General features: G+C 68.7%; 50 protein-coding genes, 2 rRNA genes and 2 pseudogenes (1 of these 54 cut by a window edge). 19 read left to right on the plus strand and 35 right to left on the minus strand.

What is annotated here, in order from left to right; all coding sequences use genetic code 11:
* Positions 1–220 carry the 3' end of a VOC family protein gene (locus tag ACQP1O_RS29445; protein ID WP_433561688.1) on the plus strand. 563 nt of this gene lie to the left of the window's left edge, so 220 of the gene's 783 nt are visible here — the last part of the coding sequence; its start codon lies off the left edge, out of view; the stop codon is at positions 218–220.
* Between the two features lie 54 nt (positions 221–274).
* Here ACQP1O_RS29445 and ACQP1O_RS29450 read toward each other — a convergent pair whose 3' ends face one another.
* The gene (locus ACQP1O_RS29450) at positions 275–1,414 is read right to left on the minus strand and encodes a lipase family protein (protein ID WP_433561689.1); all 1,140 of its coding nucleotides are present in this window, start codon (positions 1,412–1,414) and stop codon (positions 275–277) included.
* Positions 1,415–1,533: 119 nt separating this feature from the next.
* Here ACQP1O_RS29450 and ACQP1O_RS29455 point away from each other — a divergent pair, with 119 nt between their 5' ends.
* Positions 1,534–2,172 carry a TetR family transcriptional regulator gene (locus tag ACQP1O_RS29455; RefSeq protein ID WP_433561690.1) on the plus strand — a complete coding sequence of 213 codons (639 nt, stop codon included), beginning with the start codon at positions 1,534–1,536 and terminating at the stop codon, positions 2,170–2,172.
* A 3-nt stretch (positions 2,173–2,175) separates the two neighbouring features.
* Here ACQP1O_RS29455 and car read toward each other — a convergent pair whose 3' ends face one another.
* The 4 genes and pseudogenes from car to ACQP1O_RS29475 all read right to left on the minus strand — a co-directional run bounded on the left by car (position 2,176) and on the right by ACQP1O_RS29475 (position 6,421).
* A complete protein-coding gene (gene car, locus ACQP1O_RS29460) occupies positions 2,176–5,706 on the minus strand; it encodes a carboxylic acid reductase (protein WP_433561691.1) in 3,531 nt (1,176 codons plus the stop codon).
* A gap of 173 nt (positions 5,707–5,879) precedes the next feature.
* Positions 5,880–6,062: pseudogene (locus tag ACQP1O_RS29465) on the minus strand (alpha/beta hydrolase); the annotation flags it as partial.
* Between the two features lie 6 nt (positions 6,063–6,068).
* A complete protein-coding gene (locus ACQP1O_RS29470; protein ID WP_433561692.1) occupies positions 6,069–6,191 on the minus strand; it encodes a hypothetical protein in 123 nt (40 codons plus the stop codon).
* Positions 6,188–6,421 (minus strand): hypothetical protein, encoded by a 234-nt coding sequence (locus ACQP1O_RS29475; RefSeq protein ID WP_433561693.1) that lies wholly within the window; start codon positions 6,419–6,421, stop codon positions 6,188–6,190. Before ACQP1O_RS29475 ends, ACQP1O_RS29470 begins: the two co-directional genes overlap by 4 nt.
* A 150-nt stretch (positions 6,422–6,571) precedes the next feature.
* On the opposite strand from ACQP1O_RS29475, the gene ACQP1O_RS29480 reads away from it, so the two are divergent.
* Together ACQP1O_RS29480 and trpS are read left to right on the plus strand one after the other, a co-directional pair.
* A complete protein-coding gene (locus ACQP1O_RS29480) occupies positions 6,572–7,876 on the plus strand; it encodes an MFS transporter (protein WP_433561694.1) in 1,305 nt (434 codons plus the stop codon).
* Positions 7,877–8,049: 173 nt separating this feature from the next.
* Positions 8,050–9,102: a tryptophan--tRNA ligase gene (gene trpS / locus ACQP1O_RS29485; RefSeq protein ID WP_433561695.1), complete on the plus strand. Its 1,053-nt coding sequence runs from the start codon at positions 8,050–8,052 to the stop codon at positions 9,100–9,102.
* Here trpS and ACQP1O_RS29490 read toward each other — a convergent pair.
* The 4 genes from ACQP1O_RS29490 to ACQP1O_RS29505 all read right to left on the minus strand — a co-directional run bounded on the left by ACQP1O_RS29490 (position 9,099) and on the right by ACQP1O_RS29505 (position 13,685).
* On the minus strand, positions 9,099–10,310 hold the full coding sequence (locus ACQP1O_RS29490; protein ID WP_433561696.1) for a serine hydrolase domain-containing protein: 1,212 nt from the start codon (positions 10,308–10,310) through the stop codon (positions 9,099–9,101). The genes trpS and ACQP1O_RS29490 overlap by 4 nt on opposite strands.
* 78 nt (positions 10,311–10,388) lie before the next feature.
* Positions 10,389–12,770, minus strand: a complete 2,382-nt coding sequence (locus tag ACQP1O_RS29495; RefSeq protein ID WP_433561697.1) for an ATP-binding cassette domain-containing protein — start codon at positions 12,768–12,770, stop codon at positions 10,389–10,391.
* Positions 12,771–12,816: 46 nt separating this feature from the next.
* Complete coding sequence (locus ACQP1O_RS29500) at positions 12,817–13,230, minus strand: VOC family protein (RefSeq protein ID WP_433561698.1); 414 nt, start codon at positions 13,228–13,230, stop codon at positions 12,817–12,819.
* 5 nt (positions 13,231–13,235) lie between these two features.
* The gene (locus tag ACQP1O_RS29505) at positions 13,236–13,685 is read right to left on the minus strand and encodes a helix-turn-helix transcriptional regulator (protein WP_357000421.1); all 450 of its coding nucleotides are present in this window, start codon (positions 13,683–13,685) and stop codon (positions 13,236–13,238) included.
* 199 nt (positions 13,686–13,884) lie between these two features.
* Between ACQP1O_RS29505 and ACQP1O_RS29510 the strand changes: the two genes are divergently transcribed.
* Complete coding sequence (locus ACQP1O_RS29510) at positions 13,885–14,904, plus strand: alpha/beta hydrolase (protein ID WP_433561699.1); 1,020 nt, start codon at positions 13,885–13,887, stop codon at positions 14,902–14,904.
* Between the two features lie 63 nt (positions 14,905–14,967).
* On the opposite strand, the gene ACQP1O_RS29515 is transcribed toward ACQP1O_RS29510, so the two are convergent.
* The 9 genes from ACQP1O_RS29515 to ACQP1O_RS29555 form a co-directional block, all read right to left on the minus strand.
* Positions 14,968–15,867 carry a GNAT family N-acetyltransferase gene (locus tag ACQP1O_RS29515; RefSeq protein ID WP_433561700.1) on the minus strand — a complete coding sequence of 300 codons (900 nt, stop codon included), beginning with the start codon at positions 15,865–15,867 and terminating at the stop codon, positions 14,968–14,970.
* Between the two features lie 59 nt (positions 15,868–15,926).
* The gene (locus ACQP1O_RS29520) at positions 15,927–17,036 is read right to left on the minus strand and encodes a PrsW family intramembrane metalloprotease (protein ID WP_433561701.1); all 1,110 of its coding nucleotides are present in this window, start codon (positions 17,034–17,036) and stop codon (positions 15,927–15,929) included.
* A gap of 70 nt (positions 17,037–17,106) precedes the next feature.
* Positions 17,107–17,676, minus strand: coding sequence for a hypothetical protein (locus ACQP1O_RS29525; protein WP_433561702.1), 570 nt, complete (start codon positions 17,674–17,676; stop codon positions 17,107–17,109).
* A 176-nt stretch (positions 17,677–17,852) separates the two neighbouring features.
* The gene (locus ACQP1O_RS29530; RefSeq protein ID WP_433561703.1) at positions 17,853–18,929 is read right to left on the minus strand and encodes a polyprenyl synthetase family protein; all 1,077 of its coding nucleotides are present in this window, start codon (positions 18,927–18,929) and stop codon (positions 17,853–17,855) included.
* Positions 18,926–19,225, minus strand: a complete 300-nt coding sequence (locus ACQP1O_RS29535) for a flavodoxin-dependent (E)-4-hydroxy-3-methylbut-2-enyl-diphosphate synthase (protein WP_433561704.1) — start codon at positions 19,223–19,225, stop codon at positions 18,926–18,928. Before ACQP1O_RS29535 ends, ACQP1O_RS29530 begins: the two co-directional genes overlap by 4 nt.
* Positions 19,222–20,214, minus strand: a complete 993-nt coding sequence (gene ispH / locus ACQP1O_RS29540; RefSeq protein WP_433561705.1) for a 4-hydroxy-3-methylbut-2-enyl diphosphate reductase — start codon at positions 20,212–20,214, stop codon at positions 19,222–19,224. Before ispH ends, ACQP1O_RS29535 begins: the two co-directional genes overlap by 4 nt.
* Positions 20,215–20,227: 13 nt before the next feature.
* Positions 20,228–21,253: a polyprenyl synthetase family protein gene (locus ACQP1O_RS29545; protein WP_433561706.1), complete on the minus strand. Its 1,026-nt coding sequence runs from the start codon at positions 21,251–21,253 to the stop codon at positions 20,228–20,230.
* Between the two features lie 505 nt (positions 21,254–21,758).
* Positions 21,759–22,841: a polyprenyl synthetase family protein gene (locus tag ACQP1O_RS29550; protein ID WP_433561707.1), complete on the minus strand. Its 1,083-nt coding sequence runs from the start codon at positions 22,839–22,841 to the stop codon at positions 21,759–21,761.
* A 593-nt stretch (positions 22,842–23,434) separates the two neighbouring features.
* Positions 23,435–24,283: a lysophospholipid acyltransferase family protein gene (locus tag ACQP1O_RS29555; protein WP_433561708.1), complete on the minus strand. Its 849-nt coding sequence runs from the start codon at positions 24,281–24,283 to the stop codon at positions 23,435–23,437.
* Between the two features lie 396 nt (positions 24,284–24,679).
* Here ACQP1O_RS29555 and ACQP1O_RS29560 point away from each other — a divergent pair, with 396 nt between their 5' ends.
* Positions 24,680–24,847 (plus strand): hypothetical protein, encoded by a 168-nt coding sequence (locus ACQP1O_RS29560; RefSeq protein ID WP_433561709.1) that lies wholly within the window; start codon positions 24,680–24,682, stop codon positions 24,845–24,847.
* Between the two features lie 143 nt (positions 24,848–24,990).
* On the opposite strand, the gene ACQP1O_RS29565 is transcribed toward ACQP1O_RS29560, so the two are convergent.
* The gene (locus ACQP1O_RS29565) at positions 24,991–25,758 is read right to left on the minus strand and encodes an ABC transporter permease (RefSeq protein ID WP_433561710.1); all 768 of its coding nucleotides are present in this window, start codon (positions 25,756–25,758) and stop codon (positions 24,991–24,993) included.
* A complete protein-coding gene (locus tag ACQP1O_RS29570) occupies positions 25,758–26,708 on the minus strand; it encodes an ATP-binding cassette domain-containing protein (protein ID WP_433561711.1) in 951 nt (316 codons plus the stop codon). The genes ACQP1O_RS29565 and ACQP1O_RS29570 overlap by 1 nt, the downstream gene beginning before the upstream one ends.
* A 104-nt stretch (positions 26,709–26,812) precedes the next feature.
* On the opposite strand from ACQP1O_RS29570, the gene ACQP1O_RS29575 reads away from it, so the two are divergent.
* Both ACQP1O_RS29575 and ACQP1O_RS29580 read left to right on the plus strand, forming a co-directional pair.
* On the plus strand, positions 26,813–27,544 hold the full coding sequence (locus ACQP1O_RS29575) for a TetR/AcrR family transcriptional regulator (protein WP_433561712.1): 732 nt from the start codon (positions 26,813–26,815) through the stop codon (positions 27,542–27,544).
* Between the two features lie 214 nt (positions 27,545–27,758).
* Complete coding sequence (locus ACQP1O_RS29580) at positions 27,759–28,040, plus strand: hypothetical protein (protein ID WP_433561713.1); 282 nt, start codon at positions 27,759–27,761, stop codon at positions 28,038–28,040.
* On the opposite strand, the gene ACQP1O_RS29585 is transcribed toward ACQP1O_RS29580, so the two are convergent.
* Positions 28,006–29,376: an MFS transporter gene (locus ACQP1O_RS29585; protein ID WP_433561714.1), complete on the minus strand. Its 1,371-nt coding sequence runs from the start codon at positions 29,374–29,376 to the stop codon at positions 28,006–28,008. The two genes, ACQP1O_RS29580 and ACQP1O_RS29585, sit on opposite strands and share 35 nt — an antisense overlap.
* 112 nt (positions 29,377–29,488) lie before the next feature.
* On the opposite strand from ACQP1O_RS29585, the gene ACQP1O_RS29590 reads away from it, so the two are divergent.
* Positions 29,489–30,394 (plus strand): LysR family transcriptional regulator, encoded by a 906-nt coding sequence (locus tag ACQP1O_RS29590; RefSeq protein WP_433561715.1) that lies wholly within the window; start codon positions 29,489–29,491, stop codon positions 30,392–30,394.
* Between the two features lie 65 nt (positions 30,395–30,459).
* The gene (locus ACQP1O_RS29595; RefSeq protein WP_433561716.1) at positions 30,460–31,722 is read left to right on the plus strand and encodes a hypothetical protein; all 1,263 of its coding nucleotides are present in this window, start codon (positions 30,460–30,462) and stop codon (positions 31,720–31,722) included.
* Here ACQP1O_RS29595 and ACQP1O_RS29600 read toward each other — a convergent pair.
* Positions 31,719–31,913, minus strand: a complete 195-nt coding sequence (locus ACQP1O_RS29600; RefSeq protein ID WP_433561717.1) for a hypothetical protein — start codon at positions 31,911–31,913, stop codon at positions 31,719–31,721. The two genes, ACQP1O_RS29595 and ACQP1O_RS29600, sit on opposite strands and share 4 nt — an antisense overlap.
* 716 nt (positions 31,914–32,629) lie before the next feature.
* Here ACQP1O_RS29600 and ACQP1O_RS29605 point away from each other — a divergent pair.
* The 6 genes from ACQP1O_RS29605 (at position 32,630) to der (ending at position 39,305) form a co-directional block, all read left to right on the plus strand.
* The gene (locus ACQP1O_RS29605; protein ID WP_354844892.1) at positions 32,630–33,526 is read left to right on the plus strand and encodes a ParA family protein; all 897 of its coding nucleotides are present in this window, start codon (positions 32,630–32,632) and stop codon (positions 33,524–33,526) included.
* Positions 33,527–33,603: 77 nt separating this feature from the next.
* Positions 33,604–34,485: a segregation and condensation protein A gene (locus ACQP1O_RS29610; RefSeq protein WP_433567836.1), complete on the plus strand. Its 882-nt coding sequence runs from the start codon at positions 33,604–33,606 to the stop codon at positions 34,483–34,485.
* Positions 34,486–34,724: 239 nt separating this feature from the next.
* On the plus strand, positions 34,725–35,543 hold the full coding sequence (scpB, locus tag ACQP1O_RS29615) for an SMC-Scp complex subunit ScpB (protein WP_433567837.1): 819 nt from the start codon (positions 34,725–34,727) through the stop codon (positions 35,541–35,543).
* A gap of 11 nt (positions 35,544–35,554) precedes the next feature.
* Entirely contained in the window at positions 35,555–37,159 is a 1,605-nt protein-coding gene (locus tag ACQP1O_RS29620; RefSeq protein WP_433561718.1) for a pseudouridine synthase, read from the plus strand.
* A gap of 65 nt (positions 37,160–37,224) precedes the next feature.
* Positions 37,225–37,893: a (d)CMP kinase gene (gene cmk, locus ACQP1O_RS29625; RefSeq protein ID WP_433567838.1), complete on the plus strand. Its 669-nt coding sequence runs from the start codon at positions 37,225–37,227 to the stop codon at positions 37,891–37,893.
* Positions 37,890–39,305, plus strand: coding sequence for a ribosome biogenesis GTPase Der (gene der, locus ACQP1O_RS29630; RefSeq protein ID WP_433561719.1), 1,416 nt, complete (start codon positions 37,890–37,892; stop codon positions 39,303–39,305). Before cmk ends, der begins: the two co-directional genes overlap by 4 nt.
* A gap of 321 nt (positions 39,306–39,626) precedes the next feature.
* Here the strand turns inward: der and xerD are convergent, their stop codons facing one another.
* From xerD to steA, 5 genes are all read right to left on the minus strand, one after another.
* Positions 39,627–40,547 (minus strand): site-specific tyrosine recombinase XerD, encoded by a 921-nt coding sequence (xerD, locus tag ACQP1O_RS29635; protein WP_433561720.1) that lies wholly within the window; start codon positions 40,545–40,547, stop codon positions 39,627–39,629.
* Positions 40,548–40,649: 102 nt separating this feature from the next.
* Complete coding sequence (locus ACQP1O_RS29640; RefSeq protein WP_433561721.1) at positions 40,650–41,303, minus strand: NUDIX domain-containing protein; 654 nt, start codon at positions 41,301–41,303, stop codon at positions 40,650–40,652.
* 95 nt (positions 41,304–41,398) lie between these two features.
* Positions 41,399–43,126, minus strand: a complete 1,728-nt coding sequence (locus ACQP1O_RS29645) for a CTP synthase (protein ID WP_433561722.1) — start codon at positions 43,124–43,126, stop codon at positions 41,399–41,401.
* Positions 43,127–43,278: 152 nt separating this feature from the next.
* The gene (locus ACQP1O_RS29650) at positions 43,279–44,199 is read right to left on the minus strand and encodes a copper transporter (protein ID WP_433561723.1); all 921 of its coding nucleotides are present in this window, start codon (positions 44,197–44,199) and stop codon (positions 43,279–43,281) included.
* 24 nt (positions 44,200–44,223) lie between these two features.
* Positions 44,224–45,435: a putative cytokinetic ring protein SteA gene (gene steA, locus ACQP1O_RS29655; protein WP_433561724.1), complete on the minus strand. Its 1,212-nt coding sequence runs from the start codon at positions 45,433–45,435 to the stop codon at positions 44,224–44,226.
* Positions 45,436–45,709: 274 nt separating this feature from the next.
* Here steA and ACQP1O_RS29660 point away from each other — a divergent pair, with 274 nt between their 5' ends.
* Complete coding sequence (locus tag ACQP1O_RS29660) at positions 45,710–46,129, plus strand: SRPBCC family protein (protein WP_354844850.1); 420 nt, start codon at positions 45,710–45,712, stop codon at positions 46,127–46,129.
* Between the two features lie 97 nt (positions 46,130–46,226).
* Here the strand turns inward: ACQP1O_RS29660 and recN are convergent, their stop codons facing one another.
* The 4 genes from recN to ACQP1O_RS29680 are packed head-to-tail and all read right to left on the minus strand — an operon-like array spanning position 46,227 to position 50,145.
* Positions 46,227–48,008: a DNA repair protein RecN gene (recN, locus tag ACQP1O_RS29665; RefSeq protein WP_433561725.1), complete on the minus strand. Its 1,782-nt coding sequence runs from the start codon at positions 48,006–48,008 to the stop codon at positions 46,227–46,229.
* A complete protein-coding gene (locus ACQP1O_RS29670; RefSeq protein ID WP_433561726.1) occupies positions 47,986–49,026 on the minus strand; it encodes an NAD kinase in 1,041 nt (346 codons plus the stop codon). Before ACQP1O_RS29670 ends, recN begins: the two co-directional genes overlap by 23 nt.
* Positions 49,023–49,913: a TlyA family RNA methyltransferase gene (locus ACQP1O_RS29675; protein WP_433561727.1), complete on the minus strand. Its 891-nt coding sequence runs from the start codon at positions 49,911–49,913 to the stop codon at positions 49,023–49,025. Before ACQP1O_RS29675 ends, ACQP1O_RS29670 begins: the two co-directional genes overlap by 4 nt.
* Before the next feature lies 1 nt (position 49,914).
* Positions 49,915–50,145, minus strand: coding sequence for a hypothetical protein (locus ACQP1O_RS29680; protein ID WP_433561728.1), 231 nt, complete (start codon positions 50,143–50,145; stop codon positions 49,915–49,917).
* Positions 50,146–50,542: 397 nt separating this feature from the next.
* On the opposite strand from ACQP1O_RS29680, the gene ACQP1O_RS29685 reads away from it, so the two are divergent.
* Positions 50,543–50,983 (plus strand): hypothetical protein, encoded by a 441-nt coding sequence (locus tag ACQP1O_RS29685; protein WP_433561729.1) that lies wholly within the window; start codon positions 50,543–50,545, stop codon positions 50,981–50,983.
* Positions 50,984–51,007: 24 nt separating this feature from the next.
* Here the strand turns inward: ACQP1O_RS29685 and ACQP1O_RS29690 are convergent, their stop codons facing one another.
* Both ACQP1O_RS29690 and ACQP1O_RS29695 read right to left on the minus strand, forming a co-directional pair.
* Entirely contained in the window at positions 51,008–51,910 is a 903-nt protein-coding gene (locus ACQP1O_RS29690; RefSeq protein ID WP_433561730.1) for an HAD-IIA family hydrolase, read from the minus strand.
* A 273-nt stretch (positions 51,911–52,183) separates the two neighbouring features.
* Positions 52,184–53,089: pseudogene (locus tag ACQP1O_RS29695) on the minus strand (hypothetical protein); the annotation flags it as partial.
* Here ACQP1O_RS29695 and ACQP1O_RS29700 point away from each other — a divergent pair.
* Positions 52,982–53,995, plus strand: coding sequence for a hypothetical protein (locus ACQP1O_RS29700; RefSeq protein ID WP_433568022.1), 1,014 nt, complete (start codon positions 52,982–52,984; stop codon positions 53,993–53,995). The pseudogene ACQP1O_RS29695 and the gene ACQP1O_RS29700 overlap by 108 nt on opposite strands.
* Before the next feature lie 159 nt (positions 53,996–54,154).
* Here ACQP1O_RS29700 and rrf read toward each other — a convergent pair.
* Positions 54,155–54,271, minus strand: a 5S ribosomal RNA gene (gene rrf / locus ACQP1O_RS29705).
* A 121-nt stretch (positions 54,272–54,392) separates the two neighbouring features.
* Positions 54,393–57,498: ribosomal RNA gene (locus ACQP1O_RS29710) — 23S ribosomal RNA — on the minus strand.
* Positions 57,499–57,671: the final 173 nt, after the last annotated feature.

Genomic DNA, 57,671 nt, shown 5'->3' on the forward strand with positions numbered 1-57,671 from the left:
CGGCGTGGCCGACAGCACCGGCCAGCCCGGCGACGGCCCCAACTACTGGCTGACCTGGTTCCAGGTCGCGGGCACGGACGCCGCGCTGGACAAGGCCAAGGAGCTCGGCGCGACCGTGCTGATGGGCCCGTCGGACAGCCCCTTCGGACGCATGGGCATCGTGTCGGGCCCGCAGGGCGAGGTCTTCGGCCTGATCGACACCACTGTCACCATCGGCTGATCCGGAGCATCAGTCGCCGAGGCCGAGTGGCGCTGTGCCACTCGGCCTCTCGCGTCAGGAGAACAGTCGCGCCACGAACGGCACGCTGTCGGCCAGCGAGGCGAGCATGGCGCCGCTGTGGTCCTTCCCTACGTAGACGTGCACCTCGGGATGCGTTCCGGCTGCGGCCATGTCGGCGACCAGCTTGGCGGTGAGCGGCGCGGGGACATCGGTGTCATTGGTGCCCTGCCCGATGAACAGCGGCCGGTCATAGCCGGTCAGCGGCACATCCATGACAGACCGCGCGGTGGGCACGAAATCGCCCTCCGCCAGCGGCCGCGACACCAGCTGGTTCAGCGACACACCGGTAGCGCGCTCGGCCATCGGGGTGAAGCACAGGGTCTGGGCGTCGGTCACCAGCTGCTTGCCCAGCGGGGTCAGGTAGCTGTCGAGGTCGAAGTCCGGGCGGGCCGCCTTCAGGCCGTTGAACACGTAGGTGGCGTAGGCGGTGATGTGCGAGGACCCGATGGGCGGGGTGTCCGGCCCGATCAGCATCGCCGCGTCGACGATATTGGAGGCCGGGCCGGTTGCCACCGCGCCGCGGTAATCCAGTTCGGGCGCATAGCGTGTCGCGAGCGAGGCGGTGAAAACCGCTGCGCCGCCGCCCTGCGACTGCCCGACCGCCACCCACCTCGGGGCCAGCGAATCGTCCACGCTGCGGGCGGCGCGCACCATGTCGATGCCGGCGTGCGCCTCGGCGCGGCCGTCGAGGTAGGCGTGCACGCCGGGGGTGCCCAGGCCGATGTAGTCGGTGGCGACGATGGCGTAGCCCTGCTTCATCCAGGTGGCGAGGAACCCCATGTCGCGGTCGGAGCGACCGGTCACCGAGGGCGCGCAGTCGTCGCCGATTCCGACGGTGCCGTGCTCCCAGGACAGCACCGGCCAGCCGCCGGGCGGCGGGGTGCCCGCCGGGGTGAAGACCACGCCGGTGGACAGCGCGGGCCGATCGGAGGAATCGCGGGTCCAGTAGGTGAGCTTGCGGGCCGAGCCGGTGCCGTCGATCCAGAGGTCCTGCGCCAGTGCCTCATTGCCGACGACAGCGCCCGGGGCCGCGCCCTCGGCCCGGGCGGGCGGGTCGGCCTGGGCGGTGGCGGCGAGCGGCCCGGTGGCCAGCACGGCCGCCGAGACCAGGGTGATCACGGTGCGTCGCGTCATCGGAGGAGTCCTCTCGTATCGTCTCGCTTTGGTGTCACAGTGAGACACTTCGGTCAGACTATCCTGAGAAGTGTCACTTTGAGACACCAGGGTGGATATCGGCGACGCGAGAGGGCGGGATGACAGCACCGACCGGGTTGCGGGAACGCGAGAAGGCCAGGGTGCGGCGCGAATTGATCGACGCCGCGCTGCTGCTGTTCGAGCACCGCGGCTTCGAGCAGACCACCGTACAGGAGATCGCCGACGCCGCCCAGGTCTCGCGGCGCACCTTCCACCGCCACTTCCCCGCCAAGGCGGCCGTGGTCTTCAGCCACGAGGAGGACGTCATGTCCTACCTGCTGGCCGCCCTGGACCGCCGCCCGCCGCACGAGGCGGTCTTCGTCGCGCTGCGGGCCGCGCTGCGCGAGTTCCTGCTCGACGATGCCGAGGCCGAGCTGCGGCGCCGCCAGGCCGACACCGCCCGGCGGGCGCGGCTGGTGCTGATCACCAATCCGCAACTGCGCCAGGAGAATTTCACCGGCACGTTCGGCCGCCGGGACGCGCTGGCCCGGAGTTTCGCCCGCCGCGGCGGGCTGGCCGAGGACGATCTGCGGGCGAAACTCGCCGCGGCGACCTGCTTCGCGGCCTTCGGGGTGGGGCTCGACGACTGGGTGGCGAGCCCCGATCCGTCCCTCACCCACCTCTACGAGATCCTCGACGGCACCGTCGCCGCGCTGCAGCACGGTCTCGAGATCCCCGCGGCGGCGGGCGACGACTGAGGGCTACAGCAAGCCGCGCAGCCTCAGGTCCGTCACGTACTTGTCGATGAGTTCCCTTGTCAGGTGCGGGATGTCGCCGTTCGGACCGAGTTTCGCCTGCTGCACGGCCGTCTGGAAGCGCTTGGCCGGGAGCGCCGCGCCCGCGATGGGCAGGCCCGGGCGGCGGTAGGCGTGCAGGAGCGGCAGCACCGACTGGGTGCGCTGATTCTCCGGCAGAGCGCGCAGGGCGGTCTCGAAACGGCCGACCCAGTCCGGGTAGGAGTCGATGCGGTCGATGGGATGGCCGGATTCGATGAGCCAGTCCACGAATTCGTCGAGGGAGATGCCGTCGTCGTGGGGGTTGAGGACATCGTAGGTCTCGAAGCCGGCGGTGACGCGGGCGCCGAGGGCGGTGATGGCGGCGGCGGTGAAATCCGCGGGCAGGCCGTCGTAGTGGGCCCGCCGCCGCCCGCCCTCGGAATCCAAGGCGTAGAAGGACTTCGGGGCCAGACCGGTGGCGAGCACGCTGAGCAGCAGGCGGGTGAACATGTCGGGCAGGTTGAACTGCCCGGCGAACACGCTGTGCGCCAGGATCATGTCGGAGCGGAAGACCGCCACCGGCAGCCCGCACAGGTCGTGCGCCTCGCGCAGCAGCACCTCACCGGCCCACTTGCTGTTGCCGTAACCGTTGGCGTACCCGTCGCCCACCGTGCGCACGGCGCTGATCTCGCGGATGTCGCCGTCCTCGGTGAACACGGCCGGATCGATCTGATCGGCCACACCGACCGTGGACAGGTAGGTGACGGGTTTGCGGGTCGCGGTGAGCGCCAGGCGGATCACCTCGGCGGTGCCGACCACATTGGGACCGAACAGCTGGTCGTAGGGCAACACGTGATTGACCAGCGCGGCCGGGTGCACGATGAAGTCGACGGTATCGGCGAGCTCCTGCCAAACCACTTGATCCAGACCGAGATTCGGCGCGCCGATGTCGCCGGCCAGCACGCGCAGACGACGCCCGGCCAGCTCCCGGTAGCGCCGCAACAGCTCGGGATCGCCGCTGTCGAACACCTCGTCCAGCCGCCGGCGCGCCGATTCGGCGTCGCGGCCGCGAATGATGCAGACGAGGGTGCCGTCGGTGTCGTCCAGGCGCTGCAGCCAATCCAGGCACAGGAACCGGCCGAGGTAACCGTTGGCGCCGGTGAGCAGCACCGTGCGCGGCGGCTGTGGCGCGAGCGGCAGTCCGGGCGCGGCCGCCAGGGTCGCGGCGTCGACGAACTTGTCGAGAGTGAGGTCGGTGGCGCGAATCTCGCTGCCGCCGTGCACGGTCGACGCGGTGGGACGACCGCCGGCACCGGACCGTTCGGCCTCGATGCGGGCGGCGAGCCCGGCCAGGTCGCCGGCGGGGCTGACGATCACGCCGACCGGCACCTCGACGTCGAAGATCTCACGCAGCAGCGTCGAGAACGACAGCGCCGACAGCGAATCCCCGCCCAGATCGGTGAAGTGCGCATCCGCCTGTGGCTCGCCGCCGCCGAGGATGGCGCGGGCGGCCCGGCACACCGTCTCGAGCACCGGCCGGTCGGCGGCGTCGCGGCGCAGCGCGAGCAGCTCATCCTCCTGCTGCCGCGCCTGCGCGCGGTACAGCTCCTCGAGCCGGTCGCCGTAGCGTTGCCTGAGCTTGGGCCGCAACAGTTTTCCGATGCCGGACAGCAGGCCGTTCTCCTGGGTGAAGGGCTCGGTCTCGATCAGGAACTCGCGCGGGATCTCGTAGGACTCCAGTTCGGCGTCCTTGGCGATCTGCTGCATGGATTCGGTGATGGCCGGACTCATCTCGGCGGGTTCGAGCGCCAGGGCCGCCGCCGAGGGCACGATGACGGCCAGCAGGTGCGCGCGCTCGCTGGACCCGTGCACGAAGATCTGGGCGATGAGCGGGCTGGTGGCGAAGGCGGCCTCCAGCTTGGCCACGGCCACGAACTCGCCCTGCGACAGCTTGAGCACATTGTTGCGGCGGTCGACGTACACCAGATGATCGGGCCGGACCTCGGCGACGATATCGCCGGTGCGGTAGTAGCCGTCCTCGTCGAAGATCTCGGCGGTCACCTCGGGACGCTTGAAATAGCCCGGGATCTGCTGCATCGACTTCACCAGGAATTCGCCGCGCGGGTACGGCTTGTCGGTGGCGAAGTAGCCGAGCTCGGGCACATCGGCCAGCTTGTAGTCGATGACCGGCGGCCGGCGGATCTCATTGTCGATGAGCAGGCCGCCGCCCGCCTCGGTGGAGCCGTAGCCGTCGACGAGCGGCTGGCCCAGCACCGAGTTCATGAACTCCTTCATGTCCGCGGAGATGGGCGCGCTGCCGACCATGACCCGGGCCAGGCGACCGCCCAGGAAGTCCTGCCGCAGTGCGGCTTTCGCGGCCTCGTCGGCCTCGCCGGGGGCCGCGCCCGTAGAGATGCGGCGCTGCACGTCGCTCTGATAACGCTGGAACACCATGTCGCACACGCGCGGGACGAAGAACGCCTCGGTGGGCCGGGCCAGGCCGAAATCCGCGAACAGGGTCGACATGTCGCTGGCCGCCGCGAAATACGCGGTTCCGCCGCGCGCGAAGGTGCCGCTCAGCACCATCCGCCCGGCGACGTGGCTCATGGGCATGTAGCAGAAATTGATGACCGGGGCCGGAATGATGGTGGGCCCCAACCACATACCGGCCGCCAGGCGCTGCGGGTAGATCGCGCCCTTGGGGGTCCCGGTGCTGCCGGAGGTGTAGATGAGCAGGGCGAGCTCGTCCTGGTCGGCGGGCACGTGCAGCGGTACCGAGGGCAGGCCCCGGCCCCGTTCCACCACGGCCGCAAGCGATTCCAGGCTGATCGCGGCACCGGAGTCCGCGATGCGGCGCTGTGCGGCGGCGTAGGTCTCGGCGTGTTGGTCGTCGCCGGGTTCGAAGTCGAAGACCACGATCGATTCCACCGGCGTGCCGTCGAGCACGCACTCGAGCGCGGGCGCGAGCAGTTCCAGGCTCACCGCCAGCACGCGGGCGCCGGTCTCGGTGATGATCGAATGCCATTGCGCGGCAGGTGAACCCGATTGCAGCGGCACGCTCACCAGGCCCAGCCGGATGCCGGCCAGCTCGACGGCGGTGAAGTCGCCGCTGGCGAAGCCCAGGGTGCACAGGAAGTCTCCGGCGCGCAGGGGGTGTCGCGGATCCGCGTGCCAGGCGGCCGCGATGTCCCCGGAACGCACCCACAGCTCGCCGTAGCTCGTGGTCCGGTACGCGGGCAGCAGCCGCCGGGTGCGCCGGCCATCGGCGCCGACCACGATCTCGGTGGCCCGCTCGGCGATGGCGGGCCGGTCGGCGTATCCGCCGAAGAGTACCGCCGCCACGCCGGCCAGCCCCTGCCCCGACTGCTGAGCCGCGGCCGCGACCTCGGGTAGCGGGACCAGCGCCCGTACCTGATCGTCGGCCATCAGTTCCTCGAACCGCTTCGCGATCTCGGCATGTGCGAGCCGATCCGCGAATCGCTGGGTAAGCTCCGTCCGAACGGCGTCCTCGACCATCAATGACCTCCCTGGTCTCCGGCGATCACGACGCCACGAACCTCGTTCGGACGTCAGGTTCTCTCCCCATCAATTAGCTTTGCTAACATTTCCACCATGGGACGCCAGGAGGGGAAAGTCAAGAACTCCGCGGCGCACCCCACGTCCAGGATGCGCCGCGAATCCGCAGCGTGCTACCGGTAGCCCAGATCGGTCACCGCGGCATCGATCAGGTCGGCGACGGCGACCGGCTGCGAGGCCAGCGAGGCGTGGCTCGAGGGTAGCTCGACGGTCCGGCGCGGGCCCATCCGCTCGGCCATGCGGCGCTCGTTGTCCGGGTCGATCATGCGGTCCTGGGTGGAGACCTGGTACCAGGAGGCGGATCAGACCAGTGCGTCGTCGGCGGGGCCGGGTTCGGCGGCGGGCCGGTCGGTGCGGAGCAGCAGGCCGCAGCCGACGGCGGCCACCGCCATGACGATCGCGCCGAGGATCGCCATGGTGTTCATGCCCGAGGTGAAGGCGGCGCGGGAAGCCGAGAGGATGGCGTCCCCGCCGGGCAGGCCGGCACTGACACCGACAGCGCCGCCGAGGGTTTCGCGGTGACCAGGGTCATCACCACCACCAGTCCCGCGCCCAGCAGGGCGGCGGCCAGCAGCACCAGCGCCAACGAGTCCACACCGACCAGCGCCATCACCACGGAACCCGAAGCGGCAATGAGGAATCCTGCCGCCGCCAACCGTCAGCATCGCCGAATCCGCTGGCAGGGCCCTGGTATCGGATTGCCAGTGGACTGACAGCGCGCCCGGTCAGCATGACGGGCCGAACTCCCGTGCCCCGATGGGTCACACTCGAACGGCACGTACACGACGATCCGCCCCGAGGAACCATGCAGAATCTTCCCGCTGACGCCGTGCGCGTCGAAACCCCCGCGCGCTACCGGATCTCGAACTCCGCCGCGTTCTGGCTGCTGTCGATCGCGCTGGGGCTCCTGCTGTTCGCGTCGGCTGCCCCGTCGCCGATGTATCCGGTGTATCAGCAGATGTGGCACTACTCGTCGCTGGTGTCGACGGGTGTGTATGCCGCGAATGCCATTGCGCTGCTGGTGACTCTGCTGTTCGCGGGCTCGCTGTCCGACCACATCGGGCGGCGGCCGGTGCTGATCGCGGCGGTGCTGGTGGAGCTGGCCGGGACGCTGGCCTTCGCCGAAGCGCAGTCGGTGGCTTGGCTTTTCACCGCCCGCATCGTGCAGGGCATCGCGACCGGACTGGCCACGGGCGCGATCACGGCGACGCTCATCGATCTGCAGCCCGCGGAATCGCGGCTGGGCGCTCTCATGACGAATGTGGCGGCCGGCGGCGGGCTCGCGGTGGGCGCGATCAGTTCCGGGCTGCTGGTGGCCTACGCGCCCGCGCCCACCCGGCTGGTGTACTGGCTGCTGGCGGTGGCGTTCACCATCATCGTGATCGGCGTGCTGCTGATTCCGGAGACGGTGGCGCCCGACGGGCGGGGACTGGCCTCGCTGAAGCCCAAAGTGTCGGTGCCGCAAGAGGTCCGGGCGGCCTTTCTGACCCTGGTGCCGTCGATCGCGGCCACGTGGGCGCTGGGCGGGCTCTATCTGGCGCTGGGCGGCGCGCTCATGAAGGTGCACTTCCAGGTCGGCACACCGCTGGCCGGTGGCCTGGTGGTGGTCGCGTTGCAGGGCACCTCGGCGGTCACCGCACTGCTGGCGCGCGACTGGACCATCGACCAGGCGCTGCTGCGCGGGCCGATCCTGCTCATGTCCGGGGTCTCGCTGGCGCTGCTGGGCGCGGCGACGGAGTCGGTATGGCTGTTCTTCGCGGCCAGTGTGGTGGCCGGGGTCGGTTTCGGGCCGTCGTTCTCGGGTGCACTGCGCATGCTGACCGGTCTGTCACCGGCCGAGACGCGGGCGGAGGTGGTGACCGCGATCTATGTAGTGTCCTACCTGTCGCTCAGTGTGCCCGCGGTCATCGCGGGGCTGTGCGTGCAGCGGTTCGGCCTGGCCGCCACGACCTACGGTTACGGCCTGATCGTGATCGCGATGGAGGCGCTCGCCCTGGCCGGGTCGCTGCGCCACCGCAGTCCGCACACCGCACTGGCCGGGCATCTGTGCCCGGCGCCGTGCCCGGGCTCGGTCGCCCCCATGCCGCGGGTGGTGTCGGCGCACCCCTGACCGGCGATCACGGCCGCGGCTTGTTAAGGTGGGCAGGTGATTCCCACTCGGCAGGCATGGCGCTGGCTGCACTAGCAGCCCGATGAACCATGACCACGGGCTGTACGCGGCCCGTGATTCCCGACCGGAACACCCAACTCGTGCAGCCCTCCATGAACTTTCAGGAGTTGTACGTGACTACCCCTTCGGATTCCTTCGCCGCCTCCCGCGAGCGCAGCGACGAGCTGGCCGCCGAAGTGGCCGCGCATCCCGACCGCTTCCGCGTCCTCACCGGTGAACGGCCCACGGGCAGACTGCATCTGGGCCACTACTTCGGCACCGTCCGAGAACGGGTGCGGTTGCAGGAACTGGGCGTGGACCTGTGGGTGATCGTGGCCGACTATCAGGTCATCACCGACCGCGACAGTCTCGGCCAGGTCCGCGAGAACGTCTACAGCGCGGTGCTGGACTACGCCGCCGCCGGAATCGACATGAGCCGGGCGACCGTGTTCACCCATTCCTCGGTGCCGGCCCTCAATCAGCTCATGCTGCCGTTCCTGAGTCTGGTCACGGAGTCGGAGCTGCACCGCAATCCGACGGTGAAGGCGGAGCTGGCCGCCTCGGAGCGGGCGCTGAGCGGGCTGCTGCTCACCTATCCGGTGCATCAGGCCGCCGACATCCTGTTCTGCAAGGGCAATCTGGTGCCGGTGGGCAAGGACCAGTTGCCGCACCTGGAGGTCACCCGGGTCATCGCCCGGCGGTTCAACGAGCGCTACGGCCGGGTGTTCCCGGAACCGCAGGCGCTGCTCACCTCGACCCCGGAGATCCCGGGCCTGGACGGCCGCAAGATGTCCAAGAGCTACGGCAATGCCATCTCGCTGTCCATGACCGCGGATGAGACCGCGGCGCTCATCCGCCGCACCGCAACCGATTCCGACCGGCGCATCACCTTCGATCCCGACGCCCGGCCCGGCGTCTCGGCGCTGCTCACCACGGCCGCACTGTGCCTGGGCACCGACGAGCAGACGCTGGCGGACAAGCTCGGCGACGGCGGCGGCGCGGCGCTGAAGAAGCTGGCCACCGATGCCGTGAACGACTTCTTCGCGGGTCACCGGGCCCGGCGCGCCGAGCTGGCCGCCGACCCGGATTTCGCGAGCGGCATTGTGCGCGAGGGCAATCGGCGCGCCAACGAGATCGCCGAACGCACCCTGGACGAGGTGCGCTCGGCGATGGGGACGGTGTACTAGTCCGCCAGGGCTCCGTAGACCGCGGTCAGGAAGTCGTCGCCGAGCGGGCTGCGCCACTCGGCGGCGATGATGATGTTGGCGGACTGCACGAAGAGCAGTGTCACCAGATCCTTTTCGGGGTCCGCGTACCAGGCGGTGCCCAGGCCGCCCGGCCAGGACAGGGTGCCGACGCCGGGGATGCCGGTGCCGGGTTCGGTCTGCATCTTCACGCCGTAGCCGAACCCCTGATCGGCCCAGATGGCCTGGCCCAGCGGCGGATTGAAGGGGGCGGCCGCATGCTGTTCGGGGGTGAGGTGGTCCCGGCTCAGCGCGGCAACAGTTTCGGCCGACAGGATCCGGACCCTACCCAGCTCACCGCCATTGAGCAGCATGCGGGCAAAGCGCGCGTAATCGTCCACGGTGGACACCAGGCCCGCACCGCCGGAGGGGAACAGCGGCGGCTCCCCCCACGCGGTGGTGGCGGGCCGATCGAGTTCGGTGTGGTCGGGGCCGTACAGCACGGAGAGGCGGTCGCGCTCCGATTCGGGCACCGTGAATCCGGTGTCCGCCATGCCCAGTGGCGTCAGGACCCGTTCGCGCAGTACGGTTTCCAGCGGCTGCCCGGTCACCCGGCTGATCAGGATGCCGAGGATGTCGGAGGCGGTGTGATAGCGCCACAGCGTGCCGGGCTGCGCGATGAGCGGCAGCTCGCCGACCCGGCGCAGCCACTCGTCCGGTGTGAGACGTTCGGCGTTCGCGACGCCGATGGCGCTCGCGATGGGATCGGCAGTGAGCGCGAACAATTGCGGTGCGAGGCTGGAGCGGCCCCAGCCCAGGCCCAGCCGGTAGGTGAGCAGATCCTCCACCGTGATCGGGCGCTCGGCGGGCACCACGTCATCGGGCGAGCCGTCCGGGTCGCGCATGACGGTGCGGCCGGTCAGTTCCGGCAGCCAGGCGTCCACCGGATCCGACAGCGCGATGCGGCCCTCGTCCACCAGGGTCAGCGCCGCCACCGCGGTGATCGGCTTGGTCATGGAGGCGATCCGGAAGAGGGTGTCGCGCCGCATCGGCTGCCCGGCCGCCCGATCCCGCCGGCCCACCGTGTCCACCTGCACCAGCTCGCCGTGCCGGTAGATCGCGGCCACCGCGCCGGCCACCTCGTCCCGCTCGACGTACCCGTCGAGTACCTCGCTCACCTTCTTCAGCCCCTCGGCCGAAAACCCGTTCACCGCAATCGCTCCCTTCCGTCGGCAGCCGAGATCAACCGCCGACGGCCGCCGATATTCCCGGCGGGGTTCGGGTAGTTCTCAGGCACCCACGTAGGCGGCGAGGTGCTGACCGGTCAGCGTGGAGCGGGCGGCCACCAGATCGGCGGGGGTGCCCTCGAAGACGATCCGGCCGCCGTCGTGACCCGCGCCCGGACCCAGATCGACGATCCAGTCGGCGTGCGCCATGACGGCCTGGTGATGCTCGATGACAATGACCGATTTGCCGGAATCCACGAGGCGGTCCAGCAATCCGAGCAGATTCTCGACATCGGCCAGATGCAGACCGGTGGTCGGCTCGTCGAGCACGTACACGCCGCCCTTGTCCCCCATGTGGGTGGCCAGCTTCAGCCGCTGCCGCTCACCGCCGGACAGCGTGGTCAGCGGCTGCCCCAGGCTCAGGTAGCCGAGGCCGACATCGTCGAGGTGCTGCAGGATCTTGTGCGCGGCAGGGATTTTCGCCTCCCCGTCCGCGAAGAACCCGAGGGCCTCGCTGATCGGCATGGCCAGTACCTCGCTGATGTCCCTCCCGCCGAGCTTGTATTCGAGCACCGCCGCCTGGAAACGCTTGCCCTCGCACTCCTCACAGACCGTGGCCACGCCGGCCATCATGGCCAGGTCGGTGTAGATCACGCCCGCGCCGTTGCAGGTCGGGCACGCGCCCTCCGAATTCGCGCTGAACAGAGCGGGTTTCATGCCATTGGCCCTGGCGAACGCCTTGCGGATCGGCTCGAGCAGGCCGGTGTAGGTGGCCGGATTACTGCGCCGCGAACCCTTGATCGCGCCCTGATCGACGGACACCACACCCTCACCGGCCGGAATCGACCCGTGCACCAGCGAGCTCTTGCCCGAGCCCGCGACGCCGGTGATGACCACCAGCACGCCCAGCGGGATGTCGACATCCACCTTCTGCAGGTTGTTGGCGGTCGCGCCGCGGATCTCCAACGCCGCCTTGGACTTCCGGACCGAGTCCTTGAGCGCGGCCCGGTCGTCGAAGTGGCGGCCGGTGATGGTGCCGCTGCTGCGCAGCCCGTCGACGGTGCCCTCGAAGCAGATCTCGCCGCCGCCCGAACCCGCGGCGGGGCCGATGTCCACGATGTGGTCGGCAATGATGATGGTCTCCGGCTTGTGCTCGACCACCAGCACGGTATTGCCCTTGTCCCGCAACCGCAGCAGCAGATCGTTCATGCGCTGGATGTCGTGCGGGTGCAGGCCGACGGTCGGCTCGTCGAAGACATAGGTGACATCGGTGAGCGCCGAACCCAGATGCCGAATCATCTTGACGCGCTGCGCCTCGCCGCCCGACAGCGTGCCCGAGGCGCGGTTCAGGCTCAGATAGCCCAGCCCGATCTCGACGAACGAGTCCAGCACCTGCTGTAGCGATTCCAGCAGCGGCGCGACCGACGGCTCGTTCAGCTCGCGCACCCAGTCGGCCAGATCGCTGATCTGCATGGCGCAGGCGTCGGCGATGCTGATCTCGCGGATCTTCGAGGACCGGGCCAACTCGCTGAGCCGGGTGCCGTCGCAGTCGGGGCAGATCTGGAAGGTGACCGCACGCTCGACGAACGCGCGCACGTGCGGCTGCAGCGAGTCGATGTCCTTGGACAGCATGGACTTTCGGATCTTGGGGATCAGGCCCTCGTAGGTCAGGTTGATGCCCTCGACCTTGATCTTGGTCGGTTCCCGGTAGAGCAGGTCGGCGAGCTCGCGCTTGTTGTACTTCTTGATCGGCTTGTCCGGGTCGAAGTAGCCGCTGCCGATGAAGATCCGCCCGTACCAGCCGTCCATGCTGTAGCCGGGAATGGTGAACGGGCCCTCGTTGAGCGACTTGCTGTCGTCGTAGAGCTGGGTCAGATCGATGTCGTTGACCGCGCCGCGCCCCTCACAGCGCGGGCACATGCCGCCGGTCACCGAGAAGCTGCGCCGCTCCCTGACCTGCTTACCGCCCTTCTCCACGGTCACCGCGCCCGCACCGCTGATGGAAGCGACATTGAACGAGAACGCCTGCGGCGAGCCGATATGCGGCTTCCCGAGGCGGCTGAACAGGATGCGCAGCATGGCATTGGCGTCGGTGGCGGTGCCGACGGTGGAGCGCGGATCCCCGCCCATGCGTTGCTGATCCACGCTGATGGCGGTGGTCAGGCCCTCGAGCACGTCCACCTCCGGACGGGCCAGCGTCGGCATGAAGCCCTGTACGAAGGCGCTGTAGGTCTCGTTGATCAGCCGCTGGGATTCGGCCGCGATGGTGTCGAAGACCAGCGAGCTCTTGCCCGAACCGGATACGCCCGTGAACACCGTGAGCCGGCGCTTGGGCAGATCGACGGAGACGTCCTTGAGGTTGTTCACCCGCGCGCCGACCACCCGGATCAGGTCGTGGGCGTCGGCGGCGGGCAGGGCGGACTGCGGGGACTTGCTCGGGGCCATGCGTGTCTCCATCTGTGCGGGCGTACCGGTGGGGCGGAAGAGCGCGTCAGGAAACCTGCTGGATACGAACCAGATTGCCCGCGGGGTCGCGCACGGCGAAGTCACGCACGCCGTAGGGCTGATCGGTCGGCTCCTGAACGATCTCGACCGCGTCGCTGGCCTGCAGCTTCTCGAAGGCGCTGTCGACGTCCGCGGAGGCCAGCAGGAGGCCGCCGTAGGTGCCCTTGGCCATCATCTCCACGATGACCTTGCGCTCGTCCTCGGTGATGCCCGGATCCACGGCCGGCGGGTGCAGCACGATGGAGGTCCCGGGCTGATCGACCGGGCCGACCGTGAGCCAGCGCAGCCCGTTGTAGCCGACGTCCTTGCGGAGTTCGAAGCCGAGCGCGTCGCGGTAGAAGGCCAGCGCGGCATCGGCGTCATTGTGCGGGAGGAAGCTCGCTGAAATGGTGATATCCATGGCGATCAGGCTAGTTGCGGGGCGCTTGCCTGGGCTTCTCGATTCCTGATCGGTCGGGTCACCTGCTTCTCGACGCAGGAGGGCATGCCCTCGGGGGCATCGGCCATCTGCTGTTTGTACACGCTGGGCGGCACCCCGACCAGCTCGGTGAAGCGGGTGCTGAAGGTGCCCAGCGAGGAGCAGCCGACCGCGAAGCAGATCTCGGTGACGCTCAGGTCCCCGCGCCGCAGCAATGCCATGGCCCGTTCGATGCGCCGCGTCATCAGGTAGGCGTACACCGATTCGCCGTAGGCGGCCCGGAACTGCCGGCTCAGATGCCCGGCGGAGATGTGCGCGTCGCGGGCGAGGGCCTCGACGTCCAGCGGCTGCGCGTACTCGCGGTCGATGCGGTCCCGCACGCGCCGCAGCCGCGCCAGATCGCGCAGACGCTGTTCCTCGTCGGGTTTTCCGGTCACCTCTCGATGGTCGCACGCTGGGCGAATACTGTCGCGACGGCGTACCCGGCGATTTGGGGCTACCCTGCAAACGTTTTGTCAGGTAACAGTTTTGCCTTGACACAAGACATAGCGTGTCGGGGGAACCGGATCGGCCGGGGCCCCGGCACGGATCGACGATGAGGCCGAGCGTGGCCCGAGGACTGGAATCAGCTGTTCGATGAAGCTCTCTGCACTACGTAATAGGACCGCCCTGCGGACCGCCGCCGTCGCGCTCACCGCCGCGTTGTCGGTGGCCCTGGCCACCGGCGCCGGCTCGGCCGACCCGGACAAGCCGTCGGCCATCAGCTCCATCCAGAAGGATGGACGGACCTGGCATCTGAAGGTCTACTCCGCGGCCATGGGCCAGGACATCCCCGTGGACGTGCAGCGTCCGGCCGACGAGTCGCAGGCCGCGCCGAACCTGTACATGCTCAACGGCCTCGACGGCGGCCTGGGCACCGCCAGCTGGAACGCCCAGACCAATGCCCTCGGCTTCCTGGCCGACAAGCAGGTCAATGTGATCCAGCCGATCGGTGGCCGCGGCAGCTACTACACCGACTGGATCAAGGACGACCCGCAGCTCGGGCGCAACAAGTGGACGACGTTCTTCACCCAGGAACTGCCGCCGCTGCTCGATGCCGCGCTCGGCTCCACCGGCCTCAATGCCCTGGCCGGCCTGTCGACCTCCGGCACCTCGGTGCTGCAGCTGGCCGAGGCCCAGCCGGGTCTGTGGAAGTCCGTGGCCGCCTACAGCGGGTGCGCGCAGATCGCCGACCCGATGGGCAAGCAGTTCCTCAAGTTCGCCGTGGAGACCTGGGCGGGCGGCAAGACCGAGAACATGTACGGTCCCGACAACAGCCCGCTGTGGACCGCCAACGACCCGGTCATCAATGCCGAGAAGCTGCGCGGCACCCAGCTCTACATCTCCAGCGGCAGCGGCATCCCGCTGATGAAGGACGTCGAGTACTACACCAAGTCCGCTCCCGGCCCGCAGGGTGACATCAATCTGGCACTGGGCATGATCATCGAGGGTGGCGTCAACGCCTGCACCCACAACCTCAAGGACAAGCTGGACTCGATCAATATCCCGGCGACCTACCAGTTCGACCCGGTGGGCACCCACTACTGGCCGTACTGGGAGACCGCCCTGCACGACTCGTGGCCGCTGCTGGCCTCGGGTATGGGCCTTCCCGCCTGAGTCGGAGTTCGCGAGCGCCGCATGCCGTCGATCGGCATGCGGCGCTGCTGTTTTCCGGGGTTGCTAGCGCTGGTCCGGGTTCGCCACCGGGGCGGCGGGGTCGGGGACGCTCATCGGTGAACGGGCGATGCGGCCGCCCAGCCGTTCGTTGACCGTGAAGCCGTGGTGGCGGCACCAGGCGGCGAGGATGGGAACCGCGGAATCGTCGTCGCGGAAGGTCGGCACCAGCTGGCCGACGATGTAGAGGTGGTGGGCGTCGGCGGCGCGGCACAGGTGCTGCAGGACCGCGGTGCCCAGGCCGGTCCCGCGCAGTTCCGGATTCACCGTGATGTTGTCGAGCTTGATGGTGTCGGCGTAGATGTCGAACACCACCTCGACCAGCGAGTCGGTGCGGCGCAGGGATGCGATGTCGAAGGGCACCGGTCTCAGCACGCCGGGCAGGTGGTCGGACAGCCGTTGCCGTGCCGCCTCGTCGGGGGCGGTCCGCATGACGGCCAGCACCTCCTCGGTGAGGTCGGCGACCACGGCGCGGTCGCCGACCGCGGCCATGGGCCGGGCCTCCTCGGTCGCGCGGGCCAGGGCGGGCAGGCGGCGGGCCCAGTGCGGAGCGTCGTCGCCATAGCGCAGGGTCAGGTCGGCGAGGGTGTCCTCGAGGCAGAAGGGCGTGCCGAGGCTGCGCACGAAGGCGCCCGACAGCACGCCCCAGCGGTGGTCCTCGGCGCCGACGCCGTGCACGGCCAGCTCGCGGACCAGGGCGTCGCGGCGGGCGGTGGCGCGGGCGACCGGGGAGCCGGGCAGCTGCTGCAGCCAGCGTTGCCAGCCGGTCAGATTGGCGCGAATGCGGGTGGTGGCGATATCAGCGCTCGCGTCGAGATAGTTGCACAGCGCTTGCTGTCTGCGCTCCAGCAGCTCCTTCGCCCGCTCTCGCCCCGGCTCGATGGGCGGCGTCCGACCCTCACTCATACTGACTCACGCTAGCGTCCAGTTGACTATGCACTGGTCACCGGCACGCAGAAACCGCCCTACCAGCCGTAACGCGCACCCGTGCCATCGGGGATATCGCCCGGCCCGGGCCTGTACCCCTGATGCAGCGGAGTTTGCTGGGACGCAACCAAATCCAGATCCGTGACCTGGTTCAGCAGCCCGCGCTCGTAGACCAGGGCCTGGTTGCGCGACCATCCGGTCGAATGACGCAGCGCGGCACGGGCTTTGCGGCGGCGGTGATAGGTGAGCAGGGGTGCCAGCCCGGCCTCGGTGCCGATGGCGCGGGCGGCCGGGCGAGCGATGAGCGCCCGGAACCAGCGCCGCTCGGTGGTCAGCACCCAGGCGTAGGCGAGGGCGAAGATGACCAGGTCGATGAGGATGGGCAGGTAGGTCGACAGCAGCGGCGGACCGGGCGGGCGCGGGGCGTCGAAGAGGACGTGCATGGTGACGGCCAGGCCGTAGAAAAGCGCGAAAACGCCCAGCCGCCAGGCCCACGACCGATCGGTGCGGCTGATCAGCAGCACGATGCCGACACCGGCCAGCGCCGACATGGCCCAGTGCGAGGTCAGTGCGGTGAAAAGTCGCAGCACCGCCACCAGGATCACGTCCACCACCGGATCCTGCGGGGAGGACAGCGCGGTCTGGGTGCTGTAGAGGCAGTCCTCGGCGATCTGCGCGCCCAGCCCGACCGCCGCGCCGAGCAGCAGGCCGTGCATGGGCCGGGTCAGCCGGCCCCGGAACAGCAGGGCGACCACGGCGATGCCGATGGCCTTGATGTACTCCTCGTCGATGGGCGCGGTGATGGCGGCGCTCCAATTGACGGCGAAGTGGTCGCCGAACAGGTTGGTGATGGCGCGGCTGAGGTGGTCGTTGGCCCACATGGCCAGCCCGGTCCACACCGTGGCGCCCCAGATCGCGCCCATCACCATGGGGGCGGCCAGGTGGCGGCGTGCCCGGAAGGGGTCCAGCGCGAACAGGATTCGCCCGATGACCAGCAGGGTGAGGGCGGTGACGGGCAGGGCGGCCAGAGCGGCCGCGCCCGCGAACCACACCTGCCCGGCGGCCTGCAGCACGAACAGCAGCGGCCCGGCCATCACAGCCAAGCAGTACACCCAGAACAGCAGCGAGCGCGGCTGGAACCAGCTCATGCTGCATCCTTTCCGGCCTGAGCGGAGCCCTCCATGGTTACGCTGCGCTTCCACCTCCGGGCTTGACCGCTCATGCCTCGACCGCCTTGCTCGAGTTCAGCACGTCCGCGATCATCCGGAGCCCGGCTTCCCGGGTGGATCCGGTGGCCGTGACGGTCACGCCCACGTCCCCGCTGCTGGCCACCGCACACACTCCGCCGGTGGTGTCGGGCAGCACGCAGGTGAGCCCATGGAATTCGCCGGCGTCCACCACTCCCCCGTCGAAGCGCGCGGTGACCCCGGCCGCGCGCAGCGGCAGCAGCATGCGCGGTGCGGCGGTGGCGAAGTCGGTGATGCCGTCGACCACCGACACCGACACCCGCTGGTCGCCGCTGTCGGAAGTCAGGACCGCGATGGATGCATCGCCGGTCGCCCGCCGCCGCATCTGCTCGGGCGCCAGGAAGACGATGGCGTTGGCGGGATTCGTGCCACCGTGCACGGCGCCGACCCCGGTCGCGGTGACCTCGATGCTGGTCCCCGCCGTCACCTCGGTCTCGCGGACCGGGACCGCCGACGACAGCAGGGGCGGCACCACGAGGGCGACCGCCAGCGCCCCCACCGCCCCGATCGCGGGGACTACCGAATGCACAAGGCGCACCATGCTTTCCACCCTCTCGGCTCCCTGAGGCAACGCCGGGGAGAGCGGATGCGTTCCGGACGCCCGGGTCGGGGTCCGGGCAGTCGCCCGCCCGGCGCATGCCGCGAGTTAACCACACCGGCGGGCGCGATCGCGGTCGCAGCGCCGAGCGGGCTCCGAGGGTGTGACCGGGCGCGCGGCTAGGAGGTGCGCGCGATGACGGCGTCGGCGATGCTGCGCAGCCCGGACACCGCGGCGGGCGGGAACGGGGCGTGTGCGAGGGTCCGCTGCACGAGCAGCCAGCGCTCGCGGATCATCCGTTCCACTGTGGGACGCGCTGTGGCGCTGAGGATCTCGCGACACAGGGCGGCTCCGTGCGGATCCAGCCCGGCATTGCCGACCAGGGCGTCGAGCTGGGCGCGCTGCTCGGGGCTCGCGTGTCGCAGGGCGAGCGCGAGCAGGACGGTGTGCTTGCCCTCGCGGAGGTCGTCGCTATTGGATTTCCCGGTCTGCGCCGGGTCGCCGTAGACGCCGAGCAGGTCGTCCTGGAGCTGGAACGCCTCGCCGAGCGGCCGCCCGTAGGACGAGAGCGCCCGCGCCACTTCGGGTCCGGCCCCGGCCAGAGCAGCGCCCAGTTGCAGCGGCCGTTCCACGGTGTAGGCCGCGGTCTTGTACCGGATGATCTCGAGCGCCCGATCCAGGTCGCGGGTGGGGCGGCCGGTGGTGAGCAGGTCGAGGTACTGGCCGTAGTTCACCTCGGTGCGCATGGCGTCGAGAATCGGTGCGGCAGCGGCGGTTTGGGCCGCCGAGAGGCCCGCGGCGTGCAGCAGTTCCTGCGACCACACCAGCCCGAAGTCGCCGATGAGCAGGGCGGCGTGGGTGCCGAAGCGGGCGGCGGCCGGGCGGTCGCCGCGGGCGCCCTCGGCCACGGCACGGTGCACGGTGGGCCGGTCGCGGCGGGTGGCGCTGTCGTCGATGATGTCGTCGTGGATGAGTACGGCGGCGTGGAACAGCTCGACCGCGGCAGCCACCCGGACCACGGAGTCGGGCAGCTCACCGCCGCCGCCGGCGTACCAGCCGAGTACGCAGAACAGCGGCCGGATCCGCTTGCCGCCCGCGAAGAGGAACGCGCGCACCGCGTCGACCACGTCGGCGGGCAGTCCGGCGGTGGCCGCGGATTCGGCCTTGTCGCCGAGGAATTCGTAGAGCGCGGCCTCGATCCGCACCCGCATGGCGGTGCGGTCCAGCGGGGACAGGGCGATCGCGGGGGTACTCACAGGGTGTCCTCCGATCCGGCGTTCTCGGTGAGGGCCACTGCTTCGGCGAGCAGCGCCTCGACGATCTGGTGTTCGGCCACGGTCCGCACCACGCGGCCGCGAACGAAGATGTCGCAGCCCGCGGCGGTCACCTCCGCGATCTGGCGCAGGGTGGCGTCGACATCGCGGGTGGTGGTGGTCATGGTCTGCACCGGGATCGGCGCGCCTCCGCCCACGGGGACGCGGCCGATCCGGATGCGGCGGGTGCGGCGGCGCACCGGTGGCGCCGCGGCGAGGTCCAGCCGGGTGGCGGTCATTGCCGCCTCCGTATCGCGGCGGGGGCCGCGAAGACGACGTGCTCGCGGGCGATCTCGTATTCGCGCACGGTGACCGGGCCCCACCAGCGCAGCGCGTCGATCACCGCGTCCACCAGGGCGGGCGGCGCGGAGGCTCCGGCCGAGAGCCCGATCACCCTGGTGGGCTCGATCCACGCGCCGTCGATATCGCCGCCGTCGTCGATGAGATGCGCCGCGATCCCCTGCCGCCGTGCGACCTCCACCATGCGTTGTGAGTTGGACGAGTTGGCGGAGCCGACCACCAGGAACAGGTCGCTGCGCGCGGCGACCGCCTCGACGGCGGCCTGCCGGTTGCTGCTGGCGTAGCAGATGTCCGCGCTCGCGGGGCCGTGTAATCGCGGGAAGCGTTGCCGCAGTGCGGCAATGGTGTCGCGGGTCTCCTCCACCGAGAGCGTGGTCTGGGCCAGGAAGGACACCCGGTCGGGATCGGGCACGACCAGCGCGGCCACCGCGGCCGGGCCGTCCACGATGACCGTGGACTCCGGGGCCTCCCCCGCGGTGCCCTCGACCTCCTCGTGCCCGGCGTGCCCGATGAGCACCACGGTGTCGCCGCGCGCCGCGAAACGCTGTACCTCCGAATGCACCTTGGTCACCAGGGGGCAGGTGGTGTCGACGACGGTCAGCAGGCGTTCGCGGGCATGCTCGCGCACGGCGGGCGAGACGCCGTGCGCGGAGAACACCACGGTGGACCCCACCGGCACCTCGTCCAGCTCCTCGATGAAGATCGCGCCGCGCGCGGCCAGATCCCGGACCACGTGGGTGTTGTGCACGATCTGCTTGCGCACGTACACGGGCGCGGTGCGGCCCGGCGCGGCGAGCAGCCGCTCGACCGTCACGATGGCGCGCTCCACCCCCGCACAGAACGAGCGCGGGGCGGCCAGCAGCACGGTGCGCCGGCGCTGCCTGGCAAGCCGCTCCAGTACCGGACTGGCACAGGTGTTCTCGTTCACGACCTCTCCTTTGTCACTTGTTCCGATGGTCGACGAGCTGAGCGAGGGTGCGGAGATCGCCGCACCCGGGCCGGTCCGGCAAGGCGGCCGCCGCCGCGCGCATGCGCTGCCGCGCCAGTCGTTCGGCGCCGCGCCGACCGCCCGCCTGCTCGACGAGCGTTGCGGCGCGGTCGATCTCGTCGGCCGAGGGCGGGGTGGTCGCGTCGAAGAACCGGTTCAGCACCCGCCCGGCGTCGGTGTCGGACTCCAGCGCCAGCACGATCGGCAGTGATCGTTTACGCCGGGCCAGATCCCCGGCGGGCTTGCCACTGTGCGCGGGATCGCCCCAGATACCGAGGATGTCGTCGCCGGCCTGGAACGCCACCCCGAGGTTCCGCCCGAAATACTCGAAGATGGTGACGGTTTCGGCATTCGCGCCCGCGCTCAGCGCGCCGAGAGCGCACGCGCAGCCGAGCAGCGCCCCGGTCTTGCCCATCGCCATCCGCTCCCACCCGGCGGCGGTGGCCTGAGCGGCCCCGGCGTGGCAGTCCTCGTGCTGGCCGCGGCACATCTCGGTGACCGTGGACGCGAGCCGGTCGATGGCGGCGATGGCGACAGCCGGGGGCAGCACCGCCGCAAGGACATTCACCGCCAGCGCGTGCAGGGCGTCGCCGAGCAGCACAGCATCCGCGACGCCCCAGACCTTCCAGACGGTGGGGCGGCCGTGGCGCACGGCGTCGAAGTCCATGACGTCGTCGTGGAGCAGGGTGAAATTGTGGATCAGCTCGACCGCGGCGGCCGCACCGGCAGCCTCGGCGGGGACGCCGCCGCAGGCGATGGCGGTGGAGGTGACCAGTGCGGGCCGGAGCATCTTGCCGGACGCGCCGTGGGTGGCGGCGCCGCGCTCGTCGCACCAGCCGAAGTGGTATCCGGCCATGCGCTGCATGGGTTCCGGCAGGGACAGCACCGCGTCGCGCAACACCGGTTCGAGCACGGTGCGGGCGCGAGCGAGAATCTCGGCGGAGCGGTGCACGGGGGGAACGAAAGCGGTCACGGTCATGGAGACGCTTCTTTCGGTGCGCGAGGGGAATTCGGCTCACACGGTCGGCGTAGGCGCGCCGACTCACCGAGGACGCCGGCCGGTCCTGAAGTTCGGCCGCGCGCTCGAGGACAACCACCAGATTGTGTAGCTCACCGTCGAATTCGACCTCCTGGTAAACGAGACCGGGTCCGCGCCGAATCGGTGCCGGGATGGGCGCAGGCGTACAGCAGCCGTACCCTATGCTTGTCCAGATCCTCTCCACTCCGGATCTGTTGTCCCTGTTGTAATTCCATCAACCCAAGTCCTGCACATGCCGATGGGCATGGGCATCCGAATACGGCTTCAGGTGTGCCCGGAAATGGCAGGTAGAAATCATATAGCTGAATCCACTACATGATCGACCCCGGTATGGGAATGGGAATCCGTGCGCGACAGTCGATTACGAAGCGGCGATATTCTGCGACCGATCGGGCTCCCGAAATTCGGGGCGCTGCGAGTACGCTGACGTCATCGAATTCTACCCTCAGCCGTCGATATTGGTGAGGTGTTCGGCGAGTGCGCGCAATACCTGCCGGGCCGGCGCGGGCACGTGCATATCGTCGACGGCATACAGCGCGTGCTCGCGACGCAGCGCGATCATCTGCTCGACCTCCTCGCGCGCACCCACCTCGGTCATGATGTCCCGGCACAGCGTGGCCCCGCGTGCATCCAGGCCCGGATTGCCCAGTAGCGCACGCAATTCCACCGCGGTGGCGCCCACCGCCCGGCCCAGCGCGGAGGCGACCAACGCGGTGTGCCGGCCGTCGCGCAGATCCTCGAGCCGGGAATCCGTGCCCGCCCGGTCGCCGAAGACCCGGTGCAGATCCTCGGTCAGATGCACGGCCTCCCCCAGCGCTCGGGCGTAAACCGACAGTGCCGCCTGGGTATTCTCGTCGGCCCCGGCCAGGCGGGCGCCCAGCTGCAGCGGCCGTTCGCAGGTGTAGCCGACGGTCTTGTAGCGCACGATCTCCAGGGCGCGTTCCAGGTCGGCGACCGGATCACCGGCCGCGCGCACATCCAGGTACTGCCCATAGATGACCTCCATGCGCATGGCCGACATGACCGCGCTGGCGGCCGTGCGCTGACGGGCACTCAGATGCGCCGAGAACAGCAGCTCGTCCGACCAGACCAGGGCCAGATCACCGAGCAGGACCGCGGCCTGCCGGCCGAACCGCTCCCGATCCGGCTTGTGCGCGAAGCGGGCCGCCATGGCGCAGGACATGGTGGGGAAACCGCGCCGGGTGAGCCGGCGTTCGATGACATCGCGGTGGATGAGCACCGCGGCGTGTTGCAGCTCCAGCGCCGCGGCCACCCGCACGATGGCCATGGGCAGCCGGTCGCTGCCGCCGGCGGCGAACCAGCCGAGCACGCACAGCAGCGGGCGAATCCGCTTGCCGCCGCAGCAGACGAACGAGTGCAGGGCATCCACCAGGTCGGTCGGTAGTCGCTCGCGGTCCGATACCCGCGCCTTCTCGGACAGGAAACCCTCGAGGACGGCGTCCACCCGGTCACGCACCCCGCCCAGGTCGTGGGGAACGGTCCATTCGGCGCACACGGGCTCGGCCATGTCGACACACCTCTCCTGGCATCGGATTTCGATCGCGGGACGGCCGGCCGGTCTCAGTGGCGCGCCTTCAGTTCGCGGTGGTCGCGCTGGGAGTCGCGAATGGCGTGATACCGGGTGGCCACAGCGGTGGCTGCGGCTGCCCCGAGCACCCGGCCTCGACACGAGCAGCCCATGCTTCGCCGTGAACAGCCTCGGGCCGCAGGCCGCCGCGTACCCCCGGAATACCACCGAAACCTGTAACCCCGACCATGTTCCGACTACTCCCTGCGCGCAATTGATCCACGCGATGTCGCCGTGAGCTCTGAGGTCAATCCGTCTGGTCGAAAATGATGTACGCCAATGCGTTTCAGCGCTCCACCAGGAGCGTGCAGACCCAATCCCGTTAGTCTTCAGCCAATGAGCGAAACATGATCTGAACCGAGAAAAGTGTAATACGCGCCATCGCCGACGGTAAAGCGTTACCGCTCAGCATCGTCGCCGACACACCCGGACGCGGGACGCGAATGCCGGGTGCGACGTCGAGATTCGCACCCGGCACCCGCCGCTGGCTCGTACGACGAAATCCGCTGTCCCCCTGTAGCAGAGCGGTCCGGCTACAGCAGATCGGCCAGGCCCTTCAGCGGCCCGGGCAGTCCGGCCACGTGCTTCTTGATCCCGGCGGCCACCGGGTTCGGCGTCTCGGCGCGCAGCCGGTCCAGCTCGGTCTGCATGGTCCGGACGGACCGGGTGTAGTACTCGTCGACCAGGTCGGTGTCCTCCGGATCGCCCGGCTCGACCGACCAGTCCAGTGCGGGCAGGAAGCTGACGGTCACCGAGGCGGGCAGCGGCAGCTGCGGCAGAATCGGCGCGACGCCGAACGGCAGGCCGAGGGTGTACGGAAACACCTTGGCGCGCACCAGCTTGTCGAGCTGCAGCAGCCGTGCGGTGCGCTCACCGCGGCTGAGCACGAAGATGGAGTCGTGGCCGCCATTGGCGACCGCGGGGATCACCGGGACACCCATTTCGAGGGCGAGCCGCACGAAGCCCTTGCGCTCGGCGAAGTCGATCTTGCCCCGATCGGTCCACGGGCGGCACGCCTCCCAGTCGCCGCCGGGGTACACCATCACCGCGCCGCCGTCCTTGAGTCCCTTGGCCGCCGACTCGCGCGAAGCCGCGATGACGCCGAACTGGCGCAGGCTGTCGCCGAGAATCGGTGCGCGCAAAAGGATGTCGTGCGCGACGCCGTAGCTGGGCTCGTCCGGGCGGCGTTCCAGCATGGCCATGAAGGTGATCCACACCTCGGGGGCCCAGTAGATGGACGAGTGGTTGCCGATGACCAGGGCCGGGCCGGACGCGGGCAGATTCTCCAGCCCGGTGACCGTCGGGGTGAAGTAGTCGGTGTAGGCCCGCGCCAGGGGCAGCAGCGGGTGGTTCGGGTCGGGAATTACCTTGGTTTCGGTCATGAGCCATTCCTGTCGGTTGTCATGCCGGGGACGGGCGGCACGCAACGACGCCCCACGTCGTCGAACAACGTCGAGCCGAATTGAATTGCCCCCGGGTCACATCCCCATTGATAGCTCCGACGGCCGCGCATGCGCGGTCCGGTTCAGCGTACGGACGTCGCTGCGTTGCGACAGATGCCCGTCACCGTCCTCCTGCCCCACCGACGTTATCAAACCCAAGCGTTTGCTTGGTAGAGAGTGTGCGAATACCAACATTCATCCGATTCAGGACGAAATCCTTACGCGGCGGTGCTTGCCCGGCAGCGCGATCGGATCGACCATGGCGGGAGTGCCCCGGACGCGATCTTCACAGCGAGGCCGATTCGGGTCACGGCGATTCGGAAGGATGTGCCGATCATGGTGACGATAGCTGGCCCGGCCGGCCACCTTGGGGCGGTCCTGCTGGCCACGGGCTCGGTGCCGGACCAGGTGCCGGACTACAGCCGCACCGAGATCTGGATCGGCTCGGCCATCCTGCTGCTCACCCTGGTGGCGGTGCTGGTCGCGGTGCTGCGGCGGCGCTAGGCGACGCGCGCGATACCGGGTGCCCAGCAGACAAAGGCAGGGCACCGCGGTCCTCGGTGCCCTGCCTTTTTTCCGTTCCATCAGTCTGGAATCAGACATACGGAACTTTCATGCCAAGATGCGCATATCGGCGTATACGTATCTCAGTGCGCCTGCCGACGACGGAACAACGCGCCCGCGCCCAGATAACCGACCAGGGCGATGCCCGCACACCAGGCCAGCGCGGTCGGCGCGGAGTCCCCCACCGGGGTATCCATGAGCAGCCCGCGCACCGTCTCGGCGATCGCGGTGACCGGCTGATGCTGGGCGAAGCCGCGCAGCCAGCTCGGCAGCGTGTGGGTCGGCACGAACGCGCTGCTGACGTACGGCAGGAACATGAAGATGAACATGAAGCCGTTGGCCGCTTCGGGATTGGAGGCCAGCAGGCCCAGAGCGGCGGCCACCCAGGACAGCGCCAGCACGAAGCACGCCAGCATGCCGGCCACCGCGAGCCAGCGCAGCGGATCCGCGGTCGGCCGGAAGCCGAGCGCCACGGCCACCAGCACCACCACCCCGGTGGTGAGCAGATTGCGCAGCACGCTCTCCAGCACGTGCCCGGTCAGGACCGCACTGCGGGAGACCGCCATGGCCCGGAACCGGTCCACGATGCCACTGTGCAGGTCGGTGGCCACCGCCACGGCGGTGGCGCCCGAGCCGAAACCCGCGCACAGCAGCAGGATTCCGGGCACCACGTAGTCGATGTAGGAGCCGCCGACATTCATCGCGCCGCCGAAGACGTAGACGAACATCAGCAGGATGGTCACCGGCACCGCGATGGTCATGATCATGGTGTCCGGGCTGCGCAGGGTGTGGCGCAGATTGCGGCCGACCATGGCGGCGGAGTCCTGGACCGAGTGTCCGAGAGTGCTCATCACGCAGCGCCTTTCACGGTGGCGCCGGTCAGCGCGAAGAAGACATCGTCGAGATCCGGTGTGTGGATGGCCAATTCGCCGATGGCCACGGCATGGTCGTCGAGATGGTCGAGCAGCTTGCGGATATCGCCGACGCTGCCGTCCGAGGGCACCCGCAGCGCCAGCTCCTCGGTATCCGGTTCGGCCCCGGGCAGGGCCCGCGCGGCCGCCGCCAGGCCGTGCTCGTCGGCGAAGCCGAGTCGCAGGTGGCCGCCCGGCGCCAGCCGTTTCAGCTCCGCCGCGCTGCCCTCGGCGACAATGCGCCCGGCGTCGAGAACCGCTATGCGGTCGGCCAATTGGTCGGCCTCCTCCAGGTACTGGGTGGTGAGGAAGATGGTCACGCCGTCGGCGACCAGGCCCCGGATCACCCGCCACAGCTCGCGGCGGCTGCGCGGATCCAGGCCGGTGGTGGGCTCGTCGAGGAACACGATGCGCGGCCGCCCCATCAGGCTCATGGCGATGTCGAGGCGGCGGCGCATACCGCCGGAATAGGAGCCGGCGCGCTTGCCGGCGGCATCGGCAAGATCGAACTGCTCCAGCAATCGCGCTGTGCGCCTGCCGGTTTCGCCGGAACCCAGATGCAGCAACCGCCCCATGAGGCGCAGATTCTCGGCGCCGGTGAGGATCTCGTCCACCGCCGCGAACTGCCCGGTGACACCGATGGCCGCGCGCACCGCGTCCGGCTCGCGCACCGGATCGTGGCCACCCACGCGCACCTGCCCCCCATCGGGCCGGTTCAGCGTGGTGAGGATGCGCACCACGGTGGTCTTGCCCGCGCCGTTCGGGCCGAGCAGGGCGAACACCGTACCGGCAGGCACGGTCACGTCGATGCCGCGCAGCACGGGCTGATCACCGAAGGATTTGGTGAGCCCGGTGACCGCGATGGCGGGTTCGGGTCTGAATGTGGTCATGGAGAGACTCCGTTCGAAAACTGTATATGACATACACTCTGTTTATAGGCTACACAGTTTCCGGGATGGCGCAAGATGGAGGCGGAACGACGACAGGAGGTCAGATGAAGGGGCCCGACGAACGAGTCCTGCCCAAGGCGGTGAAGCTGCTGTGGGATCTGGACGATGCGGGCAGCCGCGGACCCAAGCGCGGGCTGAGCCTCGATCAGATCCTGGACACCGCGGTGCGGGTCGCCGACGCCGAAGGCTATGCCGCGCTGTCCATGGCCCGGGTCGCCAAGGAGCTCGGGTTCACCACGATGTCGCTCTACCGGTACGTCGACAGCAAGGACACCCTCGTCGAGCTCCTGCACGATCGCATCTTCGACGTGACCCCGGACCTGCCGGCCGACGGCTGGCGCGCCGGGCTGGAGGCCTGGGCCTGGGCCGAATTCCATGCCATCCGCGCCCACGACTGGTGGCTGGACATCCCCATGACCTCGCCCCCGCTGGGCCCGAACAATATGGCCTGGCTCGAGGCGGGCATGCGCGTGCTATCCGGTCTCGACCTCCCCGAACCGCTGAAACTGCAGCTGCTGGTGAACCTTTCGATCTATGTCATCGGCCGCACCCGCTTCCTGCGCGACACCATCGAGCAGGACAAGCAGGACCAGGACTTCACCGCCATCCTGACCACCGTGCTCGACCCCGGGCGCTTCCCGATCGTCAGTGCCGCCCTCGCCAACCGCGCCTTCGACACCGACGACATGCACTGGGAAGAAGCCGATTTCAGCTTCGCCCTGGATCGGCTGCTGGACGGTTACCAGGTCTTCATCGACAGTCACACCGGAGCCTGATTCCGGTCACCGCCGGATTGCGCTGGGCGGGAACGGCATAGGCCCGTGTCAACCGTGCGTAAACATCGTGCAAATGGACCCGCCACCACTTGACCGGCCCCGCACCGAACCCGACCATGGCCCCATGAGGCCCGCACGGCCGGTGCGGGCGGCTCGCGTTACGACGCGATGAGAGATAGACGCATCGTCGTCCAGCTGCGAGGAGGTGAGGGGCATGGCCGTTGTCGCGTGGGCGCGTTCCACCACAGCCCTCCCCACGCTGGCGGCCGGAGCCATGGTTCTCGTCCTGGCCGGGCTGACCACTGCTTTCGTCTACCTTGCGGTGCCCGCCGTGGCCGGTCCGGCGGAGCGCGCGCCCGCGCCGACCGAGGTCCACACCGATCCCCCCGCGGTGCTGCCGGTGTGCACCGAGGTCACCGAGGACAGCCCGAATCCGGCGTGCGCGGACACCGATACCGACATCAGTTCCGATCCCGCGCCGGCCGACCAGCCGTGACCAGCGAGACCAGCAGCAGCGCCGCGAGCACGAAAAGCGCTGCCACACAGGCCACCAGGCCGGCCCAGCCGCCCGCCGCATAGGCGATCCCGGCCGCGCTGCCGACCACCGCGCTGCCCAGGTAGTACGCGAACATGTAGAGAGACGATGCCGCGCCGCGATTCTCGGCCAGCGTGCCCACCCAGGCGCTGGCCGTGGTGTGCGCGGCGAAGAACCCGGTGGTGAACAGCAGGATGCCGATCAGCACCGTGGTCAGGTGATCGGGGATGGTGATCAGCGCACCGAGGGCCATCAATGCCACCGCGGCGGTGAGGACCCGCGCATGGCCGCGACGATCGGCGAGCCTGCCGGTGTACGCCGAGGCGACCGTCCCGGCGAGGTACAGCGCGAACACCGATCCGGCCAGGGCCGCGGGCAATTCGAAGGGGCGATGGGTCAGGCGGTAGCCCAGGAAGTTGTAGACCGACACGAAGCTGCCCATCAGCAGGAAGGCCAGACCGAAGAGCGCGATCAGGCCGCGATGCCGCAACTGCGCCGTGAGATCGCCGACCATGGTGCCGAAACCGGCCGGGCGCGCGGCGAATCCGCGCGAGGGCGGCAGGGTGAGCGCGAACCACACCGTGGCCGCCGCGGCGGCCACCGTGACCGCCAGCTCCGCCCAGCGCCACGAGGTCAGCCCGAGGGCGAGCGAGGGAATCAACCGGCCCGCCAATCCGCCGATGGTGGTCCCGGCGATGTAGACGCCCATGGCCGCGCCGAGTCCGGCCGTCCCGATCTCCTCGGCCAGATACGCCATGGCCACCGCGGGCACGCCCGCCAGTGCGACGCCCTGCACGGCCCGAACCGCCAGCAGGGTGTCGAGGGTCGGGCACAGCGGCAACAGCAGACCGAGCGCCGAGGCCGTCACCGCCGAACCGATCATCACCCTGGTGCGGCCGATCCGCGCCGACAGCGCACCCGCCGGAATGATGGCCAGCGCAAGAAAACCCGTGGTCAGTGAGACGGCCAGGGCCGCGTGTGCGGGCGGGACCGCGAAGGCGGCCGACAGGCTCGGCAGCAGCGACTGGGTGGAGTACATGGCCGCGAACGTGGTCAGCCCGGCTGCGAAAAGGGCTGCGGTGACCCGCTTCTCGTGTGCGTGCCTCGGCCGGCCGGGCTCGGCGGTACTGGCCGGCCTCCGCACGGAGGTGCCGATCGGCTCGGGCGTGGCCGTGCTGGTCGGCCCCGGCGCTGCCGTACTGATCGATTGTGGTGTCGCCGTAGTGATCGGTCCCGGCATCGCCGTACCGGTCGGCTCTGACACGGCGGTGCTGGTGGTCCCTTGCACGGTAGTCATCGGATCCTCTCGGTACGGGGTGCGGGATCCAGGGTGCGACGCTGGCACTTAGAACGGAAATGCATGATTATGGGAGTGCTCATGCTCTGCCGACATATAGCGAGGAGGCGGCGTGCTCGGCTCGGATCTGGAGTGGTTCACGACACTCGCCGAAACGGAGAACGTCAGCGCGGCCGCCGACCGGCTGCACCTGGCGCAGCCCACGCTGTCGCGCATGCTCGCCCGGCTCGAGCAGCGGCTCGGGACGCCGCTGTTCGACCGGCACGGCAAGCGCATCCGGCTCAACGAGTACGGCCGCCTCTACTACGAGCACGCCCGCCGCGCCCGCGCCGAACTGCACGCCGGGGAGCAGGCCGTCGCCGACCGCATCAATCCGGCCAAGGGGGTGGTCCGGCTGTCGTTCCTGCATTCCTTCGGCGGCCGGCTGGCCCCGCAGCTGATCGGCGAATTCCGGCGCGGCTCGGGGCGGGTCGGCTTCACGCTGTATCAGGGCGCGGCCGAGGTCATCACCCGGCAGGTGCTCGACGGCGAGGCCGATCTGGCGCTGGTGTCGCCGAGGCCCGGCGAGCCCGGTATCGGCTGGCGCACCCTGCTGAATCAGCCGCTGGTCCTGGCGGTTCCGGCCGACCACCGGCTGGCCGCGCCGTCCGGCAAGAGCGGGCAGCGGCCGATCCGGCTGGCCGAGCTGGCCGACGCCGAATTCATCACCATGCATCCGGGATTCGGTATGCGGCGGATCTTCGACGAACTGTGCGCGGCGGCCGGGATCCGGCCGCGCATCGTCTTCGAGTCCAGCGATCTGGTGACGGTCTCCGGGCTGGTGGCGGCCGGGCTCGGCGTCGCGCTGGTGCCCGCCGAGGAACCGATGCCGCCGGGGCCGGCCGTGATTCCACTCGCCGACGCGGGCGCGTCCCGCGATGTCGGATTGATCTGGTCGGCGACCGCCACGCCGTCGGAGGCGGTGCGGCGGTTCCGCGATTTCGCCGCCGACTGGGCGGCCCGCCGCCACCCCCGGTGAATGCGCGCGCTGTTACGGTGGCGGGACGGTAACTGACCTGTTGCTTCAGACCCTGGGAGCCGCCTGTGCAGCGGTATCGCGCGGCCCTCGACACGGTGGGCGGATGCGCCGCCGCCGCGATCGCGGGCCTGGCCCTCATGGTGCCCATCGACACCGGGTGCGCCGCCGGCTCGTCCGCGCTGCAGATGACGCTGCTGAGCGTGACCGTGCCCCGGGCCACCGCCGCGGGCGTGATCGTCGCGGTGCTGGCCGCGGTGTGCGTGCGCATGTTCGGCACCCGCACAGCCTGGGCCACCGCCACGATCGCGACACTGATTCTGGTCACCAACCACCTGGTGACCGGCCCCTCCGCGAGCCTGGCCACCGCCAACTTCGTCGATTCGATCGCGGCGGGCGTACTGCTCGGCGCGGCGGGGGCGGCGGCACTCGAATACCGGCCGCCCGCAATCGGATACGTGCTCGGAGCGCTCATCGGCGTCACGGTGGGCGACCACATCGAGACCATCACCGCCGAGGAGGCGACCCAGTCGCTGCTCGAACGCGCCTTCGTGAATCTGCCACCGGACTGGCTCACCATACCGACGATGGGATTGCTGGCCGTATGCTTCGTCCTCTGCCCACGCGCGGGCGTGGCGTCCTACCCCACCGCGTTGAACCTGCCGTTCGCGCCGGTGCTCGCCGCGGCCGTGGTGGTCACCGCCATCGACATGGTGTCGGAGCGGCTCACCACGTCGACGAGCGACACCGCGGTCATCGCGGCCGGAACGCTCGCGGTGCTCGTCGCGGCAGTGATCGCCGCGCTGCTGCTGCCGGAACGCGACGGCACCCTCACCCTGCTCGCGGTGGCGCTCGCCGCGACGGGCAGCGCGATCGCCATCGCGGCCCAGGCGCATTGGAAGCTCGCGCCGATTCTGACGGTCTTGGCGCTCGGTCTGGCGACGGGCCTGCGGCGCCCGGCACCGGTCGTGGCCGCAGGCGCGATCGTCGGCCTCGGGGTGTTCGCGCTGCTGGTTCCCGGAGCGCGGCACGATGATTCGTGGAGCGCGCTGATCGGCAGCTGCGCCATCGCCGCGCTGGCCGGGTACAGCTTCGGCGCGGTCACCCCCCGCGGCACGGCCGGGACCGTGCTGGCGATCGGCCTGCTGTTCATTCCGACCGCCGTGCTCACGCTGGAATTTCGCGGCTGCGACACGTTCGCGCTGCATCCCAGACTGGCCGTCGAATCGGGTGACCGCGCCGCCTGGATGGCCATCGCTCTCGGGGCCGGATGCCTGGCCGCCATCATCGCGCTGCGCCGCCTGCGGCCCGAGCGGGTCGAGCAGGACTAGGAGATCCGGTACAACCAGACCCGGGGATCGCCGAGTTCACCGGTCGCGCCCCAGCCATACGCGTGAGCGATGCCGTCGCCGTTGTAGCCGTGCAGGTAGGTCCGCAATTCCGTGCGGCCCGCGTGCCCGGACACGATGCCCCGCAACACGATCGCGGTCAGGTCGTAGGCCTCCCAGCGCCGGATCCACATTGAAGAAATCGTCGCGGGACGAGAACGTCTGGGTGACAGCCGAACCCGTCGTCCAGACTGTGAATCGCATTCCTGTTCGACTGCTTTGATCATGCTGGGGCTGTACGTCCGGCAGACAGTGAGGTTCGCATGAGGACGGGTGCCGCATCCAAGTTCGCGGTGCTGGGTGCGCTGTCGGCTGGGGACTGCTGACGGTGGCCGAGGTCGTCCGGGGCGGGAGCGCTGACATCGTGGCCGGCGCGCGCTGTGGTGTCGCGATTGGCGGCTCGGGGGCCTATCGTGGGCAGTTGCCGTCAGGGTTGATGGCGGCTCGAGCCGTGGGGTCGGGGTGTGGGGCGGCGACGGGGAGGCGGTTCCGCTGGGCGGGATCGAGTGAGCTGGAGGGAAATCGGGTGGGCCGGATCGGACAGGATTCGGGTAAACCCCCGCTGATCTCCCGCAGTCCTGGTGCATAGGCCGTAACCTGCTGTCCCACAGGCGAAGAATGCTCCTGACCGGACACCAGTCCGACCGAGGACACCCTTACCGGCCCTGAAGTGCAGGTTTAGGGTGCGTGTCCGAGCGTTGGTCTTGCGTGAACAGGCGGTAGCGTCTAGGAGGGACCCGGTCGCACACGCGGCCGGGCGCTTCGTCCACGGCAGGTCGGTGGACGGGGCAAGGGCAGGAACGTCGAAGGAGCAGCGGACGTGACGACTACCGGTGGTGCGGGCCAGCGGATCGAAACCGCCGCGCAAACACTGTGGGAGGCACCCGATGTGGTGCATGACGGCCGGGAAGTCGGTCCGACCGGACGCCCGGTGCGCGAGATCCCCGTGCCGCTCGACGCCGACCACAGCGGACCCGCCCTCATCGTCGCCATGTGCAATCAGAAGGGCGGCGTCGGCAAGACCACCTCGACCATCAATCTCGGTGCGGCGCTGGCGGAATACGGGCGCAAGGTGCTGCTGGTCGACCTGGATCCGCAGGGCGCGCTGTCGGCGGGACTCGGTGTGGCGCACCACGATCTGGACGTCACCGTGCACAACCTGCTCGTCGGCCCCGGCAAGGTCAATGTCGACGACGTGCTGATGAACACCAAGGTCGAGGGCATGGATCTGCTGCCCAGCAATATCGACCTGTCGGCGGCGGAGATTCAGCTCGTCAACGAGGTCGGCCGGGAACAGACGCTCGGCCGCGCCATCGCGCCGCTGCGCGACCGCTACGACTACATCCTGATCGACTGCCAGCCCTCGCTGGGCCTGCTCACCGTGAACGCCCTGGCCTGCGCCGACGGCGTCATCATTCCCATGGAGTGCGAATACTTCTCGCTGCGCGGACTGGCCCTGCTCAACGACACCGTGGAGAAGGTGCGGGACCGGCTGAATCCGGAACTGACCCTGTACGGCATCGTGGTCACCATGTTCGATGCTCGCCTATTGCATTCACGTCAGGTGATGACGCGCGTGGTCGAGGTGTTCGGCGACCTCGTGTACGACACCGTGATCTCGCGGACCGTCCGCTTCCCCGACGCCAGTGTCGCCGGCGAGCCCATCACCACCTGGGCGCCGAAATCCGGTGGCGCGGAAGCCTATCGGGCCATGGCCCGGGAAGTCATCCAGCGGTCGGGCCGTTGATCGATCCTCTCGATTCGTCCGAGCACGACCCGGCGGACGCGGATACGGCCGTGCCCGCCGGAGATCCGGACTCGCCAGTGCCGGCCGACATCGTCGCAGGCGGCGGTAATGCCGCGGCGCCGGACGATCGGGACACAGCGGGCAAATTTCACCTGAAGCTCGCCAATTTCGAGGGCCCGTTCGACCTGCTACTGCAGCTGATCAGCTCACGGCGGCTCGACGTCACCGAGATCGCGCTACACAAGGTCACCGACGAGTTCATCGCCCACACCAAAGCGCTCACCGCCCGGCTCTCGGAAGAAAAGGGGCTGCGCGCGGACAAGGTCCTCGACCAGACCACCGAATTCCTGCTCATCGCGGCCACCCTGCTGGATCTGAAGGCGGCCCGGCTGCTCCCCTCCGGCGAGGTCTCCGACGAGGAGGACCTCGAGCTCCTCGAAGCCCGCGACCTGCTGTTCGCGCGGCTGTTGCAGTACCGCGCCTTCAAACAGGTCGCGGCGCTGCTGGGCGAGCTGGAGGCGGCGGCGCTGCAACGCTATCCGCGCGCGGTGTCGCTGGAGGAGCGGTATCTGGAGCTGTTGCCGGAGGTTACGCTGGGGGTGGACGCCGCGGGGTTCGCCGAGGTCGCAGCCACCGTGTTCCGGCCGCGTCCGAAACCGAGGGTGGGACTGGATCACATCCACGCCCATGCGATTTCGATCGCCGAACAGGCTGCGCTGGTGCTGGAGATGCTGAAAAGCCGTGGCGCGGGCGGCTGGACGACCTTCCACGAACTCTGCGCCGACTGCGAACTGCCCATCCAGATCGTGGCCCGCTTCCTCGCCCTGCTCGAGCTCTACCGGGGCAAGACCATCGAGTTCGACCAGCCCGACCCCCTGGGCCCGCTGTCCATCAGCTGGATCGGCGAGCTCGAAGACCAACCGGCCCAACCGGTGACGATTGAAGAGGATTACGGGTGACCGAGGTGCACAACTTGGGTGACGACGCGCAGGACCCGGCCGCCGCCAACCAGGCTGCGCCCCAACCGACCCTGGCCGAGCGGATCGTGGCCGAAGCGGCCGCGGCGGCGAAGGCCCGCGCAGCCAGGGCGGATACCGCCGAGTCCGAGACCGAGGTCGCCGAGCCCAGAAGGGTCGAAACACCGGCCGAGGTCGTCGAGGCCCCGGCGGAGGTTACGGTGCTCACCGACGAAGCGACCATGCTCGAGTCCGCCGCCACGGAGCCCGCGGCTGACGCGCCCGAGTCCGTGAACGACAGCCCGACGTCCGTGGCCGATACCTCCCAGTCCCTCACCGGCGCTGCCGAGCCTGTGGCTGAATTCACTCAACCTGGGGCGGAGGTCGTGGCGCCGGACGGGCCGGGCGTCGATGCCGAGGAGTTCGAGGACGAGGAGGCGCTCGAGGAGGACGAGTTTCGGGCGGCGCTCGAGGCGATGCTGTTGGTGGTGGATGCGCCTGCGCCGGTGGGGTTGCTGGCGTCGGCTCTGCGGGATCATCCGATCCGGGTGGAGACCGCGCTGCGGGAGATGTCGGCGGAACTGACCGCGCGACGCAGTGGCATGGATCTCAGGTTCGTGGGCGATGGGTGGCGTTACTACACGCGGACGGAATTCGCCCCCTATGTGGAACGTATGCTGTTGGACGGCGCACGGTCGAAGCTCACACGCGCCGCTTTGGAAACCCTGGCGGTGATCGCGTACCGTCAACCGGTTACCCGAGCACGCGTGAGTGCGGTGCGCGGTGTGAACGTGGATGGCGTGATCCGGACCCTGCTGGCGCGGGGCCTGATCGCGGAGGCCGGAGCGGACCCGGAGACCAACGGCACTCTGTACATCACCACCGAGCTGTTCCTGGAACGGATCGGACTTGCGTCACTGGCGGATCTGCCGCCGCTGGCTCCACTGCTCCCGGGCGTCGATCTGATCGACGAGATCAACGAGAGCCTGGACACCGACCCCCGGTACACCAGGCTGAAGAAACCGGCCGAGGTCGATATCGACCTCGGCACCGATGACTGAAACAGGACAACGTGAATACACCCGCTCGCCGAGATGGCACACCGGATCGTAGGAAACGTGGCAGTGAACCGCCCCGCGGCGGTTCCCGTGCCGCCCGCGGCCGGACCGGAGACGACCGGTCCGCGCGCGGCGGCAGCTCGTACGGCGGAGGCTACGACGGCCCCGCGAACTCACGCGGCGGCGCCGCGAACACCCGTGGCGGCTCCGCGAATCGCGGCGGATCGCGCGGCGACTCGCCCTCGTGGGGCGGCAATTCCCGAGGCGACTCGCGCGGCGGCAGCGGCTCGTACGGCGGCGAACGCGGCGGCAGCGGGTCCTTTGACTCGCGCTCCGGCGGATCCCGCGGCGGCTCGTACGGCTCGCGCGGCGCCTCCAGCTCGCGCGGCGAAGGTTATGGCTCGCGTGGCGAAGGTTATGGCTCGCGTGGCGAAGGTTACGGCTCGCGTGGCGAAGGTTACGGCTCGCGCGGTGAGGGTTACGGCTCGCGTGGCGAAAGCCAGTGGGGCGGAGGCGGTTCACGCGGTGGCGCGTCCTCGCGTGGCGGCTCCTCGTTCGGAAACTCCGCGCGCGGCAACCAGTCTCGCGGTGACTGGGGTTCCGATTCGCGTGGCGCCGGGCGTGGCGGCGACAGCCGTGGCGGCCAGTCGCGCACCGGATTCGGCTCCGACCGTGCCGGTTTCGGCCAGGATCGCAATGCGTCGCGCGGCCGGATCGGCGGCGGCAGCCCGCTGGCCCCGCACACCTCGCCGAACACCCCCGCGAAGAAGAAGGCCAAGCCGGCCAAGCAGGTTGTGGCTCCGGTCCTGATCAGCAATGCCAAGCCGGCGCGCCGCCAGCATGTGGACGCCGACACGCAGGGCCCGAAGAAGCTGCCCTGGGGCGAGGGCGAGCGCCTGCAGAAGGTCCTCGCGAAGGCCGGGGTGGCCTCGCGCCGCGCGGCCGAGGAGATGATCGAGGCCGGCCGCATCGAGGTGGACGGCAAGATCGTGCGCGAGCAGGGCCTGCGCATCGATCCGCAGACCGCGGTGGTCCGGGTCGACGGCGTGCGCGTGGTGATCCGCGACGAGCAGGTGTACCTGGCGCTGAACAAGCCCAAGGGCTGGCAGTCGACCATGTCCGACGAGATGGGCCGCCCCTGCGTGGGCGACATCGTCGCCGAGCGGATCGCGGCCGGGCAGCGGCTGTTCCACGTCGGCCGCCTGGACGCCGACACCGAGGGTCTGCTGCTGCTCACCAATGACGGCGATCTCGCGCACCGGCTCATGCACCCGTCCTTCGAGGTGTCCAAGACCTACCTGGCCACGGTCAACGGCGAGGTCAAGAACCGCGAGGTCGGCAAGCTGCTCAAGGACGGCGTCGAGCTGGAGGACGGTCCCGCGAAGGTGGACCGCTTCCAGGTGCTCGAGGTCGGCCAGGGCAAGTCGCTGGTGAAGGTGGTGCTGCACGAGGGCCGCAAGCACATCGTGCGCCGCCTGCTGGCCGAGGTCGGCCACCCGGTGACCGCGCTGGTGCGCACCCACATTGGACCGGTCGCACTGGGCGATCAGCGGCCGGGCACGCTGCGTGTGCTGGGCCGGGACGAAATCGGGAAGCTCTACGAGGCGGTGTCGTTGTGAACGGTGTGGGAAGTCTGATCGACGCGACCGGCGCGCTGACCGGGTCGGCGCGACTGGTCGTCGCCATGGACGGCCCGTCCGGCACCGGCAAGTCGAGCGTGTCGCGCTTGCTGGCGACCCGGCTCGGGGCCAGCTACCTCGACACCGGCGCCATGTACCGGGTGGCGACCCTGCGCGTGCTGCGCGGCGGCGTCGACCTGGACGATGCCGCGGCCATCGCGGTGGCGGTCAAGGAGCTGCCGCTGACCATCGGCACCGATCCGAGCCGGGAGGTCATCCTGCTCGACGGTGAGGACGTGTCGAGCGAGATCCGCGGCAACGCGGTGACCAAGGCCGTGTCGGCGGTGTCCGCGGTACCCGAGGTGCGTGAGCAGCTGGTCGCGCTGCAGCGGGACCTCACCGCGGCGGCGGGGCGAATCGTGGTCGAGGGCCGCGATATCGGCACCACCGTGCTGCCCGAGGCCGACGTGAAGATCTACCTGACCGCCTCGGCCGAGGCGCGGGCCTTCCGTCGCAATGCCCAGAACATCGCGGAAGGCCGCGGGGACGATTTCGAGGCGGTGCTGGCCGACGTACAGCGCCGCGACACCCTGGATTCGACCCGCAAGGTCTCGCCGCTGCGTCCCGCCGAGGACGCGGTGCTGGTCGACACCAGCGATCTGAACAAGGACGAGGTCATCGACGAGCTGTATCGCGTTGTGGCCGAACGTATTTCGGCGGGAGGCGCGCAGTGACGCAGGACACCTTCGCCGGTGATGGCATCTGGTCGGACGAATCCGACTGGGACATCGCCGAATTCGAGGGCGAGCAGGACGCCGAACACATCCCGCTGCCGACCGTGGCCATTGTCGGCCGCCCGAACGTCGGCAAATCGACCCTGGTGAACCGCATTCTGGGCCGCCGCGAGGCCGTGGTGGAGGACATTCCGGGCGTGACCCGGGACCGCATCTCCTACGAGGCCACCTGGGCCGGACGCCGATTCATGGTGCAGGACACCGGCGGCTGGGAGCCCGACGCCAAGGGCCTGCAGCAGTCGGTGGCCCGGCAGGCCGAGGTCGCCATGAAGACGGCCGACGCGATCGTGGTGGTCGTCGATGTCACCACGGGCGCGACCTCCGCCGACGAAGCGGTGGCGAAGACGCTGCGCCGCAGCAAGACCCCGGTCATCCTGGTCGCCAACAAGGTCGACAACCAGAAGCTGGAGGCCGATGCGGCCGAGCTGTGGTCGATGGGCCTGGGTGAGCCGCAGCTGGTCTCGGCCGCGCACGGTCGCGGCACCGGTGATCTGCTGGACCTGATTCTGGAGGTGATGCCCGAAACCCCGCGCGAGGGAACGGGCCTCACCGGCGGCCCGCGCCGCGTGGCGCTGGTCGGCAAGCCGAATGTGGGCAAGTCCTCGCTGTTGAACCGGCTGGCCGGCGAGGAGCGCTCGGTCGTCCACAATGTCGCGGGCACCACCGTCGACCCGGTCGACTCGCTCGTCGAACTGGGCGGCAAGCCCTGGCGTTTCGTGGATACCGCGGGCCTGCGCCGCAAGGTCAGCAATGCCAGCGGCCACGAGTTCTACGCGTCGCTGCGCACCAAGTCGGCCATCGAGGCCGCCGAGGTGGCGGTCATGCTGATCGACGCCTCGGAGCCGCTCACCGAGCAGGACCTGCGTGTCATCTCCATGGTGGCCGACGCGGGCCGCGCCCTGGTGATCGCCTACAACAAGTGGGATCTGGTCGACGAGGACCGCCGCGAGATGCTCGAGCGCGAGATCGACCGCGAGATGGTTCAGGTCCGCTGGGCCCAGCGCGTCAATATCTCCGCCCAGACGGGTCGCGCCGTCCAGAAGCTCGTCCCCGCCATGGAAACCGCCCTGGATTCCTGGGACAAGCGCATCTCCACCGGCCGCCTGAACAATTGGCTCAAGGAGGTCATCGCCGCCACCCCGCCCCCGATGCGCGGCGGCCGCCTCCCCCGAGTCCTGTTCGCCACCCAGGCGTCCACCCGCCCCCCGACGTTCGTCCTCTTCACCACGGGCTTCCTCGAGGCGGGCTACCGCCGCTTCCTCGAACGAAAGCTCCGCGAAGAGTTCAACTTCGACGGCTCCCCGGTCCGCGTGAACGTCCGCGTCCGCGAAAAGCGCGAACGCAAGAAGTAACTCACGCCTCGGCCGAAGACAAGCCCGGGTGACGGTCTCCACCGTCCCCCGGGCTTTCTCGTTGCCGCCGAAGACCAGGGCAGTGGCGTCAGTTCGAAGACGGGGTGGGTGGCGGCGGTGCGGGCGAGGTCTGCCAGACCATTCGCACCCTTCTGCATCTTTGAGCGACACTATCCGCGGCATCACGGTTCCCGCCGCCACGCACGTCCCCGAATCTCCGGCAGCCCGGTATCTTCGAGCGCTGAACCCCGCGGAACCACCAGCCCCGCGGCCGCCCATCGCCCGGGCCCTGTGGCCACCTCGAACGCTGGACTGCGCGAGTCAGCGGGCGCGGGGGTGGGCGGTGGCCCAGACCTCGTGGAGGGTGCCGACGGTGACCAGGGTGTAGATCTGGGTGGTGGTGACCGAGGCGTGGCCCAGCAGTTCCTGGACGACCCGGACGTCGGCGCCGCCGTCGAGGAGATGCGTGGCGAAGGAGTGCCGGAGGGTGTGGGGCGACACCTGGACGGCGATGCCGGCACGGTCGGCAGCGGATTGCAGGACCTGCCAGGCAGTTTGGCGGGAGAGGCGGCCGCCGCGGTGGTTGAGGAAGAGAGCGGCGTTGCCCTTGCCTCGGGTGGCGAGGGCGGGGCGGCCGCGGACCAGGTAGTTGTCGAGGGCGGCCAGGGCGGGGCGGCCGACCGGGACCATGCGCTGTTTGCCGCCCTTGCCGCGCAGGACCACCGCGCGTTCGGCGGTGTCGATGTCGTCCACGTCGAGCCCGACCATCTCGGAGATGCGAGCGCCCGTGGAGTACAACAACTCCAGGAGCGCGCGGTCGCGCAGCCCGCGCGGGCCGTCGGCGATGGCTCCCCCGGCGGCGTCGAGCAGGCGGGAAACCTGGTCGTACGGCAGGGCTTTCGGCAGTCTGCGGGCGGGAGTCGGCGGTTTCACCGGATGCGCCACATCCGCGTCGGTCATGCCCTCCGCCGTCGCGAACCGGTGCAGCCCGCGGACGGCGACCAGGGCCCGCGACGCCGACGAGGCGGCCAGGGCGGGATGGCCGGAGTCCCCCGACCGCAGCGACACCATGTAGTCGGCAATGTCCGATTCGGCCACGCGGGCAAGCGTTTCCACTCCGCGCTCGGTCAGAAAGTACTGGTAGCGGCCCAGATCCCGGCGATAGGCGCTGAGCGTATTGCGCGCGACGCCGCGCTCGACCGCCAAATGGTCGAGGTACGCGTCGATCTGCCGCTTCAGCACGGCTCACATCATTGCAGCCGCCACCGACGAACTCCCCGACCCGAACCCCGGCGAATCGAACAAGTTTCCCAATCGGGATCTACTGCCCTTCCCGATCGGGATCTACTGCGAGGCCTCCCGCGCCTTGCGATCCAGGAACGCGGTGGGCATCCCCGGCCAGGGCGCGTCGGCGGGCCGCAGCCGAGCCCCGCTGGACCGGGCCGTCATCAGCGCGGTCACCCCCGCCACCGCGGTGGCATTGGTGATGTCGCCCGCCAGCGCGGCCTGTACGGCCTCCGCCAACGGCATCCGCAGGATCTGGAGGTCGGCTTCCTCCATTTCCGGGTCCGGCCGGTCGATTTCGAAGAGCCCGGTCGCCAGGTACACCCGCAGCGCCTCATCGGTGAACCCGGGCGAGAGCGCCACATCGACCAGCACCGACCACTCCCGCGCGGCCAGCCCGGTCTCCTCGGCCAGCTCCCGCTGGGCGGCCTCGAGGGGATCCTCACCCGCCTTGTCCAGCAGTCCGGCCGGCAGCTCCAGCAACCGCCGCCCGATCGGATGCCGGTACTGATTGACCAGCACCAGATTGTCGTCCTCGTCCAGCGCCGCCACGGCGACCGCCGCGTGGTGCTCGATCACCTCCCGCTCGGCGACCTTGCCACCGGGCATGACCACCCGGTCCAACCGCAGTGCCAGGATCGCGCCCGAGTACACCGTGCGACTGGACAGGACATCGAAATCGTGTGTGCCGGGGACCGGTTCCGAGGAGGTCATTCCAGAACCGTAGCGCGGATACCCGGGCGGATACGAAACCGCCCGAGCACTCGTCGAATGCTCGGGCGGGCCGTGGAATCCCGGTCAGGCGGGGATCACTTGGAGACCTTCTCGGCCTCCGCGGCGGGCACCTCGTCGGGAATCTCCACCGGAAGCCGTTCGGCGGCCTTGTATTCCAGCGCCGCCGAGATCAGCGCCGCGAACAGCGGGTGCGGGCGCGTCGGACGGGACTTGAGCTCCGGGTGCGCCTGGGTGGCGACCAGGAACGGGTGCTTGTCCTGCGGGTACTCCACGAACTCGACCAGGTGGCCGTTCGGGGAGGTGCCGCTGAACTTCAGGCCGCTCTTGGCGATCTTGTCGCGGAAGGTGTTGTTGACCTCGTACCGGTGCCGGTGCCGCTCGGAGACCTCGGTCTCGCCGTACGCCCGCGCGACCAGCGAATCCTGCTGCAGCACAGCCGGGTACGCGCCGAGTCGCATGGTGCCGCCCAGATCGGCCTCGCCGGCCACGATCTGCTCCTGGTCGGCCATGGTCGAGATGACCGGGTAGTTGGTGTCGGGCTCGAATTCCGCCGAGTTGGCGTCCTTCATGCCCACCGAGCGCGCCGCCTCGATGACCACGCACTGCAGACCCAGGCACAGGCCCAGCAGCGGAATCTTGTGCTCGCGGGCGTAGTGGATGGCGCCCACCTTGCCCTCGATGCCGCGAATGCCGAAGCCGCCCGGGATCAGGATGGCGTTCACGTCGGCCAGGTGCGAGCGCGCACCCGCCTCGGTCTCGCACTCGTCGGACTGCACCCAGCGGATGTTCACCTTGGCCCGCGAGGCGAAGCCGCCCGCGCGCAGCGCCTCGGTGACCGACAGGTACGCGTCGGGCAGGTCGACGTACTTGCCGACCAGCGCGACGGTGACCTCCTCGCGCGGGTTGTGCACGCGGTCCAGCAGATCACCCCAGACCGTCCAGTCCACGTCGCGGAAGGGCAGCCCCAGCTTGCGAACGACGTAGGCGTCCAAGCCTTCCCGGTGCAGCACCTTGGGAATGTCGTAGATCGACGGCGCGTCCGGCGTGGAGATGCAGGCGTCCACATCCACGTCGCACATGAGCGCGATCTTGTTCTTCAGCGGCTGCGGCACCTCGCGGTCGCAGCGCAGGATGAGCGCGTCGGGCTGGATACCGATATTGCGCAGCGCCGCCACCGAGTGCTGGGTCGGCTTGGTCTTGAGCTCGCCCGAGGGACCCAGGTAGGGCACCAGCGTGACGTGCAGGAAGAAGCAGTTGTCGCGACCCACCTCGTGGCGAATCTGCCGCGCCGCCTCGAGGAACGGCTGCGACTCGATATCGCCCACGGTGCCACCGATTTCGGTGATCACCACGTCCGGCGCCTGCCCGTGCAGGTCCGGTCCCGTCATGGCGAGAATGCGACTCTTGATCTCATCGGTGATGTGCGGGATCACCTGCACGGTGTCACCGAGGTACTCACCCCGGCGCTCCTTGGCGATCACCTTCGAGTACACCTGGCCGGTGGTGACATTGGCGTCCCCGGACAGGTCGCGATCCAGGAACCGTTCGTAGTGGCCGACATCGAGGTCCGTCTCCGCGCCGTCCTCGGTCACGAACACCTCACCGTGCTGGAAGGGGTTCATGGTGCCGGGATCGACATTCAGGTACGGATCCAGCTTCTGCATCGTGACGCGGAGTCCGCGTGAAGTGAGCAGCTGACCGAGGCTGGAGGCGGTCAGACCCTTACCGAGTGAAGAGGCGACGCCACCGCTGACGAAGATGTGTTTCGTGGCCGCGCGCGCCGGAATCCGTGATTGACCCACGGGACTTCACGGTAACACGGATCGGCGACGCCGATCGCATGCCACGCATGTTGGTTGCCCGTGATTGGCTCGATTCTGCGTGCCGGGGGCAACTTTCCCCATGTCGGCATCGGCGTGGCCGGGCCTTTCCGCTGTCCGGCTCCGGGATCTTCTCAGTGCGGCATGGCCGCGACTGTGAGCGAGGTCGCCTTCTCACCCGTGCCGTAACGGCCGGTACCGCCGTTCAACTGCTCGGTGAGCCCGAGCACGGTGGTGATCCGCCCGATCTCACGATCGACATTGTCGACGGTCGTGACGGTCGACAGCCCACCCTCGGACCGTGTCACAGCGATCGCTCCGGGCCCCTCGGCGGCCCCGTAGCGACCCGCCAGCACCACCCCGGCACTGTGGGACCGCAGGCACCCGGCGAACCTGGCGATGATGGTGCCGCGATTGTTCTCGTCGGCCCGCGCCCCGTCGCCGGTGACCACCACGGCCAGCTGGGCGGGCTGCACATCGGCGAAGGTCAGGAAGCCGCCGCCGCGCAGTGTCTCGAGGGCCAGGCCGCGCTCCTGCTGGGTGCCGCGCGCCTGCCCGCTGACCGGATCGTCGAGCAGCACCTGGCCGAGCAGATCGCCCGCGAGGCTGCCCTGATCGACCGCGTCGACCTTCAACTGCGCCCCGGCGGGGACCACGTTCAGCAGCGCGGTGCGTAGTCGATCGCCCTCGGAGGAGTCGGTGAACGCGCCGGTCAGGCCGATCCGGCCGGTGACCGCGGCGCCCGCGGTGGTGAGGGCCGCGGTGACGGCGTCGGCGTCGCCGCTGTCGGCGTCGGGGGTGGTGAAGACGAGTACCGAACGGTTGGCCAGCGCGCCCGCCAGCAGCTTGCCGGCCGAACCCGACAGGAAGGCGTCGGCCGCCTTCACCTGTTCGTTCAAACGCCCGTTCTCGGCACGCAGATCGTCGATCTGCTGCCGGTCGCCCGTGCCGGGAAACAACCCATTGCCTTGCGTACGGGTGCCCAGCACCACGCCGACCGCCAGGGCCAGAAATACCGCGGCGATCGAAATCGCGTGGTGGCGAAAAGAAATCATCGTCCGGTCGTCCCTAATCTCGATCTACCTGTGCCGGTCGAATAGGCCCTGTAGCCAGTGCGATCCGCGATGCCAGGTGTCGGCGGTCCAGGTCAGCGCCTCACCGCCCATGTGGGTGGCCAGCAGCGCGACCACCAGGGCCACCAGCGCCGCGAGCACCACCAGCGCGATCGCCCAGGCCGAGCCCCGGTCGCGGTACAGCGAGGCAACGGCTTTCGCGTCCATGAGCTTGGTGCCCATTTTGAGGCGGGTCAGGAAGGTGGCCGGATTCGAGTCGCGCCGGCCGCGGTCGAAGAAGTCGTCCAGCGAGGCCGCCGCGCCGACGGTGACGATCAGCGACGCGCCGTGGTGATCCGCCAGCAGCAGCGCCAGATCAGCGGGCGCACCCGAGGACGGGAAGGTGGTCGCGCCGATGCCCAGATCCTGGATGCGCTCCAAACCCTTGGCGTGGCCGTCGGTATCGGCGGGCAGGATCACCTCCGCGCCGGACTTCAGCGTGGTGGCGGTGATCTCCTCCGGGTCGCCGACGATGAGGTCGGGCCGGTAGCCGTGGCGGGTCAGGGTGTCCGCGCCCCGGCCGACGCCGATCAGGATCGGCGCGTACTCCTTGATGAACGGCTTGATGCGCTTGAGGTCCTCGATGTGCTCGGGACCGTCGGCCACGACCACGACATGCCGCTTCTTCATGTCGACTTCGACATCCGGCACGCCGATTCCATCGATGAGCAAGGAGGATTCGGTGCGGATGAACTCGATGGTGTTGCCGGAGAAGGCTTCCAGATGGTCGGCGAGCCCGTTGCGCGCCTCGATCATCCGCTCGGCGATGGCGGCCTCGTCGAGCTCGATGCCCTCGACCAGCGCCTCGGGTTCCTTCCTGGCCGGCTTGTCCGCGTAGACGACGCCGGCCTCGACGCGGACCCGGCTGCCGTCCTTGATCTTCTTGAAGACGTCCGAGCTGACCGCGTCCAGCAGCTGGATGCCATTGGCCACCAGCACTTCCGGACCCAGGTTCGGATATCGCCCGGAGATCGACGGCGAGGCGTTCACCACCACCGCCACCTGGGCTTCGACGAGCCGGTCGGCGGTGAGCCGATCCAGGTCCATCTCGTCGAGCACCACCACGTCACCAGGCCCCACGCGCTGGAGCAAACGCCTGGTATTGCGGTCCACCCGGGCCACACCGGTCAGACCCGGAAGCGTTTCGGTATTGCGCGACAGCAGGGCCAGCATCTTCATAACGATGAATGATTGCCCTTAAGTCTCAACCTTTGATGGAGGCGCGCCGGTCAGCAAACGATCTGCACCACCTCCCCGCCACTTCAGCGGACAGCCGAGAGCCGTTGTCGGCCATACATCCGCGCTATCAGTTTGGTACCGAATCAATTTCGGACGTACCCGGCGAGTTACCCCGATCGGCACGAAAACAGTGGTCACGATTGCATGCGGACGCTGTAGATGCGGCTCCGATCGAACCTTCCATCTTACCAACCGGTAAGGCTATGCTCCGGACATGGCCAGCACCACCGTTGATACCGTTCTCCCCGCCCCGCGTGAGGTCGTCTACAAGCTCTTCACCGAGCGTGACAGCCTCAATGCCTTTCTGCCCATTCAGATTTCATTGAAGAAGCCGGGCATCGGGAGCCCGTCCGGCGTCGGCGCGCAGTACCACCTGGGCCTGGCCGGCATCGGCCCGACCGAGGAGACCACCGAGCTCGTCCCCAATGAGCGCATGGTCTACCGCGTCATCGCGGGCGCCCCGGTCAAGCGGCACGTCGGCACCATCAGCTTCTCCGACGCGCCGGGCGGCACCCGGGTCGTCTACACCATGGAGTCCGAGCCCAGCCTCCCCGTCCCCGCTCAGATCCTCGAACCCGGCCTCCGCGCCCTCACCAACGCCCTCATCGGCGGAGTGCGCAAGGCGATCAAGTAACGCTCGGCCACCGCGCTTTCGGAGTCGGCGCGGCGGCACAGACAGAACCGGCCGGACCCTCCGCGGGCCCGGCCGGTTTTCCTGTCTCGGTGCCCGGTTACTCGCCCGAGACGGCAGCGCCGACCTTCTCGGCGTCGGCCGTGGTGAGGAGTTCCCAGGCGTGGGCGCGGCCGGTTTCGCTGTCGCCCATGCCCGCCAGCATGCGGGCGAGTTCGATGACGCGTTCGTCCTGGGTGAGGGCTTTGACGCCGGATTTGACGGCCTTGCCGTCGTCGAGCTTGTCGACCACCAGGTGGGTGTCGGCGAAGGCGGCCACCTGCGGCAGGTGGGTCACGACGATGACCTGGTGGGTGCGGGCCAGCCGGGCCAGGCGACGGCCGATTTCGACGGCGGCGCGGCCGCCGACACCGGCGTCGACCTCGTCGAAGACCATGGTGGTGCCATGTTCGGAGCTGGCGAGAACCACTTCCAGGGCGAGCATGATGCGGGAGAGTTCACCGCCGGAGGCGCTCTTGCTCAGCGGCAGCGGATGCGCGCCGGAGTGAGCGGCCAGGCGGAATTCCACCTCGTCCACGCCCGTGGAACCGGCGTGCAGCTCCGTGCCGTCGATGACCAGCGGGGCCGAATCCTGCACGCCCGCAAGGACGGGACCGACGCCGACCTCGAGCCGGGCACGCCCCATGGCCAGACCGCCCAGTTCTGTGCTCACGGCCGACGCCAGCTTTCCCGCGGCCTTGCTGCGGGCCGCGGTCAGCTTCTTGGCCGTTTCGCGGACCTTCTCAGCCGCGGTCTCGACATCCGCCGCCAGCGCCGCCAGCGCCTCCTCCGACACATCCAGCGAGGCCAGGCGCGTGCGCGCCTCCTCGGCCCACTTGATGACCCCGTCGATATCCGGCGCGTACTTGCGGGTCAGCGTCTTCAGCTCGGCCTGGCGGGTCAGCATGGACTCCAGCGCGCCCGGATCGGACGGCAGGTCCGACAGGTAGGAGCTGAGCTCGGTGGTCAGATCCACCACCACCGAAATCGCCTCGCCCAGACGGGGAGCCAGCGCGGTCAGGATCGGATCGTCGGAGGCCTCGATGCGGGCGCGCGCGGTGCCCAGCAGATCCAGCGCGCCCGCGTCCTCACCCGGCGAATCGGCCGGACCGGCCAGCGCGTCGTGCGCGGTGGAGGCGGCCTCGCGCAGGGAATCCAGATCCGACAGCCGGCGCACCTCGGCCACCAGGTGGTCGTCCTCGCCGGGTTCCGGTGCGACAGCATCGATCTCGGCCAGCGACTGCGCCAGATGGTCGGCTTCCAGAGCCAGCTCCCGGCTGCGCGCGGTCCGCTCGAGCAGCTGATTGCGCTTGTCCAGCCAGGCCTTTCGCGCCTTCTGGTACTTGGCCAGCAGCGGCGCCACCGCGTCGGAGGCGAACTGGTCCAGCGCGTGCAGCTGCTGGTCGGGCCGCTGCAGCCGCAGCTGATCGTTCTGCCCGTGCACGGTGAGCAGCGGGGTGGTGAAGTCCGCGAGCACCGCGGCCGGCACGCTGCGGCCACCCAGGTGGGCGCGGGAGCGGCCATCGGATCCGACCGTGCGGACGGCGATGATGCTGCCGTCGTCATCGCGTTCGGCGCCGGTGGATTCCAGCACCTGCTCGACCTCGCCGAGGGCGCCGTCGTGCACCTCGTCCACGGTGAAACGGCCCTCCACCACTGCCCGTGACGCCCCGAGGCGCACCCGTCCCGGGTCGGCGCGGGCGCCGCTGAGCAAGTGCAGGCTCGTCACCACCATGGTCTTGCCCGCACCGGTCTCACCGGTCAAAACGGTCAAGCCCTCGTGGAATTGTGCGGTGGCGGTGGAAATTACGCCCAGCCCGTCAATCCTGATCTCTGTCAGCACTCGTGCTCTCCGTTCGGAGGTCTTCGATCTCGCCTGCGCTCGGGCGCTCCGTGGTTACGCGCGCCGACGCCTCCGCGCCCGACCGCGCAGACGGGCGGCCACGCCAGCCTGTCACGGGCAACTGGAATTTGCGCACCATCCGATCGGCGAACGGCGCGGAGTCGAGCCGAACCCATCGCACCGGGTCGGTCCCGCGGACCGTCTCGACCCGGCCGCCCCGCGGCAGTGCGAGGGTGCGTCGGCCATCGAGGAAAACGATCGCATCATGGCCCGTCGCAACGGTTTCCACCGCGATCAGTGAATTCGGGCTGGTCACCAGGGGCCGGGCGAACAGGGCGTGCGCATTGGACGGGATCACCAGCAGCGCTTCGAGTTCCGGCCACACCACCGGCCCGCCCGCCGAGAAGGCGTAGGCGGTGGACCCGGTCGGCGTGGCGATCAGCACACCGTCGCAGCCGAAGGCCGACACCGGCCGGCCGTCCACCTCGAGCACCACCTCCAGCACGCCCATGCGCGCCGCGTTCTCGATGCTGGCCTCGTTCAACGCCCAGCCGCGCTCCACCACCACATCGTCGACGCGCACGGTGACGTCGATGGTCATCCGCTCCTCGACGGTGTAGTCGCGCCGCACCACCTGGGACAACGCTTCGTCCAGGTGCTCGGCCTCGGCCTCGGTGAGAAAACCGATGCGCCCCAGATTGATTCCGAGCACCGGCACCGAGGCACTGCGGGCGAGTTCGGCCGCTCGCAGGAACGTCCCGTCACCGCCGAGCGCCAGCACCATCTCGGTGCCCACCGCCGCGTCGAGATCGTGTGCCATCACCTGCATCGGGTAGCCGTCGGCCGCGCCGTCGTCGTCGATGTCGAACCGGGTGCTGTACGCCTCGTCCTCGAGCACGCGCAGCCCTATCCCGGCCCCGCACAGGATCTTCGCGACCCGGTGCGCGGTATCGGTGATCTCCGGCCGTCCCGGATGCGCGACCAGCAGAACCTCCCTGGCCGGGCTAGCCGCGTTCACTGTGGACCCTCCTGCACCGCACGCTCGATCAGCGCCGCCACACGCGCCGCCTCGTCTGCATCGTATGCGCCCCCACCGACGTCCGCGCCGTCACCGGCCGCAGCGGGTTCGGTCTCCGGACGCTCCGGCGCACCGGTCTCCTTGCGCAACCAGAGGAAATACTCGACATTCCCGGACGGACCGGGCAGCGGACTGGCCGTCACGCCACACGTACGCAGCCCGAGTTTCGCTGCCGCGGCGGCGACTTCGCGCACCACCTCGGCACGCAGGGCCGGATCCCGCACCACACCACCGGATCCCACGCGATCCTTACCCACTTCGAACTGCGGCTTCACCATGGGCAGCAGATCCGCGCCCGGCGCACAGCAAGCGGCCAGCGCGGGCAGCACCAGGCCGAGGGAGATGAACGACAGGTCGGCGACCACCAATTCGACGGTGCCGCCGATGAGTTCGGGCGTCAGCTGCCGCACATTGGTGCGGTCGTGCACGCGGACGCGGTCGTCGTTCTGCAGCCGCCAGATCAGCTGGCCGTACCCGACATCGGCGGCCACCACCTCCTCGGCTCCGCGCGACAGCAACACATCGGTGAATCCACCCGTGGACGCGCCCGCGTCCAGGCACCGCTTGCCCTCGACCGACACGCCCTGCGGCTCGAACGCCTCGAGCGCGCCCAGCAGTTTGTGCGCGCCGCGCGAGGCCCACTGCACCTCGTCGGGTTCCTCCCGAACGAGCAGCGGCGTGCCCGCCTCGACTCCCGTCGCCGCCTTGGTGGCGACCGACCCATTGATCAGGACACGGCCCGCGTTGATCAGCTCGACCGCGTGTTCCCGCGACCGCGCCAATCCGCGGCGAACCAGTTCCGCGTCCACCCGCGCGCGCCTGGCCACCTCAGATCTTGTCCACCGTGGCCAGGGCCTGCACCAGCACCTCGTGCGCCTGCTCCAGAATCTTGCCCCGACGCACGATATCGGTGCCCTCCGAATGCACGGTCGGCGCGCCCGGGAAGCCCGGATTCGGTGCGCCCGCCGACAATTCGGCCAGCAGCGCGGCCACCTCCGCCTGGACCCGCTCCGGGTCGGCGAACTCCTGATTCGCACCCGGCAGATGCTGCCCGGGCAACGGCGCCCCCGGACGGGGCCCCGGCGTCCCGATAGGGGATCCCGGCGCGGGAAACTGCGGGCGAGGCGTGGGCATAGTCATCGTGGCGACAACGCTACCCGAACTCGCATTCGAACACACGTACCCCACCGCTTACCGATCCACCGCCGACCGGCCTCCGCCGCGTCGCCCCGCCCCGCTCTTCCGCGTGTCCCGAAAGCCGCTCGTGCGCGACCGACGGAACGAGGCAAATGGACAGCGGCTTCGAGGACCTGATCGCCGAGACCCCGACCTTCCCACCGCCCCTCCGACCTGGTGGCCGCCGCCATCTCGCGACCGTTCGAGGCGCGAAAACTGGTGTGAGACTTCACAATAACGGGTTGTCGATGTCGTCGAAAGCCGGGCTATAGTCCGTTCGATGACAGCACCAGAGGACGGCGCGGAGCCGCACACCGCCAACTTCTCCGTGGTGGCCTTCCGCATCGCCGGGCACGAGGTCACCCTCGAGCCCGGCGGCGCCCGTGGGACGTTCCGCGTCCTGGTCGATGCGCGGCCGATCCCGATGACCCTGATCACCATCAACAGGGGCTACAGCAACAGGCGCCCCAAAGGCTACGAATACGTGGCCGAACCGGTTCCGGCCGATTCGATCAAGACCGTGGCCGGATGGGGCACGTTACGGAACCTCCGGGCGACAACCGATTCCGGCCGGCCCGTCCTGCAGGGCACGCTGGAAGAAGGCAGCGCCGAGAGCTACAACACGGTCGTGAAGTTCGAGGAGTCCGTGCGTATCGAGTTCACCGCGGACCTGTCGGCCGCCAAGGTCACCGTGGACAACTTCTCCGACGACGCGACCTGATCCAGGCCCGCGGCAAGTCCTCGACTATGCGCGAGGCGTCGAGGAGACCCGGATGGCGCGGCCGGGGGCCGCGTCCAGGCGGGCCGTGATCTCCTTCGCGATGTCTCCGGCGCCCGGCACGACCGGATCGAACTCGGCGACAGGGTGATTCAGCGCGTCGAGGGATTCGGCGATGTAGGTCGGCATGCGATCCGAGGGCTGGGTGCCCAGATCCTCGAGCGTGCTCACGCCGGTCAGCACCATCAGCGACTCCAGGCCGGTGGCGTGGGCGCCATCGATATCGGTGTCGAGGCGGTCGCCGACCACCAGGGCGTCGCGGGTACCGGCCCGATCGAGCGCATCCTCCATCAGCGGCGCGTACGGCTTGCCCGCCACGATCGGCTCCAGGCCCGACGCCTGCCGGAGCGCCGCGACCATCGAGCCGTTGCCGGGCGCCAGGCCGCGCTCGGTGGGGAGCGTGGCGTCGGTATTGGCGGCCACCCACAGCGCCCCTGCTCGCAGCGCGTAGGCGGCCTCGGCCAGATCCGCCCACGCGGTCTGCATCGAATGGCCCTGCACCACAGCGCTCGGCACCAGGCCGTCGAAGCGGCGGACCGCCTGCAGGCCGACGTTCTCCACCTCGGCCATCAGATCGTCGGTGCCGACCACCAGCACCGTCGATCCCGGCGGGATCCGCTGCGCCAGCACACGCGCGGCCGCCTGCGCGCTGGTCACCACCTCGTCCTCGTGGGCGTCGAAACCGAGCTCCCGCAGGTGGAAGGCGACCGCGTCGGCCGAGCGGCTCGCATTGTTGGTGACGTACATCAGACGCTGTCCGGAATCACCCGCCGAAAGTGCTTCCGACGCACCCGGAATCGGCTCGTGGCCGCGGAACAGCGTTCCGTCCAGATCCAACAGCAATGCCTCGAACCGATCCCGCAGTCGCATTACGCCGTCCCTCTCGTCACTCTTCACAGAAACAAAAACGACCGTGCGGCTGCGCTGTTGCGCGGCCGCACGGTCGAAATCACTTGCCGGTCCTCAGTTCTCGGAGCTTTCCGCGGACTTGCCGGAATCATCCGCGGCCTTCCCGGACGGCTCCGACTCGGCGGCGGTGTCCTCGGGGGCGGAATCCTCCTCCGCCGCAGCGGAATCCGCGACGTCCCCATCCTCGTCTTCGTCGTCGTCGAACGCCGCGGTCCAGTCCGCGCCGCCGTCACCGTCGCCGGAGAGTTCGGCCGCACGGTCCTCCGCGTCGGTCTCACCGTCCAGGTCGGCGGAGGCGGCGTTCATGAACCAGGTCAGCGCTTCGTCTTCGCGACCGGCGGCCAGCAGGGCCTCGGCGTAGGCGTAGAACAGGCGCGCAGCCGCGGAACCGGTGCGCGCCGGATCCAGCTCGGCGGTCTGCAAGGTGACCACCGCCTGGTCGAACTGCCCCAGATCCATCCGGGCGCCGGCGACCACGATGCGCAGCTCGGTGGCGTCGTCGCCCTGCAGGACCCGGGCCTCATCGCTGCGGCCCAGCTCGATGGCGCGCTCGGGACGGCCCAGACCACGCTCACAGTCGGCCATGACGGCCAGCAGACCCGAACCGCCGGACATGCGGCGCGCGGTCCGCAGCTCGGACAGCGCCTCGGCCCATTCACCCGCGTGGTAGGCCGCGACACCGGCGGTCTCGCGCACCACCGCGATGCGGCCGGCCCGCTGCCGGGCAGCGCGCGCGTGCTCCAGCGCCAGCTCCGGATCCTCGTCCAGCAGCTGCGCCACCATGACCAGGTGCCGGGCCACCGACTCGGCATTGCCCTTGTCCAGGCTCAGCAGATCGCGCCGCACCGCCGGCTCGAGATCGGAGGCCTGCACGTCGTCCGGCAGGTTCGGCTCATCGGGACGACCCGAACGCCGCTCCCCCGGCCGGCCGCCGCTGACCCGCGTGCCCTCGCCGCCGCGGCGACGCTCGCCCTCGAACGACCTCTCGCTCGCACCGCTCCCGGCCCGCTCGACATCCTGTCCCGCCCCCGAGTGCTCCGGACGCTCATCCGCGAACGCATTGCGCGCGAAGCCCTTCCGCTCCCCGCGGTCCCGGTCGAAGCCCCCACCCCGGGTCTCGCCGCGGTTGAATCCGCCTTCGCGACGGTCCCCGCGATCGAAGCCGCCTTCACGACGGTCACCGCTGCGCTGGAAACCGCCCTCGCGACGCTCGCCGCGATTGAATCCGCCCTCGCGACGCTCGCCCCGGTTGAAACCGCCTTCTCGACGGTCACCGCGGTTGAATCCGCCCTCACGACGCTCACCGCCGCGATCGAAGCCACCCTCACGACGCTCACCCCGGTTGAAACCGCCTTCACGACGATCACCACGGTTGAATCCGCCTTCGCGACGCTCACCGCGGTCGAAGCCACCTTCACGACGGTCACCGCGGTTGAAGCCACCGTCACGATCGCCACGATGGAAGCCACCTTCGCGGCGCTCGCCGCGATTGAAGCCACCGTCACGGTCGCCGCCACGGTTGAATCCGCCCTCGCGACGCTCACCCTGGTTGAAACCGCCTTCACGACGCTCGCCCCGGTTGAAACCGCCTTCTCGACGGTCACCGCGGTTGAAACCGCCCTCACGACGGTCGCGGTTGAACCCGCCTTCACGACGATCACCGCTGCGCTGGAAACCGCCCTCGCGACGCTCGCCGCGATTGAATCCGCCCTCACGGTTGTAGCCGCCCCGGCCACCTTCGCGCTCGGACCCGCCGCGGCCGCCGCCCTCACCCCGATAGCCGCCGCGATCGCGGTCGCCCTCGGAGCGGTAACCGCCACGCTCATTGTCACGACCGCGGTTGAATCCGCCACCGCCGCGGTTGAATCCGCCCTCACGGCCGCCATCGCGCTCGCGGCGCGGTCCGCCCGACGACCGTCCCTGGTCGCGGCGTTCGCCTTCATCGCGCCGGCCATAGCCGCCCTGTCCGGTCCCACCACTATTACGGCGGAAGGGTTTGCGGCCGTCGTTCTGCTCCGCCACGGTGATCCCTCTCTGTTCTTGTAGCCTGCGGTACCCGGCCACGGCGCTGGAGCGCGTGAGGAGGGCCGGTGGGCGATCCCACCTACCCATGAATTCAATCACGCCGCTCTCGAGCGTCAACGCAGCACCGGGTGGTCAAACGCCGAAAGGGGACCCGGTGAGGGTCCCCTTTCGCGAAGGATGTTCCGGCGGTGTCCTACTCTCCCACACCCTGTCGAGTGCAGTACCATCGGCGCAGGTGGCCTTAGCTTCCGGGTTCGGAATGGGACCGGGCGTTTCCCCACCGCTATAGCCGCCGTAACTCTATGAAACTGTCACACAGAGAGCCAGGGCGCGAATCCCGTTGCCGGGCCTCGGTTCCTGTCTTCTCAGTGATCTGTGTGTTGTTTCAGATACTGCACAGTGGACGCGTAGCTTCTTTGTTGGTAAGTCCTCGGCCTATTAGTACCAGTCACCTACATCTGTTACCAGACTTCCAGTTCTGGCCTATCAACCCAATGGTCTGTTGGGGGCCTTACCCCCTCGAGGGGGTGAGAAACCTCATCTTGGAACAGGCTTCCCGCTTAGATGCTTTCAGCGGTTATCCCTTCCGAACGTGGCCAACCAGCCGTGCTCCTGGCGGAACAACTGGCACACCAGAGGTTCGTCCGTCCCGGTCCTCTCGTACTAGGGACAGCCTTCCTCAAGTTTCTAACGCGCGCGGCGGATAGAGACCGAACTGTCTCACGACGTTCTAAACCCAGCTCGCGTGCCGCTTTAATGGGCGAACAGCCCAACCCTTGGGACCTACTCCAGCCCCAGGATGCGACGAGCCGACATCGAGGTGCCAAACCATCCCGTCGATATGGACTCTTGGGGAAGATCAGCCTGTTATCCCCGGGGTACCTTTTATCCGTTGAGCGACACCGCTTCCACTTGCCGGTGCCGGATCACTAGTCCCGACTTTCGTCCCTGCTCGACCTGTCGGTCTCACAGTCAAGCTCCCTTGTGCACTTGCACTCAACACCTGATTGCCAACCAGGCTGAGGGAACCTTTGGGCGCCTCCGTTACATTTTGGGAGGCAACCGCCCCAGTTAAACTACCCACCAGGCACTGTCCCTGAACCCGATCAGGGTCCGAGGTTAGAGGTCCAATACGATCAGAGTGGTATTTCAACGATGACTCCACGAATACTGGCGTACCCGCTTCACAGTCTCCCACCTATCCTACACAAACCGTACCGAACACCAATACCAAGCTATAGTGAAGGTCCCGGGGTCTTTTCGTCCTGCCGCGCGTAACGAGCATCTTTACTCGTACTGCAATTTCGCCGAGTCTGTGGTTGAGACAGCTGAGAAGTCGTTACGCCATTCGTGCAGGTCGGAACTTACCCGACAAGGAATTTCGCTACCTTAGGATGGTTATAGTTACCACCGCCGTTTACCGGGGCTTAAATTCTCAGCTTCGCTCCGAAGAGCTAACCGGTCCTCTTAACCTTCCGGCACCGGGCAGGCGTCAGTCCGTATACATCGTCTTACGACTTCGCACGGACCTGTGTTTTTAGTAAACAGTCGCTTCTCACTGGTCTCTGCGACCCAACCCAGCTCCCACCGCAAGGGTGTTCACCAGACCGGGCCCTCCTTCTCCCGAAGTTACGGAGGTATTTTGCCGAGTTCCTTAACCACAGTTATCTCGATCGCCTTAGTATTCTCTACCTGACCACCTGTGTCGGTTTGGGGTACGGGCCGTGTACCAACTCACTAGAGGCTTTTCTCGGCAGCATAGGATCACTGAATTCGCCTCAATCGGCTACGCATCACCTCTCAGGCTCATGTCCGGCGGATTTGCCTACCAGACGCCCTACAGGCTTACACCAGGTATTCCATCACCTGGCCCAGCTACCTTCCTGCGTCACCCCATCGCTTGACTACTACACCCAGGGTCCCGTGCAGCAATTCTCCCTCTCGCCCGAAGGCTTGATAAGAGAACATTTGGACGGTTAGCACAGATGATTCGCCATTGGGCGCGGATACACGGGTACGGGAATATCAACCCGTTGTCCATCGACTACGCCTGTCGGCCTCGCCTTAGGTCCCGACTCACCCTGGGCGGATTAACCTGGCCCAGGAACCCTTGGTCATTCGGCGGACGAGTTTCTCACTCGTCTTTCGCTACTCATGCCTGCATTCTCACTCGCGCAGCCTCCACGACTAGGTCACCCCGCCGCTTCCCTGGCTACACGACGCTCCCCTACCCATCCAGACTCCTGGCTCGAAAGCGGGATAATGTCTGAATGCCGCGGCTTCGGCGGTGTACTTGAGCCCCGCTACATTGTCGGCGCAGAATCACTTGACCAGTGAGCTATTACGCACTCTTTCAAGGGTGGCTGCTTCTAAGCCAACCTCCTGGTTGTCTTCGCGACTCCACATCCTTTTCCACTTAGTACACGCTTAGGGGCCTTAGCCGGCGATCTGGGCTGTTTCCCTCTCGACTATGAAGCTTATCCCCCACAGTCTCACTGCCGCGCTCTCACTCACCGGCATTCGGAGTTTGGCTGACTTCGGTAAGCTTGTGGGCCCCCTAGGCCATCCAGTAGCTCTACCTCCGGTGAGAAACACGCGACGCTGCACCTAAATGCATTTCGGGGAGAACCAGCTATCACGGAGTTTGATTGGCCTTTCACCCCTACCCACAGCTCATCCCCTCAGTTTTCAACCTAAGTGGGTTCGGGCCTCCACGACGTCTTACCGTCGCTTCACCCTGGCCATGGGTAGATCACTCCGCTTCGGGTCCATAGTGTGCGACTACAACGCCCTATTCGGACTCGCTTTCGCTACGGCTCCCCCACACGGGTTAACCTTGCCACACACCGATGACTCGCAGGCTCATTCTTCAAAAGGCACGCCATCACCTTTAACAGCTCTGACGGATTGTAAGCGCACGGTTTCAGGTACTATTTCACTCCCCTCCCGGGGTACTTTTCACCTTTCCCTCACGGTACTAGTCCGCTATCGGTCACCAGGTAGTATTCAGGCTTATCGGGTGGTCCCGACAGATTCACAGCAGATTTCACGGGCCCGCTGCTACTCGGGAGCACTACACGACAGAGAACACGTTTTCGTCTACCGGACTCTCACCGTCTACGGTTGGCCGTCCCAGACCAATTCGACTAACGCGATCTTTTCTGACTGTCGCCTGCTTCGGCAGAAACAGGAAGTAATGTCCCACGACCCCGCATGGACAACGCCTGCCGGCTATCACATCCACACGGTTTAGCCTCTTCCGCTTTCGCTCGCCACTACTCACGGAATCACATGTTGTTTTCTCTTCCTGTGGGTACTGAGATGTTTCACTTCCCCACGTTCCCTCCACACACCCTATATATTCAGGTGCGGGTGACACGACATCACTCGTGCCGGGTTTCCCCATTCGGAAATCCTCGGATCTCAGCTCGTTTGACAGCTCCCCGAGGCTTATCGCAGCCTACTACGTCCTTCATCGGCTCCTGGTGCCAAGGCATCCACCGTACGCTCTTACACACTTACTAACAAAGATGCTCGCGTCCACTGTGCAGTTCTCAAACAACACACAAAACCTTCTCGCTACTGCGGCACCAGCCAGAGAATCTCTGCGGTATGACCGCGAAGAAGATTTCGTCGTTTTTTGCCTGGAAAGAACGTCTGTTCTTTCAGGACCCAACAGTGTGTCGATATATCTTCT

The sequence above is a fragment of the Nocardia sp. CA-151230 genome, assembly GCF_050942175.1.
Taxonomy (GTDB): Bacteria; Actinomycetota; Actinomycetes; order Mycobacteriales; family Mycobacteriaceae; genus Nocardia.

Bases quoted from the DNA above. Each gene is read 5' to 3' on its own strand.
- ACQP1O_RS29560 (WP_433561709.1), top strand. From the start codon at position 24,680: ATGGTGACGATAGCTGGCCCGGCCGGCCACCTTGGGGCGGTCCTGCTG.
- ACQP1O_RS29545 (WP_433561706.1), bottom strand. From the start codon at position 21,253: ATGACCGTGACCGCTTTCGTTCCCCCCGTGCACCGCTCCGCCGAGATT.
- ACQP1O_RS29575 (WP_433561712.1), top strand. From the start codon at position 26,813: ATGAAGGGGCCCGACGAACGAGTCCTGCCCAAGGCGGTGAAGCTGCTG.
- ACQP1O_RS29580 (WP_433561713.1), top strand. From the start codon at position 27,759: ATGGCCGTTGTCGCGTGGGCGCGTTCCACCACAGCCCTCCCCACGCTG.
- ACQP1O_RS29660 (WP_354844850.1), top strand. From the start codon at position 45,710: ATGGCCAGCACCACCGTTGATACCGTTCTCCCCGCCCCGCGTGAGGTC.
- ACQP1O_RS29495 (WP_433561697.1), bottom strand. From the start codon at position 12,770: ATGGCCCCGAGCAAGTCCCCGCAGTCCGCCCTGCCCGCCGCCGACGCC.
- ACQP1O_RS29535 (WP_433561704.1), bottom strand. From the start codon at position 19,225: ATGACCGCCACCCGGCTGGACCTCGCCGCGGCGCCACCGGTGCGCCGC.
- steA (WP_433561724.1), bottom strand. From the start codon at position 45,435: ATGAAGATGCTGGCCCTGCTGTCGCGCAATACCGAAACGCTTCCGGGT.
- ACQP1O_RS29550 (WP_433561707.1), bottom strand. From the start codon at position 22,841: ATGGCCGAGCCCGTGTGCGCCGAATGGACCGTTCCCCACGACCTGGGC.
- ACQP1O_RS29555 (WP_433561708.1), bottom strand. From the start codon at position 24,283: ATGACCGAAACCAAGGTAATTCCCGACCCGAACCACCCGCTGCTGCCC.
- ACQP1O_RS29450 (WP_433561689.1), bottom strand. From the start codon at position 1,414: ATGACGCGACGCACCGTGATCACCCTGGTCTCGGCGGCCGTGCTGGCC.
- ACQP1O_RS29570 (WP_433561711.1), bottom strand. From the start codon at position 26,708: ATGACCACATTCAGACCCGAACCCGCCATCGCGGTCACCGGGCTCACC.
- ACQP1O_RS29500 (WP_433561698.1), bottom strand. From the start codon at position 13,230: ATGGATATCACCATTTCAGCGAGCTTCCTCCCGCACAATGACGCCGAT.
- ACQP1O_RS29585 (WP_433561714.1), bottom strand. From the start codon at position 29,376: ATGACTACCGTGCAAGGGACCACCAGCACCGCCGTGTCAGAGCCGACC.
- car (WP_433561691.1), bottom strand. From the start codon at position 5,706: ATGGTCGAGGACGCCGTTCGGACGGAGCTTACCCAGCGATTCGCGGAT.
- ACQP1O_RS29685 (WP_433561729.1), top strand. From the start codon at position 50,543: ATGACAGCACCAGAGGACGGCGCGGAGCCGCACACCGCCAACTTCTCC.
- ACQP1O_RS29650 (WP_433561723.1), bottom strand. From the start codon at position 44,199: ATGATTTCTTTTCGCCACCACGCGATTTCGATCGCCGCGGTATTTCTG.
- ACQP1O_RS29640 (WP_433561721.1), bottom strand. From the start codon at position 41,303: ATGACCTCCTCGGAACCGGTCCCCGGCACACACGATTTCGATGTCCTG.
- ACQP1O_RS29525 (WP_433561702.1), bottom strand. From the start codon at position 17,676: ATGGTGCGCCTTGTGCATTCGGTAGTCCCCGCGATCGGGGCGGTGGGG.
- cmk (WP_433567838.1), top strand. From the start codon at position 37,225: ATGGACGGCCCGTCCGGCACCGGCAAGTCGAGCGTGTCGCGCTTGCTG.
- ACQP1O_RS29480 (WP_433561694.1), top strand. From the start codon at position 6,572: ATGCAGAATCTTCCCGCTGACGCCGTGCGCGTCGAAACCCCCGCGCGC.
- ACQP1O_RS29690 (WP_433561730.1), bottom strand. From the start codon at position 51,910: ATGCGACTGCGGGATCGGTTCGAGGCATTGCTGTTGGATCTGGACGGA.
- scpB (WP_433567837.1), top strand. From the start codon at position 34,725: ATGCTCGAGTCCGCCGCCACGGAGCCCGCGGCTGACGCGCCCGAGTCC.
- ACQP1O_RS29470 (WP_433561692.1), bottom strand. From the start codon at position 6,191: ATGAACACCATGGCGATCCTCGGCGCGATCGTCATGGCGGTGGCCGCC.
- ACQP1O_RS29455 (WP_433561690.1), top strand. From the start codon at position 1,534: ATGACAGCACCGACCGGGTTGCGGGAACGCGAGAAGGCCAGGGTGCGG.
- ACQP1O_RS29520 (WP_433561701.1), bottom strand. From the start codon at position 17,036: ATGAGCTGGTTCCAGCCGCGCTCGCTGCTGTTCTGGGTGTACTGCTTG.
- ACQP1O_RS29515 (WP_433561700.1), bottom strand. From the start codon at position 15,867: ATGAGTGAGGGTCGGACGCCGCCCATCGAGCCGGGGCGAGAGCGGGCG.
- ACQP1O_RS29565 (WP_433561710.1), bottom strand. From the start codon at position 25,758: ATGAGCACTCTCGGACACTCGGTCCAGGACTCCGCCGCCATGGTCGGC.
- ACQP1O_RS29600 (WP_433561717.1), bottom strand. From the start codon at position 31,913: ATGTGGATCCGGCGCTGGGAGGCCTACGACCTGACCGCGATCGTGTTG.
- ACQP1O_RS29510 (WP_433561699.1), top strand. From the start codon at position 13,885: ATGAAGCTCTCTGCACTACGTAATAGGACCGCCCTGCGGACCGCCGCC.